Genomic DNA, 54,880 nt, shown 5'->3' on the forward strand with positions numbered 1-54,880 from the left:
CATGGCCATCTGCAGCGCGGGCCCGTGGGCCCCGTACCGTTCGAGATCGGCCGTCAGCGCGGGCTGCACCACGAAGTGGAGGTGGCCCGGGACGGCGTCCGCGTGTGACCAGAGACAGACGTAGACCTGCTCGGGCCGAGTGACCGCGGTGACGAGGGCGGCGGTGCGGCGCAGCAGCGGGCCGAGTTCCGCGGACTCGTCGGGCGTCAGGTCGGCCACGTGCAGGACGTGGCGGAGCGGCTTGACGATCAGCGTGCCGAGTCCCAGCGGACCGATGCAGTGCTCGACGGTCCACAGGGAGGTGCGCAGGATGGTTCCGCCCGGGAGGAAGTCGCTCCCCGCGGTGAGGCGGCAGGCCTTGCAGCCCTCGCAGCCCTCGTCCGTGTCCGGGGCGCCGGGGGCCTGCGGCTTCAACGGGGTGCGGCGGTCAGGGCCGCGCGCAGGTGGCCGTCGGTTTCTGTCAGTAGGCGGGCGGCGGTGGGCCCGTCCACGTCGCCGAGGATCGTGAGGATCGCGTTCTTCACCTCGCCGTCCGTCGCGGCCAGCGCCGCCTCGATCTCCTCGTCGGAGGCACCGGTGGCGAGCGAGACGATACGGCGCGAGCGGGCCCGCAGCTTCTCGTTCGAGGCGCGTACGTCGACCATCAGGTTCCCGTACGTCTTGCCCAGGCGGATCATCGTGATCGTCGAGAGCATGTTGAGGACGAGCTTCTGCGCCGTGCCCGCCTTGAGGCGGGTGGAACCCGTGAGCAGCTCGGGGCCCACCACGACCTCGATGCCGTGCTCCGCCGCGGCCGCCAGCGCGCTGTCCGCGTTGCAGGACAGGCCGACGGTGAGGGCGCCGAGCGCGCGGGCGTGCTCGACCGCCCCGATCGCGTACGGCGTGCGGCCCGAGGCGGAGACGCCGACGACCACGTCGTCCGCCGTGAGGCCCAGCGCGGACAGGTCCTCGACGGCCAGTTCCGCGGAGTCCTCCGCCCCCTCGGCCGAGACCGTCATCGCGGCCGGGCCACCCGCGATCAGTCCGACGACCTCGGTCGGGTCCGTGTTGAACGTCGGCGGGCACTCCGAGGCGTCCAGCACACCGAGCCGCCCGGCGGTTCCCGCGCCGGCGTAGACGAGCCGCCCGCCCCGCCCCATCCGCTCCGCGATGGCGTCGATCGCCGCCGCGATGACCGGCAGCTGAGCGGCGACGGCGGTCGGCACGGTGGCGTCCTCGCCGTTCATGATCTTCGCGATGTCGACCGTGGACAGCCGGTCGATGTCGGAGTGCTCGGGACGGAACGCCTCGGTGGTCAGACCCTCCAACTCGGCCCGCACATCACGGTAATCGGAGGACGAGGAGGATGAGGAGGAGTGTGAGGGGGCGTCGGTGGCATCGGCGCTGGAGGTCATGTACGACGGCTCTTTCTTGTACGGGGCGAACGTTGCCTGTCGCGGCACTAGCGGGGCGTGCTTCGGTGGCGGTGGGCCAACGCCTCGTACGAAGCCGACAGCGCGGGCGCCGCCGTCTCGTACGTTCGTTGTGCGACGCCTATGAACAGGCAGTCCACCACCAGAAGTTGACTCGTCCGGGACGACATCGCCGCCGGCCGCAACTCGCTCTCCCGAGCCGTGGACGTCGTGAGGATGTGATCCGCGTACTGCGTGACGGGCCCGTTCGGCCGCCCCGTGATCGCGATCGTCGTGGCCCCGCGCTCGAACGCGACCCGCAACGGTTCGATGACGTCCCCGGTCGACCCGGAGTGCGTGATCGCGATCGCCACGTCCTTGGCCCGCAGCTGCACGGCGTTCGTCACGGCGAGGTGGGGATCGTTGTGGGCCTGGGCTATCAGCCCGATGCGCAGCAACTTCTGCGTGAGGTCCTGGGCGACGAGCCCGGACGCCCCGACGCCGTACACGTCGATACGGCGGGCCGCCGCGAGCGCCCCCACCGCTGCTCCGAGCTGCACCGTGTCCAGCGCGGCCGCGGTGTCTGCGAGCGTCTGCTGTTCGTCGTACGCGAGCTTGGCGACCACGTCCGCGAGCGGGTCGTCGACCGCTATGTCGGCCGTCACGGCGGGTGCCCGGCCCGACTGCTGCTGGGCGGCGAGGCCGGCGAGGGCGAGGCGCAGGTCGCGGTAGCCGGGGTAGCCGAGGAGACGGGCCGTACGGACCACTGTCGCTTCGCTGGTGCCGGTCAGTTCCGCGAGACCGGTGACCGTGAGGGCCGCACAGCCGGCCGGGTCGTTGGCCACGGCCTCGGCGACCCGCTGCATGGAGCGGGTCATCGACGGGGCGAGGGTGCGGACCTTCGCGGCGAGGGCCGCGGGGGCCGGCGGGGTTTCGCCCGCGAAAATTTCCTTCACTACGTGGGTCACGTATTGAAAGATATTTTCAGGCCGGGGGAGGGTCAAGGGCAGAGGGAGAGGGAGAGGGAGAAGGAGGAAGGACAGTGGCGAGACAGGGGCTGGTCGCGCCCGCGCGGCGGAGCCGCACAATGGATGTATGGAACCTTCGGCCTCTCCCCCTCCCGTCAGCCCCTTGGAGCAGGCGCTGCATGCCGCCCGTGCGTTGGTGCTCGCCGATCTCGTCGCGGGCGAGGTGGCTCAGGCCGACGTCGTGTCGATGGTCGAGGAGTCGGTCGTACAGCGGCGGTGGTGGGTGGAGCAGTGGCCCGAGGGCGTCGAGTACGTGTCCGGGCTGATCGCCCAGGACGTACAGGACGCGCTGTTGGAGAAGTACGGGCGCTGGCCGCTGTGTCCCGTCTGCGGCGCCGGTGATCCCCATGCCCTGGAGGTGGAACCGGAGCTGGGACCTGACCCGCACTGGGTCTGCCACAAGGCCGGGGTCTCGGTCTCCCCGGTGGGCGCGCTCGGACCGGCCATGGGCGGCCCCGGCGACTCGGAGGGCTCCGGAGGCTCGGAGGGTTTCGGAGGCTCGGAGGGTTTCGGCGGCTACGGCGGGGAGGGTTCCTCGTGACCGTCTTCATCGACCCGCCCGACTGGCCGGGGCACGGCCGCATGTGGTCCCACCTCGTCAGCGACGCCTCGTTCGAGGAGTTGCACACGTTCGCACGCGGGTTGGGCGTGCCCGTCCGTGCCTTCGAGCGGGACCACTACGACATTCCCTCCCACCGGTACGAGGACGCCGTGCGGGCCGGCGCGGTGCAGGTGCGCAGCCGCGAGGTCGTACGCATCCTGCACGCGGCCGGGCTGCGCAGGCCCAAGGGACGACCGGACTCAGCGGCGTAGCTCAGCCGCGTAGCTCGTACGCGTACTGCTCCCCGTCGTCGCCCACCGTGCCCACCCGGGTGAAGCCCACGCGTGAGATCACGCCCTGGGAAGGGGCGTTGGTGCGGTCCACCGTCGCGAACAGGTAGGTGAGGTCCTCGCGGGCCAGGGCCCAGGCGGACAGGGCGCGCAGGGCCTCGGTGGCGTAGCCGTTGCCGCGGGCCGACTCCGCCAGGTCGTAGCCGACCTCGGCGCGGCCCTGCTCGTCCGGAGCGCCGTGGAAGCCCATGCCACCGACCGCGCGCCCGTCCTCGCGTCGGACGAGGAGGAACATCCCCCACTCGGGGCGGTGCACCCCGGCCTCGTACGCCTTGACCACCATTCCCGCCGCGTCCCGGGTGCCCTGGAAGGGGCCGCCCTCGATCCACTCGAAGCCCCCGGTGCCACCCGCGCACAGGTCGGCGGCGGCCGCGGGGGTGACGCCCTGGAGGGTGAGGCGGTCGGCCGGGATGACGAGGTTGTTGCTCCAGCGCCAGGTGGTGAGGGGCGCGCGGCCGGGCAGTTCGCCGCGGCCCGTGGCCCACAGGAGGGTCCGCCAGTGGTCGGGTCCCGGCTCCGGCCGGACGTGCGGGAAGATCCGGGTCAGGATGTCGGCGCAGAGCGCGGCCGGTGGCTCGTACGGGATACCGAGACCCTCGGCCACGTCGTGCGCGTGCACGAGGATCTCCGTGACCCCCATGGCGGCGAAGCCCTCACGATCCGCGCTGCGGAAGGGGTACGGGTGGAAGGCCCGTACCTCCCGCGGGGTGGTGCGCACGGCGGCCGCGAACAGGGCGCCGGTCGCCTCGACGACCTGCAGGACGTCCTCGGCGCCCTCGCACTCGTCGAAGGTGATCTTGAAGGGTACGTAGCGGTCGGCGGGGCGGCCCGCCAACTGGCCCGCGTACGAGATGAGGTCCGACGCGAGGTGTTCCGCCGTCCTGCGGCAACTCCATTCGAGACGTCCCGCCTTGACGCTCCAGTCCCGGCCGGTCCCGCCCCGCAGGGCCGTCACCGCACCCGAGACCGCCTCTTCCACCTGGTCCCCACCCATGGCTCGCATGCCGGTGAGGATAGATGGTCAGTTCGCGGCGCCGTTCATTTTTTTCCGTCGGCCGCCACGGCCGCGCACGGAGGCGCGCTCACGGCTCCGGTGACCACCCGCGACGACGTCCCGCGCTGGTGCAGCCGCAGCGAGACCGTGGTCAGCACACCCGCCGCGACGGTCAGGGCCGCTCCGGCCCAGGCCGGGGAGGCGTAGCCGAACCCCGCGTCGATGGTGGCGCCGCCGATCCAGGGGCCGCCGGTGTTCCCGAGGTTGAAGGCCGCCGTGGTGGTGGCACCGGCCAGGGTGGGGGCCTCGGCCGCGACGTTGAACATCCGGGCGTTCAGGGCCGGGGCCGTGTAGAAGGCGGAGACACCGAGGAGGAAGGCGAGGGCGGCGGCCGCGACCGCGTACTGTCCGAGCAGCGCGAGCGCCACGAGCAGTACCGTCGAGGCCGCGATGCCGGACAGCAGCACCCCGAAGAGGTGCGCGTCCGCGATCCGGCCGCCGATCGCGGTCCCGATGAGCGCGCCGACCCCGAACAGCGCGAGCACGGCCGGCACCCATCCTTCGTCGAGCCCGGCCACGTCCGTGAGCAGCGGGGCGAGATAGCTGAACGCGCAGAAGACGCCGCCCGCGGCGAACGCGATCAGTGAGATGGAGAGCCAGACCTGGCGGTCGCGGTAGATCCGCAGCTCGTTCCTGAGCCGGGGCTTCTCGTCGGGGAGCGGGATACGGGGGATGAGGGTGGCCACCCCGACGAGCGCGACCGCGCTGGCCCCGCCGACCGCCCAGAACGCCGACCGCCAGCCGAGGCTGTCGCCGAGGAAGGCGCCCGCCGGAACTCCGAGGACGTTCGCGATCGACAGACCGCCGATCATCACGGCGAGCGCCCGGGCGCGGGCGTTCACCGGGACCATCGCGACGGCCACGGCCGCGCCGACCGCCCAGAACCCGGCGCAGGCCAGTGCGCTCACGACACGGGACGCGAAGAGCACGGCGTAGTTCGGGGCGAGGGCGCCCGCGATCTGGCCGAGGCCGAAGACCGCGATGAGCGCGATGAGGGTCGTACGGCGAGGCAGCCGGAGCGTCGCCACGGCCAGCAGGGGCGCTCCGACGACCATGCCGACGGCGAAGGCCGATATCAGCAGGCCCGCTCGCGGAATGGACACGTGCATGTCGTCCGCGACCGCCGGCAGCAGCCCGGAGAGCATGAACTCGCTGGTGCCCAGTGCGAAGACGGAGAGCCCGAGAATGTAGACGGCCAGGGGCATCCGAGTACGAGAGTGGGGATCGGTGCTGGTGCTTGTGCTGACGCTGGTGCTTTTGCGCGTGGGGACGGGCATATCAGGTGCCAACCTCGACGGGGGCCATGCCATTCCATCGGGTGGGATCGGGTGGGGTTCAGCCCGTCAGCAGAGTCAGTTCACTCGTCAGGTTGCGGCGGGCCGGGCCCTCCCATTCCCTTGTCCCGTACGGGGTGTGGAAGAGGCGGGGCAGGTCCAGGAGCTGCCGGAGGATTGCCGCGCGGCCCTCGCTGAAGGCGTCCGGGGGCACGAAGGCGTACTCCTCACGGACCGCCTGCGCGTAGGCGGCGTAGGAGTCGGCGGGCGAGGCGAGGATCGCCAGGTCGGCGTCGCACAGGACCTGGCCGTTCGGGTCGTCGTCGGCCGGGGCGTGCGTGACCGTCAGGCGGACGAGGCGGGCGACCTCGGTCGTGGCGTCGGCGGAGAGGCCGGCCTCGGGGAGCGCGCGCTCGGCGAGACGGGCCGAGCGTTCCTCGTTCTCGGAGCGGTCGGGCTGGTAGACCGCGTCGTGGAACCACGCGGCCAGCCGGACCAGATCCGGGTCGTCCGCGGCCTTCTCCAGCACGTCGACGTGGTCCAGCACCGCCGTGAGGTGGTCGAGGGTGTGGTAGCGACGCTGGGGCTCCGACCAGCGGGCGAGGAGGTTGTCGGCGTAGAGGGAGGGGTCGGGGTAGGGGTAGGGGTAGGGGTCCTGCGTGTCCGTCCCACGGCTCCGGTGGAGTGCGTGGGACCAGCGGGTGCGCAGGGCGTCGAGGTCGGCCATGCGCTCCATTGTCCGCCTGACGCCTGACGCCTGACGCCTGACGCCTGACGCCTGACGCCTGACGCCTGACGCCTGACGCCTGACGCCTGACGGCGCGCGAGGGAGTTGTGCCACGTTGCCGGGCCGTTGATCTCCGGCAGGGTGCGCGTAGGCTGAGCATTGGACTAGACCTGTAGTTCAGGCCTGCAGCCCAGGCCTATAGCCAGATTTGTAGCCGCCCATCTGTCCGCCCGAGGGAAGAGGTCCTATGAGCAAGCGTGCAGTCCTGGAGGTGATCGCCCTCGACGTCGAGGACGCGGTCGCCGCCGAGGCCGGAGGCGCGGACCGGCTGGAACTGGTCACCGACATGGCCGCCGACGGGCTCACCCCGCCGGTCGGGGCCTTCGCCGGGATCCGGGCCGCCGTCGGCATCTCGCTGCGCGTGATGCTGCGCCTGGCCGACGACTTCGCGGCCGGGGACGTACAAGCGCTCGTACGGACGGCGCGGGAGCTGAGGGCGGCCGGGGCGGACGAATTCGTGCTCGGGTTCCTGGACGCGACCGGGGAGCCGGACCTGCCCGCGCTGGAGTCGGTGCTCGCCGAACTGGACGGCTGCCGTTGGACGTTCCACCGGGCGATCGACCGCGCCGCCGACCGTGACGCCCTGCGCAAGCGGCTCTCCGACCTGCCCGGCCTGGACACGTATCTCACTGCGGGGTCGGCGGCCGGCGTGGACGAGGGCCTGCCGACACTGCTCGCGGAGGCGGCCCGGCGCGGCGAGCCCGGCTACGAGCCGCGACTCCTCGTCGGTGGGGGCCTGCGCCTCGACCACGTACCGCGGTTGCGGGCGGCGGGCGTCGACGCCTTCCACATCGGCGGCGCGGCGCGGCCGGGCGGCTGGGAGACCCCGGTCTCGGCGGCGGCGGTACGGGAGTGGCGCTCGGCGCTGGACGCCGCCTGAGCCCCGGCCCCGTCTTCAGGGGCGCGGGGAACTGCGCGACCAGCCCCCACCGGCCCGCAGGCGGTGAAGGCGGTGCAGGCGATGTCGGCTACCCCGGCGGCTGTTCGGTCAGCTGGGCCGGCAGGCCCGTCGCGTGGGTCACGAGCAGACCCGAGACCGCTCGGGTCAGGGTGACGTACAGGCGGCGCAGACCCGTCCGCTCGTCCGGTTCGGCGTCGACCACGGCCCGGGGTTCGTCCAGGACCACGTAGTCGTACTCCAATCCCTTGGCGAGAGACGCCGGTACCAGGGTGAGGCGGGCGGCGAGGGTCGTCTCCTCGCCGGGGGCGAGGTGGGGGATGCCCGCCTTCGCCAGGGCCTCGGACAGCAGCGGTACGCGCACGTCGGCCGCGATCAGGCCGACCGAACCCTCATGGCCCAGCAACTCCTCGCAGGCCGCGACCACTTCGGCGGCGCCGGCATCCGTGGTGATCTCGCGGACCTCGAAGAAGCCCGGGTTCTCCCGGACCGACGCCACCGGCGCCAGGCCCGGCGCGATGTGGGGGAGCAGCCGGGAGGCGTACGCGATCACGTCCGTCGGGACACGGAAACCGGCCGTCAGCTCCTCGACGACCGCGTCCCGCTTGCCGAGATGGGCCAGCGCCTCGTCCCAACCCGGCGTCGCCCAGGGCGTCGTGCCCTGCGCCAGATCACCGAGCACGGTCGCCGAACCGGTCGTGCAGCGCCGCCCCACCGCCCGGTACTGCATGGGCGACAGGTCCTGCGCCTCGTCGAGCACCACATGCCCGAGAGAGTGCGTGCGCTGTACGAGATCGGTGGCCTCGTCGATCAACACGGCGTCCGCGGCGGCCCACCGGGCCGACTTCGCCGACCGTACGGGCTTCGCCCACCGGATCGTCTCCTGCTCGTCCTCCGTGAGGATGCCCTCCGCGTGCAGGGCCAGGAACTCCGCGTCGGAGAGCAGGCGGAAGACCAGCTTCGCCGGGTCCACCGGCGGCCAGATCGCCTTCACCGCCGCCTTCACCGCGGGGTTGCGGGCCACGGCGTCCTGCACACGGTCGTCCGGCGCCTCGCCCGACCGTTCCATCTGCACCAGCACGGCGTGCGCGATGCGCTGCGGCAGGGCCTCGCGGGCGGCGCCGTACCGGATGTCCCGGTCCAGCAACTCCTGGACGATGTCCGTCAGTTCGTACTCCGGTACGCGCCAGCGCCGCGAGCCGCGGACCACCACGACTTGCTCGGTGGGCATGGTCACCTGGGCGCGGACGGCCCTGCGCAGGACCTCGGCCATCCGCGCGTCGCCCTTCACGACGGCGGTCGCCGCCTCGTCCACGCCCCGCACCTCGACATGCGCGACCAGGTCGTCGACCGTGGCCTGCTTGACCTCCAACTCGCCCAGCGCGGGCAGCACCTGCTCGATGTAGTGGAGGAAGGACGCGTTCGGCCCGATGACCAGGGTGCCGGTCCGGGCGAGCCGGTCGCGGTGGGCGTAGAGGAGGTACGCGACCCGGTGCAGGCCGACGGCCGTCTTCCCGGTCCCCGGACCACCCTGCACGCAGACCGTGCCGCCGAGACCGGACCGTACGATCTCGTCCTGCTCCGGCTGGATCGTCGCCACGATGTCGCGCATCGGGCCCACGCGCGGGCGCTCGATCTCCCGCTGGAGCAGCTTGCTGGTGGCGGCGACCTCCGATGAATCAGTGGGGTCGGAGAGGTGCTCGTCCTCGTAGGCGGTGAGGTCGCCGCCCGTGTATCCGAAGCGGCGGCGCAGCGCGATGTCCAACGGGGCCTTCTTGGAGGCCCGGTAGAAGGGCTGGGACACCGGGGCGCGCCAGTCGATCACCATCGGGTCGCCGCCCGCGTCGTGCACGTGCCGGCGGCCGATGTAGAAGCGTTCCCCCTGCGCGCCCTCCGCCTGCTCGGCGCCCGGGGCGTGCAGGTAGTCGAGGCGGCCGAAGAACAGCGGAGTGTGGGACAGGTCGGCCAGAGCCTTGATGCGCTCGTCGATCTGGCGGGTCAGGACCTCCGCGTTGACCCAGTTCGCGGTGACGTCCCGGATGTCGAGGGACTGGACGTCCTCGCGCATCGAACGCAGCGCGGCACGGGAGCCCGCGAGGTGGGCACGCTCGCGGGAGAGAGGATCATCGGGCGGGGTGGACACGGGCGTTGCCTCCGGAGCCTGCGAGAGCGGCGGGACCTGGTGGGCCCTGCCGAGTGGCGGTGAGCCGGCCGGTTTCCGTCCGGGCGGCGGCGCTCCACGACGGGAGGCGGGCAAGAGCGGAGATCTTAGGCGAGCCGGCGCGGCCGGTGCCAACCGTTTTTCGTCCCCTGGGGTCCCCGGTCCCCTAAGGGATGGCGTCCCCCCCCCGTGGGGAGAGGTCGGTCCGGAGTCGTACGAGGGGATGACGGAGGTTCGCTCCGCAGGGCGATGAAAGCGGAGCGCCTGGATTCCACCATGGATACATGAGCACTGCGACGTTCACCCAGGCCCCCGTCCGCCCCCGGCCGCCGTCCGGCGCGGCTGCCCTGCAGGGCAGCCGCAACCAGAGCCGCAACCAGAGCCGCAGCCAGAGCCATAACCACAGCCATCGCTTCGGCGACACCCTGCGCGCCGTCAAGGTCTTCGCCGGCGCCGCCCTCGGAGTGGTCCTCCTCGGCGAGTACGGCGAGGAAGCGGGCGTACGCCGCCGGTAGGACCGATCAGTTGTTGTCCGCGAGGAGTTCGTCCGCGTCCACGATCCGGTACGCGTAACCCTGTTCGGCCAGGAAACGCTGGCGGTGGGCCGCGAAATCCTGGTCGATGGTGTCGCGGGCCACGACCGAGTAGAAGTGGGCCTGGTGGCCGTCCGCCTTCGGGCGCAACACGCGGCCGAGGCGCTGAGCCTCCTCCTGGCGGGACCCGAAGGTGCCCGACACCTGGATGGCGACCGTCGCCTCCGGCAGGTCGATGGAGAAGTTGGCGACCTTCGAGACGACCAGGACGCTGATCTCACCCTGCCGGAACGCCTCGAAGAGCTTCTCGCGCTGCGCGTTCGACGTCTCCCCCTTGATGACCGGCGCGTCCAGATGCTCGCCCAGTTCGTCGAGCTGATCGATGTACTGGCCGATGACGAGCGTCTGCATCCCCGCGAACCGGCGGACCAGCGCCTCCGTGACCTTGCGCTTCGTCGCCGTCGTCGCGCAGAAGCGATACTTCTCCTCCGCCTCGGCGGTCGCGTACGCGAGCCGCTCGGAGTCCGTGAGGTTCACCCGGACCTCGACGCAGTCGGCCGGCGCGATGTACCCCTGTGCCTCGATCTCCTTCCAGGGCGCGTCGAAACGCTTCGGCCCGATGAGGGAGAACACGTCCGACTCGCGGCCGTCCTCGCGCACCAGTGTGGCCGTCAGACCGAGCCGGCGGCGCGCCTGGAGGTCGGCGGTGAACTTGAAGACCGGGGCGGGGAGCAGATGCACCTCGTCGTAGATGATCAGCCCCCAGTCGCGTGAGTCGAACAGCTCCAGGTGCTGGTAGACGCCCTTCCGCTTGGTCGTCAGCACCTGGTACGTCGCGATGGTGACCGGCCTGATCTCCTTGCGCGTACCGCTGTACTCGCCGATCTCCTCCTCGGTCAGGCTCGTGCGCTTGACCAGCTCGTGCTTCCACTGCCGGGCCGAGACGGTGTTCGTGACGAGGATGAGGGTGGTGGCCTTCGCCTCGGCCATGGCACCGGCCCCGACGAGTGTCTTCCCGGCGCCGCAGGGGAGTACGACCACTCCGGATCCGCCGTGCCAGAAGTTCTCCACCGCCTGCTTCTGGTACGGCCGCAGGGACCAGCCGTCCTCAGCGAGGGCGATGGAGTGCGCCTCGCCGTCCACGTACCCGGCGAGGTCCTCGGCCGGCCAGCCCAGCTTCAGCAGCGTCTGCTTGATCTGCCCCCGCTCGGAGGGGTGCACGGCCACCGTGTCGGGGTCGAGGCGGTCTCCCACGAGCGGGGTGATCCGCTTCGAGCGCAGGATCTCCTCAAGCACGGGCCGGTCGGTGGTGGTGAGGACGAGCCCGTGGGCCGGGTGCTTGCTCAGCGTGAGCCGGCCGTAGCGGCCCATCGTCTCCGCGATGTCGACCAGCAGTGCGTGCGGCACCGGATAGCGGCTGTACTGCACGAGCGCGTCCACGACCTGCTCGGCGTCGTGCCCGGCCGCGCGCGCGTTCCACAGGCCGAGCGGGGTCACCCGGTACGTGTGGATGTGCTCGGGCGCGCGCTCCAGCTCGGCGAAGGGGGCGATGACCCGGCGGCACTCGCCCGACAGCTCGTGGTCGACCTCCAGGAGGAGGGTCTTGTCGGACTGGACGATGAGTGGACCATTCACGCGTGCGTCCCCTTCTGCACGGCCGTGCGACGTGCACGGCCAAACGTCCAGTGTGCCTGATCGTCGGCGTATGCCATCCCGAACGGTCGGCACCCTCCGTCCTGTCCTACTGGATGTCTATTCATTCCAATGAGTGGTGTGAATTCAGATTTACGGCCGTGGCCCCGAAGAATGGCGACCCCGCAGGTCACTGCCCCAGGTCGCCGCCCAGGGAGAGCCCACTGTTGTCCGGTCACAGTCATGCCCCGCCGCCGTCGCCCGCTCCGCCGTCCGCCTCATCGCCGGCCACGACGCTCGGATACGCGCTCTTCGCCACCCGCTGGCTCCAGGCCCCGCTGTACTTCGGTCTGGTGGCCGCCCAGGGCGTGTACGTCTACAAGTTCTTCTACGAGCTGTGGAATTTAATCCTCCGGTGCGTGACCGGGCAGGCGAACGAGACGTACGTGATGCTCGCGGTACTCAAACTGGTGGACGTCGTCATGATCGCCAACCTGCTGATCATGGTGATCGTCGGCGGGTACGAGACGTTCGTCTCGCGCATCGGCCTCCAGGGCCACCGTGACCAGCCCGAATGGCTCTCGCACGTCAACTCCAACGTACTGAAGGTGAAGCTCGCCACCGCCATCGTGGGCATCTCGTCCGTCCACCTGCTGCAGATGTTCGTGGACGTGCACCACACCTCGCACCACTCGCTGCTGTGGGGGACGGTCATCCACATGGCGTTCATCGCCTCGGCGGCGATCCTGGCGTACATGTCGGGGCCCATGGCGGACCGGTCGGACCGTTCACACCGGGGGCATGCGCAGGGGCCAGTTGCTCCGGTTGCCTCCTCGGCCCCCGTCCCGCCTGCCTCTCTCGTCTCCTCTGTGTCCCCCGTGTCGTCGGTCCCGGCCGAGTTCTTGCTTACGGCCCCGGCCCCGGTCTCGGCCCCGGTCCCGGTCCCGGTTCAGGCGGCCTCCTCGCCGTACGACTCATACGCCTCGTGCGACTCGTACGAGGCGGGGGCCGAGGCCAGGATCCGCGATGCCTGCTTTCCCGATCGGAAGCTGCTGGAGGAGTTCGACGAGGAGCATCCCCGGGTCTTCGACCGGGAGGCCGTGGCCCGGCTCGGCAAGCTGGACTTCGTCGCGGCCCGGCGCAACGTGGTGTTCGTCGGTCGGCCAGGCACCGGCAAGACCCATCTCGCCGTCGGCCTCGGCGTGCGGGCCTGCCAGACGGGGCACCAGGTGCTGTTCGCGACCGCGGCGCAGTGGGCCGCGCGGCTGGCCGGGGCGCGGACGGACGGCCGGCTCACCGATGAACTGGCGGCCCTCGACGCCCACGCGCTGCTGATCGTCGACGAGGTCGGCTACACCCCGTTCGACACGGACACGGCACACCTCTTCTTCCAGTTGGTCGCGCACCGCTACGAGCGGGCCTCCCTGATCGTGACCAGCGACCGCCCGCCCGGCCGCTGGGACGAGATCTTCGGCGGCGCCGCCCCCGCGATGGTCGACCGGCTGGCGCACCACGCGGAGATCGTCCGCCTCGAAGGGGACAGCTACCGGATGCGCCGGGCTACTTCAGCGTGGGCAGAGTGAGGTTGTTGACCAGCGGTCCCTCGACGGTGACCCCCTCGGTCACGAGCGGTTCGACGGCGGCCACCGGCAGGGGCAGCGGCAGGGCGGGCCGGGCGGCGGCCTGCGGGGCGAGTACGCCGAGGAGCGCGGCCGAGGCGAAGAGGGCGACCGTGACGACGGATCGCAGGGGCTGGACGGAACGCATGGGGACTTCGGAGCCTCTCGGGAGATGCTGAGCCGGGGCAAGCCGGGGCAAGCCGGGGCAGGCCGGGGCGGGGGGCTGGAGGGGACGGGCCGGCCCCGGAGTGCTGCCGGGGTCGGCCCGCAGGACGTGCGGGGGCGACTCAGAGCGTCAGGCCCCCGCCGAGATCGATACCGATCGCCACGGCCTGGGAGGCGAGTGCGCCGAGCAATGCGGCGGTACCGATCAGGACGGTGGCGACACGACGGGCGGTGCGCATGGGATTCCCTCTCCGTTGCATGGGCGCTCCGTTGCATGGACGGAACGGTGCGTGACCAAACTGTTGCGTTGCGTGAGCACAACGCCCAGTGACTGCCCCGCAGTTCGCGCCGCGATGCGGGAGGCCCCGCGCCGTCCCTCATGGGTGGGAAGCTTCCGGCGTGGCGTGCATGAACCGCCGCCTACACCCGAACGAGTGGGCGGAGCCCCGTCGGTGAGCGGGTGAGCGGGCTCAGGCCTGCTCGTCCGCCAGTTCCGCCACGCCCGTCACCCGGTGCAGGGGATACGTCCTGACCTCGTCCGCGGTGTGGTCGTACGCCGTGACGAAACCGCCCTCCACCCGGACGGGAGCGATGACGCGCTGGCTGGCGGAGCCCTCGGCGTTGACGTAACCGATCCACAGGGTGCCGCCGGTGAGGACGGCGGCCTGCATGGTGGCGAGGGTCTCGGCGGAGCTGGTGCGCGGGAGGGTGCCGTTCTGTTCGGGTGCGGTGGTGGTGGAGGAGGTCGCGGACGGCTTGCGCGGTGTCGTGGAAGCCAGGTCGCCCGCGCGGATGGCCCGGATCGCGGCGCTCAGCAGGGTGGTGTCGGGGGACGGTGGGCCGTCGGGTACCGGCTCGGGCGCTGTGCGCGGGGGTGTGCGGTGGGCGTGCGCACGGGTGATCAGCACGTCACCCTCGGCGGACTCGGCGGCCGGTGCGAAGCCCATCGCGCGCAGGCCTTCGAGGAGCGTGGCCGGGTCGGACTGGGCGGCCAGGACCGTGGGCGCGAGGCGGCGCAGCCGGAGCCCCTGCGATCGCTTGTCGGCGATGATCTCGTTCAGGAGTGCGTCGTCGTCGCAGCGGACATACGCCGACGCCGCGCCGATCCGCAGATGGCCGTGTCTGCGCGCCACGTCGTCGATCAGGTAGGAGAGCGGCTGCGGAACCGGCGTACGGGAGTGGGCGGTGAGGAACGCCTGCAGGTCGGAGGCCGAGCGGCCCGCGTCCAGGGCCCGGCGGACCGAGCCCGGCGTGAAGCGGTACACCGTGGCCCCGCCCTTCGACTCCACGTCGGCGAGGACGTTCAGGACCTCCGCCAGGGGGCGTTCCAGCGGGCCCGGGGCCACTGCCGTCAGGTCCGCCTGGAGGAGGACGTGGTCGAGGGCCTCCGGGAGCAGCGGCGTCAGCAGCCGGCCGGCCCGGGCGGCTGCGGAGGCCAGCTCGGCGGGGGAGCGGGATGCGGGCGGGGCCAGGGGCGCCGGTAGGTGGTGGTGCCTGTGATGGACAGGGAGTTTGTCGCCGGGACCGGTGGCCGGCTCCGGGGCGGGTGCACCCGGTGCGGCCCCCAGGAGTGCCCGCCCGTGGGCGGACAGCGCGCCCCTGCCGGTGATCCCCAGCGACTCGGCCTCGGTCAGGGTCCACCCGGTGAGGCGGGCCCGCAGGTCGTCCGAGGAGGCGGCGCCGCGCAGGGCACGTTCCCAGTGGAGGCGGGTGACCAGGGAGTCGGGGGAGGCGGAGCCGCCCTCGGGCAGCGCGGCGAGGAGCGAGAGGACCCGGTGACGGACCTCGGGGGCTGCCGAGCGGTCCAGGCCGGGGCCGAGGGCCGACAGGGTGCGCTCCTTGGTGTCGCGGCCGCCGATCACGCCCGCCGTGCGGGTGGCCGACAGCCACGCCGTGGCCAGCCGGGTCCAGCGCTCGGCCGCCGGCAGGTCCAGCCACTCGTCGTAGGCGGGCGTCGCCGCGTACCGCTCTTCGGCCGCGCCGTCCGAGGCCAGCAGGCCCGCCGCGTAGGCGAGTTCCACCCAGAAGGCGGCGACCGGTTCCGGCAGGTCCAGGGCCACGGCCGTCCGCTTCAGGTCCCGTACGCTCAGGCCGCCCGCGCGCAGCACGGACGGGCCGCCCTCGTCCCAGTCCTTCAGCAGCTCCTCGACGGTGGCGAGCGCGGTGTACGCCTGACCGGCCGCCGTGGAGTCCACAACCTGTGGACGGTGTACGGCAGTGGGCTCGACCGGCGGAGGAAGTGGTTCCGTCTTCTGGTGTGCCCGCCCCGCGCGCAGATGAAGGGCGACCTCGCGGGGGAGTACGACCGTGCCGGGCGCCGTCGGCAGCAGCAGCCCGCGGTCCAGGAGCCAGCGCAGGCGGGCCGCCGGATCCGCGGTCACCTGCCCGTACGGCGGCCCCCAGACCAGCCGCGACAGGACCTCAAGGGACTCCGGCGGGGCCTGGTCGAGCAGCGCGGACATCCGGGCGCGGTCGGTGAAAAGACCCGTGAGCGACTCCACCGCGGACACCGCGTCGTGTGTCGTGGCCAGCCCGGCCGCCGCCAGGAGTTCCTGGATCCGGCCCGGCGACATGCCCGCCGTGGCCTCCGCGACGGTCGGGCCAAGACCCGTCGGGGAAGGGTGCTGCGGCGAGGGCGCGAGCAGTTCGCGGGCCGTGCGGACCAGCCGGAGCCGGGTGTCCGAGCCCCACACCAGCGCCTGTTCGCGCAGTGCGGCCACGGCGCGGGGCAGCATCTCGGTGACCACCGGGTCGCACGCGTCACCCGCCAGCAGCTCCAGGAGCGTGCCGTACGGCGCCAGGTCCGGGGCCACGGCCAGCGCCTCCGCCGTCTGGAGGGCGAACCGGTCGAGGCGCTCCAGGGCGCGGATCACGGAGGCGCGGGTGCCGGCCCGGGTGGCCAGCTGCGAGAGGTCGGTCGGTACGGGAGTGATGAGGTCGGGCCGGGCCCGCAGCAACGCGGACAGGGAGGAGTCGTCGCGGGCCCGCAGGTCCTCCGCGAGTGAACGAGGGTGTGCCCCGGCGGTGGCGGGCCCCTCGGCGGAAACCCCGCCGGACGCCCTTCCGGACGCCCCGCCGGGCTCCTCTGATGACTGCTCCTGGACGCTCATCCGATCCACGGTAGCGGGTGGGCCGCCGCAGTCGTTCCCCTTGAGGCGCGCCGCCGCCGTGCCGGGGCTCGTCACCGGCGGCGGGCGCGGTACCGTCGGTCGCGCGGGGAATTTCGACGCGGGAGCCCCGGAGGGGACTTCGTGGGGATCGAGAGCGACCAGCTCGTATTCGATTATCTGAGCCGGGTGGGCGACCTGGCCCAGCAGAGACAGCTGCCGTCCGGGACGCGTATGCGGCTCGTGTCGGAAGCGCGGGCCGAGATCGACCGGCGCCGGGCCAAGGCGACCCTCGACAGCCCGGCCGCGGTCCGCCGCATCCTCGACCGTATCGGTACTCCCGAGTCACTGGTCGAGTCCGCAGGCGGTACCGGTGGCGGTATCGGTGGCGGTATCGGCGGCGGCGAGGAGCCGTCACCGAAGCGGGCCGCCTTCCCCGCCCAGCGCGCCCAGGAACCCGAGGGCCGGCCCAAGCGCCTGCGCCGCGTGGTCCCCAGGTCGCGCCCCGAGAAGCCGGACGTCGCCGAGACCGCCCACGCCGTGCCTTCCCCGCCGCACCTCGCGAGTACGGAGGAGCTCGGCTCCGGGGTGCAGCCCGACTGGTGGCGGGTGGAGAGCGGACCGTTCGGGGCGACGGACAGCGTGCCGGGGTTCGTCGGGGGTGTGGAGATCCCGGAACTGTTCAAGCCACCGCCGCCCGACGACGAGTTCGACAGTCCTGGCAGAACAGATGAAGCGAACAAGTCGGGCAAACTAGACAAGTTGGAGAAGCTTGACGAGCGCGGGCCCGAGTCGAAGTCCGCGGCGGCCGTCGTCGAACCGGCGGCCCCCGTGGAGGCGGTCGAACCGGACGGGTCGACCGGGCGGAGACGCCGTCGCTTCGTCCCCCGCCTGCGCCCCCTCGGCGGCGGCTGGTCCAACCCACTGCTGTTGCTCGCCGCCGCCCTTCTGGTCGCCGGCGCGGTCATGGGCAACCTCGTCATGCTGGGCCTCGGCTGGCTCATCGCCTACCTCTCGCGCCGCCTGAGTCCGACCGAGTCGAAATGGGCCGTCCTCGGCGTGCCCGGACTGGTCGTTGCGGCGGGCGTCATGTGGCTCTGGGGCCGTACGGAGGGGCGCTGGGGTACGCCCATCGCGAAGGGGCAGATGGGCGACGAGGTCGCCGAGACCTGGCCGTTCGTCCTGCGCAGCGCGGCGGTTGCTTCCGCGCTGTTCCTGGTGTGGAGGTCACAGCGACGGAGGTAGGTGCCCTCCTGGGCGGGGGTGGCGGCCGGGTGCGGCCGGGTGCGTCCGGGCGCGGCGTGCGTGGTCCCGTACGTGGTCTTGTACGTGGTGCCGGCTGGGCACAATGGTTCATATGACCTCTCGTGTGCTGACCGTCGGCTTCGACCTCGACATGACCCTGATCGACTCCCGGCCCGGGATCCGTGCCTGTTACCAGGCGCTCTCCGAGCGGACGGGGGTCTTCGTCGATGCCGATCTGGCCGTCACGCGGCTCGGGCCACCGCTCGCGGAGGAGTTGATCAACTGGTTCCCGGCCGAGGAGGTCGAGGCCACGGCGGACGTGTACCGGGAGATGTACCCCACCCATGCCATCGCACCGACGCCCGCGATGGCCGGCGCCCGCGAGGCGATAGCCGCGGTGCGGGCGGCCGGGGGCCGGGCCATCGTCGTCACCGCCAAGTACGAGCCCAACGCCAAGTTGCATCTCAGCCATCTCGGCATCGACGCAGACGCCGTCATCGGCGACCTGTGGGCCGAGCGCAAGGCACAGGCCCTGCGCGAGTACGACGCGGACGTCTACGTCGGCGACCACACCGGCGACGTACGCGGCGCGCGTACGGCGGAGGCGCTGTCCGTCGCCGTGGCCACCGGCCCGTGTGACGCGGACGAACTGCGCGCGGCGGGCGCCGACGTGGTCCTCAAGGACCTGCTGGAGTTCCCGGACTGGCTGGCGGGCCACCGGACGGCGTGACTCTGGGCTGCCGCTGCGGGCATGGGCATGGGAACTAACCGCCGCGCGCCTGCCGGCGCCCACTGGCGATCGACTGGAACACCCCCGCCCCCGCGATGAGGAATCCGACGCCCATCAGCATGCTCAGACCGAACATGTACGGAGGAAAGGGCGTCGTGTCGAGAAGCAGCGGGGCCACAGTGACCAGCGTGGCCACTGCTCCGACGATGAACACGATGGCACCGGCACGGATCAGTCCGTCTCCGGCCTCGGCGGAATTCGGTTGGTTTTTCTCACGCACCCGACCAGGGTAGTTCCCTGCGCCCGCCACTTTGAGCCGCTGCCGGCACAGGTAGCGGCTCAGTCTCGTTTTAAGGCGTGTTGGGTTGGAGAGACCCCCGGTAGTGTGGTTCGTCGCGGCAGTTCAACCGGGGTCCAGGAACGTCCGGGACCGATAGAGGGAGCGTGTGCTTTGCCGACTGGCAAGGTCAAGTGGTTCAACAGTGAGAAGGGCTTCGGCTTTCTCTCTCGCGACGACGGCGGCGACGTCTTCGTTCATTCCTCGGTCCTGCCCGCCGGAGTCGATGTTCTGAAGCCGGGTCAGCGTGTGGAGTTCGGCGTGGTCGCCGGGCAACGCGGTGACCAGGCACTCTCGGTGACGCTATTGGATCCCACGCCCTCCGTCGCGGCCGCCCAGCGCCGTAAGCCGGACGAACTCGCGTCCATCGTCCAGGACTTGACGACCCTTCTCGAAAACATCACGCCGATGCTTGAGAGGGGCCGCTATCCCGACAAGGCCTCCGGAAAGAAGATCGGTGGCCTCCTCCGCGCGGTGGCCGACCAACTGGACGTCTAGGACCGGTTAGGGCCTGCTAGGACCTGTTAGGACCTGTCCGGTCGATCACCCCGGACGTCCCTCGGCGACTGTTCCCGGTATCACCGCGCGAACTTCTCGATGGCCGCCGGGGTGACGGGCGTGAAGAAGTTGACGAGGTTGCCGTCGGGGTCGCGGAACAGCAGCGACCGGTTGCCCCAGGGCATCGTGGTGGGCTCGGTGACGAAGTCGGTGACGAAACCGGCCAGATCCTGGTGAACGCGGTCCACGTCGTCGACGCGGAACTCGGTGATCACGCTGCGGTTGTCCGCCGGGTGGGCGGAGCCCGGGGCGAACAGCGGAACGGTGCGGGTGCCGGCGATGGCGAGGGTCGCGCCGGCGGTCCTGAGTTCGGCGAAGTCCTCAGTGGCCCACGCTGCCTGCACGCCGGTGGCTCGCTCGTAGAACTCGACGAGGCGTGCGACGTCGCCGGTGATGATGCGGATCGAGACGAAATCCATGGTGCTCTCCTTGGCTGGTGGGGTCGCCGGCTGCAGTCGTTGTCGTTGGCTGATGCAGCCGTTGTCGTTGCCTCACGCAGGCTAGGACAAATAGTGGACAGAATCGGCCCTGTATTCGCCTTAGGCTGGACACATGTCCCGACCCACCGTCCGCGTGCTGACCCTCCTGGAGCTGCTGCAGTCGGGCGGCACGCGGACGGTGGCCGAACTCGCCGACCGGCTCGGCGTCGACGCGCGCACCGTGCGGCGTTATGTGGACCAGCTGCTCGATCTCGACGTACCCGTGGAGTCGGTGCGCGGCCGTTACGGTGGGTACCGGCTCGCCTCCGGGTACCGTCTGCCGCCCCTCATGCTCAGCGACGACGAGGCGCTGGCCGTGCTGCTCGGCCTGGTCGCCGGCCGCCGGGCAGGGCTGACGACAGCGGGTCTCACCGCGAGCGAGACGGCGTCGGCCAAGATCCGGCGGGTCCTGCCCAGGCATCTCGCTCACCGGCTCGACACACTCCTGGAATCTCTCGCCTTCACAGATCGGCCCACGGATCAGCCCGGTGAGTTCGCCGCCCCGGACGCCGGGGTCCTGCTCACCATCGCCGATGCGGTACGTCACCGCCGGCCGGTCTCGATCAGGTACACCGCCCGGGACGGCCGACGTAGCGAGCGCACGCTGCACGCGTACGGGATCGTCGCCCACGCGGGCCGGTGGTACGTCACGGGCGTGGACCCCGAGATCGGCGAGGACCGCACCTTCCGGCTCGATCGCATCGCGGACGCGAGGGCCCTGACCGGCTCGTTCGAGGCGCCCGTGGGCCCTGATCCGGCAGAGCGCGTGGTGACGGGGTTCGCCACGGCCGAGTACCGGCATGAGGTGACCCTGCGGATCCACGGGACCGTCGAGCAGATCCGCGCCCGCCTTCCCGCCACTGTCGCGAGCCTGGAGGAGGGCGTGCCCACGGTGGAGGAGGACGCGCCCACGGCGGACGAGGACCGCGGGACCGAGCGCTGGCTGCGCGTCGAACTACGGGCGGAGCGGCTCGACTGGTTGCCGCCGGTACTCGCCTCGCTCGGCCGGCCGTTCGTCATCGAGCGCCCCGACGAACTGCGCGATCTCGTCATCGCGTTCGCCGAACGCCTCACGTCCTACGCCCGCCAAGCCTGACAGCGAGCAACCAGCGCGAGCGACCAGCGCGAGCAACCCCTGCTCAGGGGAATGACAGCGCCCCCGGCGCGAGGGCCGGCACGAGCCCCTCGGCGGCGGCACGCGTGAGGAGGCCGCGGATCGCCGCGTAGCCGTCCTCGCCCAGGTCGGCCGTGAACTCGTTGACGTACAGGCCGATGTGCTGGTCCGCGACCGAGGCGTCCATCTCCTGCGCGTGTTCCAGCACGTAGGGGCGGGACGCCTCGGGATCGTCCCAGGCGGCCCGCACGGAAGCGCGGGCGGACTCGGCGAGCAGCCGCAGCGTGGCCTCGCCCAGCGAGCGCTTGGCGATGATCGCGCCCAGCGGGATCGGGAGGCCCGTCGTCCGCTCCCAGTGTTCGCCCATGTCCGCGAGCTTGTGCAGCCCGTAGTTCTGGTACGTGAAACGGGCTTCGTGGATGACCAGTCCGGCGTCCACCTTGCCGTCCCGTACGGCGGGCATGATCTCGTGGAACGGCATGACCACGATCTCGCCGACCCCGCCGGGAACGGTGTCCGCGGCCCAGAGACGGAACAGCAGGTACGCGGTCGACCTCTCGCTCGGCACGGCGACCGTGCGGCCGGTCAGGTCCACGCCCGGCTCCCGGGTGAGGACCAGCGGCCCGCAGCCCCGCCCGAGCGCGCCGCCGCAGGGCAGCAGGGCCCATTCGTCCAGGACGTACGGCAGGACGGCGTACGACACCTTCAGGACGTCGAACTCGCCGCGTTCCGCCATGCCGTTGGTGATGTCGATGTCCGCGAAGGTCACGTCCAGCGCGGGCGCTCCCGGGACGCGGCCGTGGGCCCAGGCGTCGAAGACGAAGGTGTCGTTCGGGCAGGGCGAGTACGCGGTCTTCAGCGGCTCGGTCTTCGGGGGCTCGGTCTTCAGGGGTTCAGTGTGTGCGGTCATGTGGGTTCCAACTCTCCAGTACGGGCGCGAGCTTCCCGAACGCCCCGGTGAGCGCTGTGAGGGCGTCGCCGATCCGCCAGGCGGCGCGGTCCCGGGGGCCTACGGGGTTGGACACGGCACGGATCTCCAGGACGGGTACGCCGTGAGCGGCGGCCGCCTCCGCGACCCCGAACCCCTCCATGGCCTCGGCGAGTGCCCGCGGGTGGCGTCGGCGCAACTCCGCGGCACGCGCCGCGCTTCCGGTCACGGTGCTCACGGTCAGGACGGTCCCGAGGCGCGCACCGGTGACGGCCGCGACCTCTCGTACGAGTGATTCCGGCGGCCGGTGAGTGACGGCTCCGAACCCCAGTCCGGTGACCGGAGTGAATCCGCCGGGAGTCTCGGCGCCGAGGTCCGCGACGGTGATCTCGTCGGCCAGGACGAGCGATCCGACGGGCGCGTCGGGCTGGAACCCGCCGCCGATGCCGGCGGAGACGACCACGTCGTACGGCTCACCGGCCAGCACGGCCGCGGTGAGCGCGGTGGCGGTCGACGCGGCGGCGGCCGCGGGACCCACGCCACCGGCAAGCAGATCGACCACGAGCCGACCGCGGACGGGATCACCGGGATCACCGGGATCACCGGGATCACGGACAGGATCGCGGACGTCATCAGATACGGCGGAGCGGTCCGCCCGGGGCGCCAACCTGCTCAGGGCCGCTCCCGGAATCGCGTGCTCGCGCGCCGTGGTCGTGAACGCCGCGGCCACCGAGTCCCGTTCGACGGTGACCGCGGTGGTTACGAGGACACGCATGAGCGGCGCATCAGGCGGGTCAGGCGGGTCGGGCGAACCAGGCCGGTCGGGCGGATCGGGCGGATCACGCGGCTCAGGCGTCCGCGTTCTCGAGCTTGAAGTTCCAGACACCCTTGAACTGCGTACCGGCCTTGTTCTGCTGGACGACGCTGATGTAGATCGTCTTCGGGGCGGGCTGGCCCTCCTGCGCGGCGAAGAGGTCGACGCCCTCGAAGGCGTAGTACGTCTTCTTGAACGGGGCGGTGACCTGCTGCCCGTTGAGCCACAGGGACCAGCCCTCGTCGGCGACCTCCGGGTCGACACCGACCCGCAGGGTCTCGCCCTGCGAGACGCTGATCGTGTCGGAGGACTTCTTGAGGGCGCACTTGGTCGCTTCCTCCTTGCCGATGTCCTTGCCGTCCTCATAGCACTCGGCCTCGACGCTGGTCGAGTCCTTGCCGAACGTGACGGTGGCCATCGGCGTCGGCTTGTCACAGGCGGACAGGACGAGAAGTCCGGCGGAAACGGCGCCGGCGGCGGCGACGGCGCGGCGACGGCGCGCAAGGGGACGCTGGAAGCTCATGGACGAAGGCTATCGGGCGGGTCGGGCGGCCTGGCCATGTGGGTGCGCTACGCGGCGTGCCGCGGGCCCGGATCAGCCGGATCAGGCGGATCGATCCGGTGGATCGATCAGGCGGCTCAGACCAGGCGCGGGTGCTGCCGTCCGCCGCGCCGGGCCGCGCTCAGCAACCCGCGGACCGTGGTGAGCCAGCCGGCGGCGATGATGCCGGAGGCCACCGCCATACCGAGCGTGCCGTTGAGGGGCAGCGCGATGCCGATCGCCCCGCCGACCACCCAGGCCATCTGCAGCAGGGTTTCCGAGCGCGCGAACGCCGACGTCCGCACCAGTTCCGGCACGTCCCGCTGGATCAGCGCGTCCAGGGACAGCTTGGACAGCGCCTGGGCGAACCCGGCGAACGAGGCGAGCACCGCCACCAGGATCACTCCGAAGAACACCGCGGCCGTGATCGCCACTCCCAGCACCACCGCCACGACCGTGACGATGATCAGCTCCGGCGCCCGGGATCTCAGCGCCGCTCCGACCGCCGTGCCCAGCGCGTTGCCCGCGCCCGCCGAGACGCCCACGATCGTCAGCGAGACCGCCGCGCTCGCGCCCGCCAGGGGGTGCTCGCGCAGCAAGAAGGCGAGGAAGAAGATCAGGAACCCGGAGAGGCCGCGCAGCGCGGCGTTGGCGGCGAGCGCGTGCGTGACCCCCCTGCCGACCGTACGCAGGCCCGGCCGCTTGGGCTGTTTGAGGTGCGGCCCGTGCAGGTGTTGCTCGTCCGCCGCGAGCAGGGCCTTGTCCTCGCCCTTCGCGGAGTCGACCTTGTGCGGCAGCGAGAACGACAGGAACGTACCCGCCACGAAGATCAGGAAGGCGCCGTAGAGCGGGTAGCGGGGGCCGAGAGCCTGGAGCCCCGCTCCGATCGGGGCCGCCACGCCCGTCGCCAGCAGGCCGCCGAGGGTGACCCGCGAGTTCGCCTTCACCAGGGAGAACGCGGGTGGCAGCAGCCGGGGCACCACGGCGCTTCTGACCACGCCGTACGCCTTCGACGCCACCAGGACGCCGAGGGCCGCCGGGTACAGCTCGATGCTGCCGGTGACGACCGCTCCCGACAGCAGCAGGGCCATGAACGCTCGCGCCATGAACGCGCTCGCCATCGCGGCGCGCCGGCCGTGCGGGAGGCGGTCCAGGAGGGGGCCGACGATCGGGGCGAGGAGCGTGAACGGCGCCATGGTGATCGCCAGGTAGAGCGCCACCCGGCCGCGGGCCTCGTCCGTCGGGACCGAGAAGAACACCGTGGAGGCGAGCGCCACCGTGATCAGCATGTCGCCGGCGCCGTTCACGCCGTGCAGTTCGATCAGTTTGCCGAGGCCCGACTCGCCCGCGCCGTGCGCGTGTGTCGCTTTTCTGATGCCTCTGGCGGTGCCGCTGAACGGCAGGTGCAGGGCATGCCCGAGGGAACGGACGGCCCCGCGCACCGGGCCCGTTCCGTTTTTGCGTCCTGCCCCGGCCTCACCGATTTTGGTGGTGTCCTGGGGCGACCTAGCGGCTACCACTCCGCAATAGTGCCCCGGAAATAGTGGATGTAGTGCGGTTACCGCTCGTATAGCGGCTGAGTGGGCATCGTGAATCCGGTGCTGGGCATACCCGAAAGGGACCCGGGGCACCCGGTCGACACCCCGTCCGGGGAAACGCCGCGAAGCGGTGAAGGCAACGCCGGTGTAGGCCCAGCGCCGAGGAGACGGTAGCGTGCGTAACGCGCCCGCGGCAGTTGTTCTCGGCCGCGCGCCTCTCGGTCATCCCGCAGAATGGATGACGTAGGTGCGCCCGAGTGCGATCGGGCACGGACGTCGACGCGGCCCTCCGGTCCGCTCCGTCCGCACCCCCGTCGAGGGATGGCGCACTCGTGAGACGGCGTAGGAGAGAAGCGATACCTGTGAGCGCGACAACGCGAAGCCGGACCCCGGACCGTCTGTGTGCCGAGGCCGTGGACCTCGCCCGGGCAGCCGCCGAGGAGGCCGCCGCTCCCGGCGTTGTCGGGGAGCACGCGGGGATGGTCAGCGAAGGGGACCGCGTCGTCACGCACTTCTTCGAGTGCAAAGAAATGGGCTACCGCGGCTGGCGCTGGGCCGTGACCGTGACCCGGGCCTCCCGGGCGAAGGCCGTAACCCTGAACGAGACGGTGCTGCTGCCCGGCTCCGACGCCCTCCTGGCACCCGATTGGATGCCGTGGAGCGAGCGGCTCCGGCCTGGTGACATGGGCCCCGGGGACCTGCTGCCCACGGACGCGGAGGATCTGCGTCTGGAGCCCGGGTACTCCGGCGAGGACGAGCCCGCGCCGAACGCGCCGGTCTCCGAGGAGATGGCCGAGCTGGCCGCGGCGGAGGACGCCGAGATCACGGCCGCCCCGCCGGCCGCCCTGCCGCTCGTGCCCTCCCGCGGATCGATCGCCTCCGTCGCCGAGGAACTCGGCATGCGGCGGGCCCGGGTCCTTTCCCGCTACGGGCTGCATGTCGCGGCCGACCGGTGGGAGGAGTCGTACGGGGCGAAGACGGCGATGGCGCAGGCGGCGCCCGCCACCTGTGTCAGCTGTGGCTTCCTGAACCCCGTCGGCGGGTCGCTCGGACAGGCGTTCGGTCTGTGTGCGAATGAGTTCTCGCCCGCGGACGGGCGTGTGGTCTCGCTTTCGTACGGGTGCGGCGGTCACTCGGAGGCGGCGGTCATGCCTGCGCCGCCTCGGCCCGCGCCGCCCGTGATCGACGAGACGCGGGTGGATCCGTTCCCGCTCCGCCCGTCGCCGGACTCCGGTTCTGTGTCGCTGGGACCGGACGAGTCCTCGGCGGAATTCGGCCACAGCTAGGCCGCCGCCGGCTGCGCTCGATGGGCTGACCTCGGCTGCCGGGTGCGGGCTGCCTACGGCTGGTCGCGCAGTTCCTCGCGCCCCTGGGTAGGCCGGGGGCGCGCCCCCGGCCTACCCAGGGGCCTGGTGGGAACGGCGCGGTTTGTTAGGGGCGCGGGGTACGGCGCAATCTTTTGGGGGCGCGGGGAACTGCGCGACCGGCCCCCACCGGCCCGCACCCGGCACTCGCGGGGCGCCCCGGACCCTGGCCCCCCGCCAGGGGACACGCGCGGTACCTTCTTGCGGCGGGCGGGCTGTTGCTTGTGGCCGTTCAAGGTGAGAGGGAGAGTGAACCGTGAGCAACTTCGTGCGGCCGGCTGCCGAGGGCACTGATCCGTTCGGGACGGCGCGGCTTCGACGCGGGGTGCTGGACGCCTGGGCGACGAGCCCGGCGCGGTTCCGTGAGGACGCCAACTCCGAAGAGGACCTCGTACTCGGCGGGTACCGGGACCGACTGGTCGTCGAACTCGCGCAGAACGCCTCCGACGCCGCGTCCCGCGCGGGCGTCCCGGGACGGCTGCGGCTCACGCTCCGCGACGGCGTCCTCGTCGCCGCCAACACCGGCGCCCCGCTGGACGCGACCGGTGTCGAATCCCTCTCCACCCTGCGCGCCTCCGCCAAGCGGGACGGCCACGACGGCGCGGTCGGCCGCTTCGGCGTCGGCTTCGCGGCCGTCCTCGCAGTGACAGACGAACCTGCCCTGCTCGGACGGCACGGCGGCGTCCGCTGGTCCCTCGCCGAGGCCCGTGACCTCGCTGTCGGCACCGCCCGCCACAGCCCCGGACTCGGGGACGAACTGCGCCGCCGCGACGGTCATGTGCCGCTGCTCCGGTTGCCGTTCGCGGCCGAGGGCACCGCGCCGGATTCGTACGACAGCGTCGTGATCCTGCCGCTGCGGGACCCGGCCGCCGAGGCTCTCGCGGAGCGGCTGCTGGACGCGGTCGACGACGCCCTGCTGCTCGCCCTGCCCGGACTGGACGAAGTCGTCGTCGAGATCGGGGACGGGGACAGGGACGGCGGCGTACGGACCATCCGGCGCCGCGGCGACGACAAGAGCAGCGACGGCAAGAGCGGTGACCACAAGAACGCTGACCACAAGGCCAGTGCCCACAAGGGTGGAGCCGAAGCGGGTGGTGACGCGGGTGGTGGCAACGCGAGCGGTGGCGACGCGGGTGACGTGGTCATCGAGGACTCCCGGGACGGCACGACCCGCTGGCGCACCGTCTCCGCACACGGGCCCCTGGAGCCCGCGCTGCTCGCCGACCGGCCCGTGGAGGAGCGCCTGCGCCCCCACTGGTCGGTCACCTGGGCCGTCCCGGTGGACGCCGACGGCACCCCCGGGCGCCCCCGCACCGGCCCCGTCGTGCACGCGCCCACCCCCAGCGACGAACCTCTCGGCGTGCCCGCGCTGCTCATCGCCTCGCTCCCCCTCGACACCACCCGCCGCCATGCCGCCCCCGGCCCGCTGACCGACTTCCTGCTGCAGCGCGCCGCGGACGCGTACGTCGAGCTGCTGGCCGCCTGGCGGCCCGTGACCTCCGGGATCATCGGCCTGGTGCCGGGCCCGCTCGGCAAGGCCGAGCTGGACGGGGCCCTGCGACAGGCGATCCTCGAACGGCTGCCGCGCACCGCGTTCCTGCCGCCCGCGGTCGAGCCGGACGGCGATGCCGACCTGCCCGAGGCCCTGCGCCCCCGCGACGCCGAAGTGGTGGAGGGCGCCGGCGCCGAGACCGTACGGGTGCTCGCGGAGGTGCTGCCCAGCCTGCTGCCCGCCGGACTCGAACGGCGCGCGGAGCTGCGCACCCTGGGGGTCGCGCGCGTGCCGCTGACCGAGGCGGTCGACCGGCTCGCGGGCCTGGAGAAGGCCCCCGAGTGGTGGCGACGCCTGTACGACAGCCTCGCCGGGGTCGACCCGGACCGGCTGTCCGGGCTGCCCGTGCCGCTGGCCGACGGACGTACGACGATCGGCCCCCGGCAGGTCCTGCTGCCCACCACCGACGGGACCGAAGCCGCTCCCGGTAGCGGCACCGGCACCGGCACCGGCACTGGCACCGAGGGCGGGACCGGGACAGGGGCCGCGCCTGACGCCCTCGCCCGGCTCGGCCTCAAGGTCGCCCATCCGGACGCCGTCCATCCGCTCCTGGAGAAGCTGGGCGCACTGCCCGCCACCGCGCGGGCCGTCCTGACCACCCCGCAGGTCCGCGCGGCCGTCGCCGGCTCCCTCGACGACGACCGCGGCGGCTGGGACGACGACGCCACCCCGGACGCCGAGGAACTGGCCGACACCGTCCTCGCACTCGTCCGTGACGCACGCCTCGAACCCGGCGACGAACCCTGGCTCGGCGCCCTCGCGCTCCCCGACGACGAGGGTGAACTCGTCCCGGCCGGCGAACTCGTCCTGCCCGGCAGCCCCTTCGCCCAGGTGATGCGGGAGGACGAACTCGCCTCCGTCGACGCCGAGCTGGCCGAACGCTGGGGCGAGCAGCCGCTCGCCGCCTGTGGCGTACTGGCGAACTTCGCCCTCGTACGCGCCACGGACATCGTTCTCGACCCCGACGAACTGGAGCCGAGGGACGGCGACTTCGCCGAACCCGACGACGCCGGGCTGCTCGACGCCGTGGACGTGTGGTGCGAGGACTCCCTGGACGGGCTGCCGGAATCACCGGTGCCGCCCGTCGCCACGGAGATCGTCGCCGTACGCGACCTCGACCTCGTCGACGACGACCGCTGGCCCGAGGCCCTGGCCCTGCTCTCCCGCCCGCCGCTGCGGGACGCCCTCACCCAGCCGGTGCGCGTCCTGCTGCCGGACGGAACGCACGAGATCATCCGGTCCTACACCGCCTGGTGGCTGCGCGGGCACCCGGTTCTCGACGGCCGCCGCCCGGCCGGCCTGCGCGCCGAGGGCGGCGACCCGCTCCTGCACGGCCTGTACGACCCCGCCGACGCCGCGGGCTTCGACGACGAGCAGGTACTGCGGGCCCTCGGCGTCCGCACGTCCGTCGCGGCCCTGCTCGCCGAACCCGGCGGCGGCGCCGAGCTCCTCGACCGGCTCGCCGACCCCGACCGCGAGGTCTCGGCCACCCAGCTGCACGCCCTCTACGGCGCGTTGGCCGACCTCGACCCCGACCAGGTGACCCTGCCGGACGAACTGCGGGCCGTCGTGGACGGAGAGGTGAGGGTCGTGTACGCGGCCGACGCCATGGTCGTCGACTCGCCCGACCTGCTGCCCTTCACCGCCGGGACGCCCCTGCTCCCGGTACGGCCGTCGCGGGCCGCAGACCTCGCCGAGCTGTTCCAGGTCCGGCGGCTGAGCGAGTCCGTCACCGGGGACGTGACGAGCGAGGGCGCCGAACGCGACGTACCGGAGTCCGTACGCATCCTGCTGGGCCCGTCGACCCCCTCGACCTACCTCGAACACGAGGAACTCGTCGTCGACGGCACCGAACTCGACTGGCGCCGCACCCGCGACGGTGTCCTGCACGCCGCCACGCTTGAGGGCGTCGCCGCGGGCCTCGCCTGGGCGGCCGGACAGTGGCCCCGCCGCTTCGAGGTCGCCGCCCTGCTGGAGGACCCGTCCAGGACGGAGGAGCTGGCACGGGACCGCTGGTTCGACTGAGCCGCGCCCGCCGGGGCGCGGCCGCACGCCGGGCGCCCCGGCGGGTCGTGCAAGTGATCTGCGCCACACGGTCACAAAAACTTCACTCGTCGTACAACCATTGGCCCGCGCGGCGTATCTGATCATGCGAGTCAACAGGCTCCAAGATCGCTCGGGCCCACGTGAAGACGACCGTCGGGCCCCTTTCTCCATCAGGGGAAATACATGCGTATACGTGCCACCGTGGCTGCCGTCACCGGCGCCCTGGCCCTTTCCGCCTTCGTCGTTCCGGCCGCACAGGCCGACGACCCCTCGTACCGCGAGACCGCCGCCGCCGCCTTCGAGGCCGCCCACAGCGGCGCGGCCAAGGCCCAGCGCGGCGCGGCCGTCGAGGGTGACCTGGACGCCTCCTTCTCCAACTTCAAGATCGCCTCGGTGCACAAGGTCGGCACCACCAACCAGGTCTCCACCAAGGTGACCTACAAGATGACCCACGGCGCCGACGTGGACCTCAGCTCCCCGGACCTCGCCACCGGCCCGTACATCTACAAGGGCTCGTTCGCCACCCCGGACAACCTCATCTTGGGCTTCGAGGCGGCGACCTGCACCGAAGCCTCGGCGACCGTCGCCAACTGCACCGGCTACGTCGACATCCTCCCGACCGAGGAACTGTCCAACAGCGACGCCGGAACCTGGAAGGGCGGCGCGCTGCTGCTCGACTACGTCACCGGCTCCTACGCCGACCAGGGCGACCTCGCCACCACCAAGGTCCTGCGCAACTCCCGGCTCACCGTCAACGCCTCCCCCGAGCCCGTGAAGAAGGGCAAGACCATCACGGTCACCGGGGCCCTGACCCGCGCCAACTGGGAATCGCACAAGTACGCCGGCTACACCGCGCAGTCGGTGAAGCTGCAGTTCAAGAAGAAGGGCACGTCCACCTACACGGACGTCAAGACCGTGAAGTCGGGCACCGGCAGCTCCGCGGGCAAGCTGAAGACCACCGTCACGGCCTCCGTTGACGGCACCTTCCGCTACGCCTTCGCGGGCACCTCGACCACGCCGGCCGTCAACTCCGCGGGCGACGCCATCGACGTGCAGTAAACGCTCCGAACGCTCTGCCGGAACCGGCCCTTCGCCCTACCGGGCGAGGGGCCGGTTCTGTGCCCGGGTGCGCGGGGAACCGCGCGAACGGGTGATGACCCTCCCCTACACGGGAAACCTCCGGTACACGGGAAACCTCCGGTTACACGGGGAACCTCCGGTCGACCCACCTCCACACGAGCTCCAGGACGACCGCCCCCGCCACCGCGATCCCGACGGCGGTCCACGGCATGGTCGTCCCCACCAGCTTCAGCGCGAAGAACTCCTGGAGCCACGGCACCACGAGCACGATCAGGAACCCGAGCCCCATCGCGGCCACCAGTGCCACCCGCCACCAGGTGTACGGCCGAGCGATGATCGCCAGCACCCACATGGACACCAGGAACAGCGTCAGCGTCGCCGCACTGGTCTCCGCGTCCAGGGCTCCCTCACCGGTGTAGTGGTGGCGGGCGGTCAGGTACGTGGTGAAGGTGGCCACGGCCGCGACGGCCCCGCCCGGAATCGAGTACCGCATCACCCGCCGGACGAAGTGCGGCCTCGCCCGCTCCTTGTTGGGCGCGAGCGCCAGGAAAAACGCCGGCACACCGATCGTCAGCGTCGACAGCAGTGTCAGGTGCCGCGGCAGGAACGGGTACTCCACCTGCCAGCACACCACCAGCACCGCGAGCAGCACCGAGTACACCGTCTTCACCAGGAACAGGGTCGCGACGCGGGTGATGTTCCCGATGACCCGGCGCCCCTCCGCGACCACCGAAGGCAGCGTCGCGAAGCTGTTGTTGAGCAGCACGATCTGGGCGACCGCCTTGGTGGCTTCCGACCCCGAACCCATCGCCACACCGATGTCGGCGTCCTTCAGGGCGAGCACGTCGTTCACCCCGTCGCCGGTCATCGCCACCGTGTGGCCGTTCGACTGGAGCGCTCCCACCATGTCGCGCTTCTGCTGCGGGGTGACCCGCCCGAACACCGAGCCTTCGTCCAGCGCCCTGGCCAGCTCCTCCCGCTCGGCGGGGAGCCGGCGCGCGTCGACCGTGGCGGAGGCACCGGGCAGGCCGAGCTTGGCGGCGACCGCGCCGACCGAGACGGCGTTGTCACCGGAGATCACCTTGGCGCGTACGTCCTGTTCGCCGAAGTACCGCAGGGTGTCCGCCGCGTCGGGCCGCAGCCGCTGCTCCAGGACCACGAGCGCGGTCGGCACTGCGCCCTCCCGCACCCGCGGGTCGTCGAGGTCCGTGACGGCCCGGGCGAGCAGCAGGACCCGCAGTCCCTGCTCGTTGAGCTGGTCCGTCTCCGCGAGCGCGGGGGCCCCGTCGGGCAGCAGCACGTCCGGAGCGCCCAACAGCCACGTACTCGACCCGCCGTCGCCGTCGCCCTCCCCGCGGCTCTCGCCGAAGGACGCCCCGCTGTACTTGCGCGCGGAGGAGAAAGGCAGCGAGCCCTCGCGGCGCCACTCCCCGCTGTCCGGGTAGGCGTCGATGATCGCCTGCAGCGAGGCGTTCGGCCGGGGATCCGACGCGCCGAGAGCGCCCAGCACCTTCCGCACGTACGACTCGTCGCTGTTGCTGTCGTCGCCGTCGCTCCCCAGGAGCCGCAGCTCGGTGACGTCCATGCCGCCCTCGGTGAGCGTGCCCGTCTTGTCGAGGCAGACCGTGTCGACGCGGGCGAGGCCCTCGATGGCCGGAAGTTCCTGGACGAGACACTGTTTCCGGCCAAGCCTGATCACGCCTATCGCGAAGGCGACGGAGGTGAGCAGGACCAGTCCCTCCGGGACCATCGGCACGATGCCGCCGACGGCACGCGCGATGGAGTCCTTGAAGTCGTTGTCCTTGCTGACGAGTTGGGTGATGGCCAAACCCACGGCGGCCGGGACCAGCATCCACGTCACGTACTTGAGGATCGTGGAGATACCGGTCCGCAGCTCGGAGTGGACGAGTGTGAAACGGCTCGCCTCCTCGGCCAGTTGCGCCGCGTACGCCTCGCGTCCCACCTTCGTCGCGGTGAACGCACCACCGCCCGCCACCACGAAGCTGCCCGACATGACCTGATCGCCGGGCTGCTTGACGACCGCGTCCGCCTCGCCGGTGAGCAGCGACTCGTCGATCTCCAGACCGTCGGCCTCGGCGCAGTCGCCGTCCACGGCGATCTTGTCGCCGGGCCCGATCTCGATCAGGTCCCCGAGCACGATCTCGGAGGTGCCGATCTGGGCGGCGACCCCGTCCCTGCGAACGGTCGGCCGTGACTCGCCGATCACCGCGAGCGAGTCCAGGGTCTTCTTCGCGCGCAGCTCCTGGATGATGCCGATGCCGGTGTTCGCGAGGATCACATAGCCGAACAGGCTGTCCTGGAACGGCGCGACGAACATCATGATCAGCCAGAGCACGCCGATGATCGCGTTGAACCGGGTGAACACGTTCGCCCGGACGATGTCGCCCGTGGAACGGCTGCTGCGCACGGGTACGTCGTTGACCTCGCCGCGCGCCACCCGTTCGGCGACCTCGCCCGCGGTGAGGCCCTTCGCCCGTACCGCACTCGCGGGCAGCGGGACGGGATGCACAGGATCGAGTTCGGCGCCCGCGTCGATGTGCGTCATGCATCCGACGGTACGGGGGGATATACGGCTTCACCCGCCGAGTGCGGCAAAGATCCGACCTGGGGAGGAGGTGGGGTGGTGCCATGGTTGTATGCGGCGGTCGGCTGAGGGCGGGGTGTGCCTGCGGGTCGGCGGGGAACTGCGCGAGCAACCCCCGCGGCCCCGCACCCGGCACCCGACCGTGCCCTCGCCGGCCCCTACTGGGCGGCCTCCTGCGCCGCCGCGTCCCGCTTGATCGCCGCGTCCCGGCCGCGGACGTACCAGATGCCGATCAGGCCGAGGCCCGCGCCGGCCAGGCAGGTCCACAGCCACCACAGGTGCCCGTGGTCGTCGAGCCAGCCGTAGAACGGCAGCTGCGCGAGGAAGAGGACGAACCAGAGGATCGCGCCGCCCGTGACGGTGGCGACCACGGGGCCCTCCAGCGGTTCCGGTGCCTCGTGTGTCGGTGTCCACTTCGCCATGAGGACAGCTTACGAGGAGGACGGCGCAGGGGGCCGCCGGGCCTGACCTGATCCCGCGCACCCCGCGCCCACCGGCGGTCTCCGTGCGGAGATGGCGCTGCCGCCGTTATATGTTCATACTGAACCGGCCTGAGTCTGGCCACTTCTGCTCGTACGAAACTCCAAAAAGGTCTTCGCATGCCCACCTCGGCCCCCGCCAAGGCTCCAGCGCCCAAGGAGCCGGACCCCAGGTCCGCCCACGGCGCTCTCGACCGCTACTTCAAGATCTCCGAGCGCGGCAGCACCCTGCCCCGCGAGGTCCGCGGCGGCTTCGCCACCTTCTTCGCGATGGCCTACATCATCGTGCTGAACCCGATCATCCTGGGCAGCGCGAAGGACATGTACGGGCATCAGCTCGACAACGGCCAGCTGGTCACCGCGACCGCGCTGACCGCCGCCTTCACCACGCTCCTGATGGGCGTCATCGGCAACGTACCGATCGCACTCGCGGCCGGTCTCGGCGTGAACACGGTCGTCGCGCTCCAGCTGGCCCCCCGGATGTCGTGGCCGGACGCGATGGGCATGGTCGTACTGGCCGGACTCGTGGTCATGCTGCTGGTCGCCACGGGACTGCGCGAGCGCGTCATGAACGCCGTGCCGCTCGGTCTGCGCAAGGGCATCGCGATCGGCATCGGCCTGTTCATCATGCTGATCGGCCTGGTCGACTCGGGCTTCGTGTCGCGTATCCCGGACGTCGCCCAGACGACCGTGCCGCTGCAGCTCGGCGGGACCGGTCACCTCAACGGCTGGCCCGTCCTGGTCTTCGTCCTCGGCACGCTCCTCACGCTGGCGCTGATCGTGCGCAAGGTGCCGGGCGCGATCCTCATCTCGATCGTCGCGATGACGGTCGTCGCCGTGGTGATCAACGCGGTCGCCACGGTGCCCTCCTGGGGTCTGACCACCCCGAAGTGGCCCGGCAACCCGGTCGCGAGTCCCGACTTCGGGCTCGTCGGCGAGGTCAGTCTCTTCGGCGGCTTCGGCAAGGTCGGCGTACTGACCGGCGTGCTGTTCGTCTTCACGGTCCTGCTGTCGTGCTTCTTCGACGCGATGGGCACGATCATGGGCATCGGCGACGAGGCGAAGCTGACCGACAAGGACGGCAACATGCCGGGCATCAGCAAGGTGCTCTTCGTCGACGGCATCGCGGTCGCCGCGGGCGGCGCGACCTCCTCGTCCGCGACCACCTGCTTCGTGGAGTCGACGGCGGGCGTCGGCGAGGGCGCGCGGACGGGCTTCGCGAACGTGGTCACCGGCGCGCTCTTCGCCTGCGCTCTCTTCCTGACCCCGATCGCCACGATGGTCCCGTCCCAGGCCGCCACTCCGGCACTGCTCGCGGTCGGCTTCCTGATCCTGTCCGGCTCGATCGGTCAGATCGACTGGGCCGACCACACCATCGCGATCCCCGCGTTCGTGACGATGCTGATGATGCCGTTCACGTACTCGATCACGAACGGCATCGGCATGGGCTTCATCACGTTCGTCGTGCTGCGGCTGGCTGCCGGGCGCGGACGAGACGTGCCAGCCGCGATGTACGTGGTGTCGGCGGTCTTCGCCTTCTACTACCTGATGCCGGCACTGGGTCTGGTCTGACCGGACCGGACCTAGCCTGGCCTCCTGGCCTGGCGACCCGGGGGCTCACTGAACCCCGTAGAACTTTTCCGTCTCCTCGACTGCGGTCTGGAACCGCTCGTCGAAATCATCGCGAATGAGCGTCTGGACGACATAGTCCTGGACGCTCATTCCTCTTTTCGCCGCATGGTGCCGGAGCCGGTCGAGCAGCTCCCCGTTTATCCGCAGGCTGAGCACACTGGTCCCCATGGGTACGAGGGTCGCGGTCAGGGAGTGTTGTGTGTCACTTTCTGCGTCTGTCTCACTCGTACGGGTGACGCGGAGGTTTGAGTGGTCGGGGTCACGGACACTCGCGCGGTGTTGGTGTGGTCTTTAGTTAGGGTAATGAGTTACTCTAAATACATGCCTGACCTGACCCATGGCGACGATGTTGCCGCCGTGAACTCCCTGCGCTCCGCCGTGATGCGTCTGTCGCGCCGACTCAAGCACCAGCGGGTCGACGAGTCACTGAGCCCGACCGAGATGTCGGTCCTGGGCACCCTCGCCCGCTGCGGCTCGGCCACGCCGGGCGAACTCGCCCGCAAGGAGCACGTGCAGCCGCCGTCGATGACCCGCATTGTGGCGCTGCTGGAGGCCAAGGGTCTGGTCCGCCTCGAACCACACCCCGACGACCGCCGCCAGAAGGTGGTCACGCAGACCGAGCGGGCCGAGGCCATGCTGCTGGAGAGCCGCCGCAAGCGGAACGTGTGGCTGGCCTCGCTCGTCGACGGCCTCGACGAGGACGAGTGGGCGAAGCTCCGAGCAGCCGCCCCCGTCCTGGAGAAACTCGCGCATCTGTAGGCCACCTGCGCCCGCGCTCCCGTAAGCCAGCCGCAGTACAGGCACTACACGCCGCAGTACAGACCCCACAAGCCACAGCACAGGCACCACAAGCACCGAACACTCGCACCAGAACCAGAACCAGAACCAGTACCAGCACCAGTCGCACGACTCGCACCACGCAAGGAGGCGAACGCCTTTGAGTACGGGACCCGGAGCAGACTCCGCCCCCGCACCTGCCGCCCACAACTCCCTGTCCGCACCCAAGACCCGTTCCTCGATGTTCAGCTCGCTGAAGATCAGGAACTACCGTCTGTTCTTCACCGGCCAGGTCGTCTCCAACACCGGCACCTGGATGCAGCGAATAGCCCAGGACTGGCTGGTGCTGAGCCTCACCGGCTCCTCCGCCGCCGTCGGTTTCACCACGGCCCTGCAGTTCCTGCCGATGCTGCTCTTCGGCCTCTACGGCGGAGTCCTCGTCGACCGCCTGCCGAAGCGCCCCACGCTGCTGGCCACCCAGAGCGCGATGGGCCTCACCGGTATCGCACTCGCCTTTCTGACCCTCAGCGGACACGTCCAGGTCTGGCACGTCTACGTCGCGGCCTTCGCCGTCGGCCTCGCCACGGTGATCGACAACCCGGCACGGCAGTCGTTCGTCGCCGAGATGGTCGGCCCCGACCAGTTGCAGAACGCGGTCAGCCTCAACTCCGCGAACTTCCAGTCGGCCCGGCTGATAGGACCGGCCGTCGCGGGCCTCCTCATCACCGGCGTGGGCACGGGCTGGGCGTTCCTGCTCAACGGCCTGTCGTTCGTCGCGCCCATCGCGGGCCTGCTCATGATGCGCTCCAGCGAGATCAACCACGTCGAGCGCGCCCCGCGCGGCAAGGGACAGCTCCGCGAGGGCCTTCGCTATGTCGCCGGCCGCCCCGAACTGATCTGGCCGATCGTCCTCGTCGGCTTCATCGGCACCTTCGGCTTCAACTTCCCCGTCTGGCTCTCGGCCTACGCGGACGACGTCTTCCACGGCGGCGCGGGCGCGTACAGCCTCTTCAACACGCTGATGGCCGTGGGCTCGGTCGCGGGCGCGCTGCTCGCCGCCCGGCGCGGCACGGCCCGGCTGCGCGTGCTGATCGCCGCCGCCCTCGCCTTCGGAATCCTGGAGATCGTGGCCGCGCTGGTCCCGTCCTACTGGCTCTTCGCCCTGCTCATGGTCCCCATCGGGATGGCCGGCCTGACCGTCAACGTCACGGCCAACACCGCGGTCCAGATGGGCACCGACCCGGCCATGCGTGGCCGTGTCATGGCGCTGTTCATGATGGTCTTCATGGGCGGTACGCCGCTGGGGGCGCCCGTCGTCGGCTGGATCACGGACGCGTACGGTCCCCGCGTCGGCTTCGCGGCCGGCGGAGTCGTCTCGGCCCTGGCGGCGGCCACCGTCGGCCTGGCCCTGGCCCGCGTCGGAGGCCTGCGCCTGTCGTTCGGCTGGAACCACGGTCACCCGAAGGTCAGCTTCGTACCACGAGAGAGGGAGCTGGCGACGGCGGCGTAGACCAGGGCCCCGGCTCAGCCGCGGGGGAACTCGTCGGTCTTGAGGACGAGGTCGACGGGCGTCCCGCTCAGGTCGACCTCGTCGCCGAAGCCGAAGCTGATCTCGCCCTGGTACTCGCTGCCCTTCGGCTGCGTGTACAGGTGCCAGCGGCCGATGTACGGGTCCACGATCAGGTACACCGGCACCTCGGCGGCGGCGTACGCGGCCTTCTTCGGCTCGTAGTCGTTCCGGGCGGTGTCCTTGGAGATGACCTCGGCCACGAACTCGACGTCCTGATACCGCAGGCGGCCCTTGTCGTCCGGCTCGAAGCCCTCCGCGAGGGCCGCCACGTCAGCCGCGAACCCGTTGAGATGCCCGGGGAAGTCGATGCGGACGTCGGACATCAGACGCTGCCTCGGATACCGGGCACGCAACTGGTCGAGGATGTTGAAGATGATCTGCCAGTGTGTGCGGCGCTGCGGCGACATGAAGATGTTCCCCCCGACGATCTCAGCCTTGAATCCCTCGGGGATGGGCATCTTCTCCAGCCACTCGAACATCGTGTCGAGCGTGGGTTCGCCGCTGCTCTCGGCCATCTCGATCCTGTCTTCAAGGACGGTCATCGTGGCGCTCCTCCCCGACTGGGACACGTCTGAGCCCAGCCGCGCAGTACAACGATACGCACGGTCACCAGGACACGTTCGGGGTCGGAGGTGTACCGCGGGGAGACTGACGACATGAGACTCTTCGCCGCCGTGCTGCCGCCACCGGACGTGACCGCCGAGCTGCGAACGCTGCCCGGATCCGGAGCCGGGCAGCGTTGGACGGCCCCGGCCGGCTGGCACATCACGCTCGCGTTCTACGGGGAGGTCGACGAGAAGCTCGTACCGGATCTGTCGGCCCGGCTGGAGCGCTCGGCGCGGCGTACGGCTCCCTTCTCCCTGTCCCTACGCGGTGGGGGCCGGTTCGGGGGACGGGCCCTGTGGGTGGGCGCCGCCGGTGACGTACGGACACTGCGGCTGCTCGCCGAGCGGGCGGAGGCGGCGGGGCGCAAGGCGGGCGTGACGCGGGAGGAAAACCACGGGTACCGGCCGCACCTCACGCTGGCCCGCAGCCGTGGGCCGACGGACTTCGCCCCGTACGTGTCCGCGCTGGACGGGTTCGAAGGGCGGGCCTGGACGGTCGGTGAGCTGTGCCTGATGCGGAGCCGACTGCCCGTCTCGGGTGTGCCGGGGGAGCAGCCGCAGTACGAGGTACTGGCGCGGTGGGCCCTCGGCGGGTCGCCCTCCCGAGGCGCGGCTCGTGTGTGATCGGTGCTGGCCATGACCTCGGGCCCACCTGCGTAAGAGGGGAAACAGCCCCCTAGCCGGAAATGCCTGAGCGAGGGCGGTTACGCTCGGTGCGTGGACCCGAAGACGCGGAACAGGATCATGGCCGGTGTGCTTGTGCTGATGTTCGTCGTGGTGGCGTTGGCGGCGGCGGTCGGTATGTAACCGACCGCCGCCGCCAACGCCGTGCCCGCGCCCCTTACAGAGCCGTGCCCGCACCCCTTACGGGGTCCTACCAGTTACGGGCCCTACCAGGCGAAGGCCTCCGGGGACGGGCCTGGGCCCGGGAAGATCTCGTCCAGGCCGGTCAGGATCTCCTCGCTCAGCTCCAGCTCGACGGCACGCAGCGCGGACGCCAGTTGTTCGGCGGTGCGCGGGCCGACGATCGGGCCCGTGACGCCCGGCCGGGTCAGCAGCCAGGCCAGGGCGGCTTCGCCGGGCTCGATGCCGTGCTTGCCGAGCAGGTCCTCGTACGACTGGATCTGGGCGCGGATGCCGGTGTCGGCGAGGGCCTCGGCGGCCCGGCCGCTCGCCCGGCGCCCGCCCAGGACCTCCTTCTTGATGACGCCGCCCAGTAGCCCGCCGTGCAGAGGCGACCACGGGATGACGCCGAGTCCGTACTCCTGCGCGGCCGGGACGACCTCCATCTCGGCGCGGCGCTCGGCGAGGTTGTAGAGGCACTGCTCGCTGACGAGGCCGATGGTGCCGCTTCGGCGCGCGGCGATCTCGTTGGCCTGGGCGATCTTGTAGCCGGGGAAGTTCGAGGACCCGACGTAAAGAATCTTGCCCTGCTGCACGAGCACGTCGATCGCCTGCCAGATCTCCTCGAAGGGAGTGCTGCGGTCGACGTGGTGGAACTGGTAGACGTCGATGTAGTCGGTCTGGAGCCGCTTGAGGGAGGCGTCCACGGCCCGCCGGATGTTCAGGGCCGACAGCTTGTCGTGGTTGGGCCAGGCGGCGCCCTCGGCGCCCATGTTCCCGTACACCTTGGTGGCGAGCACGACCTTGTCGCGCCGCTCACCGCCCTTGGCGAACCAGGTCCCGACGATCTCCTCGGTACGGCCCTTGTTCTCGCCCCAGCCGTACACGTTGGCGGTGTCGAAATAGTTGATGCCCGCGTCCAGCGCCGCGTCCATGATCGCGTGGCTGTCGGCCTCGTCCGTCTGCGGGCCGAAGTTCATGGTCCCGAGAACGAGTCGGCTGACCTTGAGTCCTGTGCGTCCCAGCTGCGTGTACTTCATGGCTCATAGCCAACGTGCTGGAGTGCGCTCTAGGCAACACCTCGCTCTGGGGTGAGCGCACATGACCACCCCCACAGCCCCCTCAGCGGCTGAGCCACTCCGGCGCGACCGCCGATTCGTGCTGCTGTTCTCGGCTGGTTCGGAAAATTTCGCGCTCGTCACTCATGTACCGGTCCAGCGCGCGCCGCCCTGCTGGCTGGGCGGGTGGTCCACGGGGCCCGTGAGATCAGGCAGCCCGCCTTCGGCCAGCCAGCCGAGAAAGGAGGCACTCTTGCGGCACTTGATCGCGTCCTCGAGAAGCGCGGCGTTCACCGCAGCGACCGTGGAGCTCTCCGCCTCCGTCGCGGCAATCAGGTCGTCGGGCGGAGCGAAGGTCCGGGCAACCTGATCGTCGTGCGCCATCGCGGCACCCACCGCGGCCACGATGTACGTACTGACGTCGACCCCCGCCGCTTCCGCGTAGGAGCGGATGCGTTCCTTGGTCTCCGGGTCGGTGGCAAAGGTGATCATGCTGCGTCTCGCCGCCATACGGTCAACGTACAACGCCGTCGTACGCACTGGCATGCGGAAGGAAGGCTGACCACGTGGTCGCGGTGATCTTAAGGGTGGGGGCGGCGGGGGTCTTGGAGTCGCGGATGTGGACGGTGGAGGGGGCGGTTGCTATTTCGAGGCATTCGCCGCCCTGGCCGCTGCTGTAGCTGCTCTTGAACCACTTCAAGTCCGTGCTCATAGTTGGCCCGCCACTTCGTCGATCAGCTTCGCCGACTCCTCGGGGTTGAGAGCCTGCGCCCGCAGAATGCCATATCGCGCGAACGTGTTTCCCAGGTCAGGGTGTTCGCTGATGAAGTAGCCGTTGCTCGGCCCCTCGACGTAAGTGACCTGACGGTGTTCATGCGTCTCCAGCAGGATCATCGGGCCGTCCAGTCCTGCGTGGATCTGGCGGTTGGTCGGCATTACCTGGATCTCGATGTTGCGCCGCCTCCCCGCATCGAGGATCTGGCGCAGCTGTTCCTTGAGAGCCTGTTCGCCTCCCAGGGGCCGCCTCAGGACGTGCTCCTCCAATACGAAGCCGACCACTGGCGCGGGCTTGCGGTGGAGGACCCGCTGTCGGTCGAGCCGGGCCGCGAGCCGGCCCTCGATCTCATCGTCCTCAAGGGGCGGGCAGTGGACGTCGAAGGTCGCCCGCCCGTACGCCTCGGTTTGGAGCAGGCCGGGGATCAGGTGATTCGCGTACATGTAGATGGCGGTCGCCCTCGCCTCCAATTCGGCGTAGTCCTCGAACCATGAGGGGAAACGGCTGGTCCTCAGCGTCCTGCCCGCCGCGAGAAGTGCACCTTGTGCACCCAACGCCTCGTCCGCGATCTCGACGAGCTTGCCCTTCGGCGGACGCTCGCCGCGCTCCACCATGGCGATCTGCGACTTGGAGTATCCGGCGCACCCGCCCAACCCCTCCTGCGTCATCCCGGCCCGTTCGCGGAAGAACCGCAGCAACGAGCCGAACATCTCAAGGTTGCTCGAACTCTGTTCACCGGCGTGCACAGCGACCTCCCCAAGTGCACAGAGGTGCACGGACCTTGCGTAACCCTGGTCACAGTATGTGAGCAGCCGTAAGCATTTGCGTCATGAACTCGGAAACCGCACCGGTCAGGGTGCACTCCTGGATCCCGGCCTCCGGTCACGGCCTCCGGCACGCCGGCATCCACTTCGACGCCGTACGCATCGCGGACGTACTCGCAGAGCAAGTGGCGTACGAGCTGATGCAGTTCACGGATTTCCAGGCGGGGCCGGTCATCCGTGAAGCGACGGGATGCCGGTACATGTACTTCCTGTTGCCCCCGCAAAGCGCCACGGGCTTCCACTGGCCCGCCGGGGTGCGGGCGCTGGGCCGGGACTCGCGAGGATGGGCGTACGTGGGGGTGCCCGCGTTGGGTGGGCTGACCTGGCCGTTGGAGTGGCGGTCGGAGCCGACGCTCGAAGTGCCGTTCGTGGAGGCGGGGTTGCTGCATGAAGTGGTGAGTCGCCTGATCGGTGCTGTACGGTGACCGCGACATCACACTCCGTACACATCCGTGTACGGAGCGGTCCCCGGAGGTGCTACGAACACCCGCCGAGGACCTTCACCACCAGTGGAAGAACAGGGTCCACCAGGGATGCTTCGGCATGCTATCGCGCCCGTTCGGCGCTATACGAAGGCCTCGCACGACGTCGTACGGCATTCGCGGCTCAACAGTGACGCGAAGGTCCTGCTCCTGTATGTACAGGGACTGCCGGAGGCCGCCGTCCCCAAGCCGCTCAGTGAACACGCGGTCAGGCTGGGCATGAAGCCCAGGGCGTACCAGAAGGCCAAGCAACTCCTCGACGCCTGCGGTTACTTGCACGAGTGGCGTGAGCAGGGGGCTCGGGGCCACTGGGTCACGGAACAACTCCTGGCCAATGTCACTCTCACGCGTGAAGAGGCGTCCCGGGTCCGCGCGAGGGAGGGGGCGGCGGATGTGGCCGTACCTCCGGGTGAGCGTTTGCCGACGGTCGGTGGGCCGGGGGATCGGTCGGTCGGTGACTTTCCAAAGACAGAAGACTTGGGGGAGAAGAACCTTCCCCACCCCCCACCCGAAGACCTGCCCACCGGCTTCGAGGGCCCAGGGGTCTCCGGCGGCCCTGACGAGGTCGCCGCCACCGAGTCCGGTGAGCCGGGGCCGGGGCCGGAGCCCGGGCCGGGGTCGGGGTCGGGGCCCGAGCCGGAGACCGATCCCGAGCCCGTAGCCGAGTCCGAACGCGTCATGGCAGAGGGCGTGTTGCTGTCGCTGCGTCACGCGAACCGGGACCTGCTGCTGGGTGTGCGCGAGGCCCGGCTGCTGGCCGACGCGGCAGCGGAGTGGCTGCGGAGAGGGGTTTCGGCGCCCGACCTCCGTCGCGCCCTGTCGGCCGGCCTGCCGCCGGACGGCGTCCGCTCGGCGGTCGGGTTCCTGCGCCACCGCTTGGTCGAGAAGCTCCCGGCGGTGAGGGCTCAGGCCGGTCCTCCGCCACCGCCCGAGTCGGCGGCGACCCCGCCCCGGCGGAGCCTGGTGACCTGCCTGGGGCCGGGGACCGAGCACGTCTTCCGCCCCCGTACCGACGAAACTCACTGCCTCCGCTGCCGTACGGCCGCCGCGTTCGAGGCGACGTTGCAGCCGCTCTCCGAACAGTGGAGGACGCGCGTACCGGAGTGTGCCGTCGGTGGCTAGCGCGTCGTACGCTGCTGCCGCAGCCCGGAAGGCGGCTTCGGAGAGGAGCAGGGACATGGCGGCATGGAGCGAGATCCTTCAGGACGCGCGCGAGGCCGTGGGCTTCACGGGACATGTGGTTCCGCGCAACCTTGAAGGGATCCGCGCTGCCGTCCGCCCCGACCGGCTGCCGGACCTCGATGCCGAACTGGCAACCCTTTCCGAAGGGTCCGCCTTCGAGGCGTTTCTCGACCACTGGTGGACGCAGGCGCTCGTCGACGCCGCCACAGACGTCGACGCCCAGGACCTGGCGATCGATTTCGCCGACCTCGCGACCGCGCTGCGAGCGAAGTCGACCGGCGGCGGCTCATTTACGCAGGCCGAAGTCGAGGACATGCTGAAGGGCAAGGCCTCGTGAGGCTCACGATCATCTGGGTACCGGCCGCGGCGAACGGCGCTACCGGCAGAGCCGTCTTGGGCTGCTGCTGTCGGTCTACCAGATGCGCTACTACTCGCTGCAGGTCGCCTATCTGGTCGCCCAGATCATCGCCATGATCACCATCTGGCAGTTCTTCGCGGAACCCGCGGTGACACCCGAGCCCCCGGAGGGCAAGTGAGCGAGGCCGGGTCGCGGCGTCAGTCCCGGGGGAAGTCGTCCGTCTTCAGGGTGAGGCCGACGAACTCGACGTCCTGGTGGAGCCAACGCCCGGCCGAGTCCTCTTCCGACCCCTCACGCAGTTTCGCCACATCGGGGCAGAAGCCGTTCTGGTGACCGGGGAAGTCGATCCGCACGTCGGACTGTGCCTCGACGTCCATGCCGAACCTGTCCTCCAACGCCCTGGTGATTCTCCGGATGATGTGCCAATGGACGCTTCGCTGCGGCGTCATGAAGACGTCGCCCCCGACGACCTCGACCTTGATTCCCTCGGGGACGGGTATCCGCTCAAGTCGCTCGAACCACTGGTCCAAGCTCTCGACGTTCTCGTCGACCATTTTGATCCTGTCTTCCAGGATGGTCATCGTGGCGCTCTCCACCCCGGCTGCCTCACGAACGAGTACAGCCGCGCCGTACAACGATAAGCACGGTGACCAGGAGACCGTCGGATTCGGTCAGGCCCTTTCGGCCACGTACTCCTCGCCCACGCCCCACCCCTGGTGCATCGCCTCCGCGAACGCCGCCGCCAGTTTGTGCTCGCCCGAGGCGTTGGGGTGGGTGCCGTCGTACGTGTCGTGGTGGATGTCGTACGCGTTGGAGCGGTCGGGGGAGTCGGGGGAATCGGGGGTCGAGGCCAGGAGCAGAGGGGACCCCGGCTCGTCCAGGTCCGCCACCGCCTTCGCGAGGAGTTCGTTGAAGAGGCCGACCTCGCGGGCGAAGGGTGCGTCGGTCTCGGCCCGGATGTTCGGGATCACCGGGAGGAGGACCATCGAGACGTGCGGGTTCGCCGAGCGGGCCCGCTCGATGAAGGCGCGGGCGTTCTCGGCGGTCTGGGGCGCGTTCGTGTAGAAGCCGAGGTCTATCAGGCCGAGGGAGACGAGGAGCACGTCGGCGCGGGACGCGCGGACCGCGTCGGCTATCAGTGGGCTCAGGTGCTGCCAGCCCTCGCCCCATCCGGCCAGGTGGGCGCGGGGGAAGGCGGGGTCCGGGTCGGCGTACTCGTACGAGTCGGCGGCGCCCGTGGCCTTGTCGTACAGCGCCTCCCGGGGGCCGACGAGCTGGAACGGGCCCCCGTACGTCGCGCGCAGATGCTGCCACATCCGGTAACGCCAAGTGTGTTCGCCGGCGCTTCCGATGGTCATGGAATCGCCGACGGGCATGAACCTGAGCATCCGCTCATGATGGACGATCACCGGCGGAGGCAGGGTGCAACGAGGTGTGAAGCCGGACACGCCCGCCGAACCGGCGGCGGGGGTGGCAGGCTTGGGGCATGCATCGCTCGTTTGTGCTCCTTGCCGGAGCCCTTCTCGCCGGGGTGCTCGTCGCGCCCGCCGCTGCCGCCGTCGCCGCCGATGGCGCCGGGGCGGACAGTTCGGACAGCTCAGAGAGTTCGGAGGGTTCGGGTGGTTCGGAGGGGTTTACGATCGAGGACCCCCGGATCACCGAGTCCAGCGGGCTGGCCGCCTCCCGCGCCCACCCCGGCATCTACTGGACCCACAACGACAGCGACGACGGCGCCTTCCTCTACGCCGTCGACAGCAAGAGCGGCAAGACCGTCGCCACCGTCACCATGGCGGGAGTCGGGCGGCCCCGGGACGTGGAAGCCATCTCCATCGGTCCGAACGGCCACCTCTATGTCGGCGACATCGGCGACAACCTCGGCGGCACGTGGGACCACGTGTGGATCTACGAACTGCCCGAGCCGAAGGAGCTCAAGGACCAGACCGTCCGGGCCACGCAGTACGACGTGAAGTACGCGGACGGGGCCCGCAACGCCGAAGCGCTGATGGTGCACCCGAAGACCGGCCGGGTCTACATCGTCTCGAAGGACGAGGAAGGCGGCGACCTGTACGAGGGGCCCGCCAAGCTGTCCGCCTCCGGCACCAACACCTTCAAGCGCGTCAGCGCCATCGACCTCTGGGTCACCGACGGCGCCTTCTCGCCCGACGGCAAGCAGCTCGCCGTACGGGGCTACTTCGGCGGCATCGCGTACGACTGGAACAACGGCAAGCCGAAGCGGCAGGGGCGGCTGAACGTGCCGCTCCAGGGGCAGGGCGAGTCGGTGACGTACACCCCCGACGGATCCACCCTGCTCTACGGGAGCGAGGGAGGCGGGAGTTCGGTGGAGCCGGGGAGCGTCCCGGGCAAGGACGGCGGAGATGGCAAGTCGTCCTCGGGCGGTTCGGGCGACGGCGACGACGGGTCGGGCGGCGACTTCAAGATGGGCGCGATCGCCCTGGCCGTCGCCCTCGCCGTCGTCTACGGCCTCAAGCGCCTGTTCCGGCGTCGCTAGCAACCGCCACCTGGCCGCATCAGGGTGTGACGTGGGGCACATCCTGTGGTTTTTCGGTTCGCCCTGTAAGAAGTGGGCCGCTGCGCGCATTCCTCGGTAAGAGAGCCGATACAAGGGACGGCGCATGACACATGCCCAACACTTTCGGGACGTCTACGAGGAGTGCTATCCGCGCGTCCTCGCCTACAGCACGAGTCTGGTGGGGCGGCAGCTAGGAGAGGACCTCACCAGCGAGACATTCACCGTGGCCTGGCGGCGGGTGCGGGACATTCCGCAACCCGCGCTGCCCTGGCTGCTGGGAGTGGCTCGCAACCTGATGCGCGAGCTGCGTCGCCGGGACAGCCGGCAGTACGCCCTCGCCGCCGCTGAGGCGCAGCGCATCAGCAGTGGTGCCCGGACCGACGTCGGCGACGTCGCGGCGGACGTGACCGACCGGGAAGCCGCGCTGCAGGCCCTGGCGGGCCTGTCCGACGCCGACCGGGAACTGCTGACGCTCATCGCCTGGCAGGGGCTGAGCACCAAACAGGCCGCACGCGTCCTGGGCTGCACCACCGCGACGCTGACGGTCCGGCTGCACCGGGCCCGCCGCCGTCTGGAGAAAGCCATGGAGCCGGCGTACCTGGCCAATGCGGCGCCCGTACCGGTGGCCGCACCGGTCTCCGTATCGGCACCGGCACCGGCACCCGTACCGCTGTCCAGGCAGAAGACGGACTCCGCAGCATTCGGACAGGCCCCGCCCCGCACTGATCGCAAAGGAGCACTCACGTGAAGAAGACCCAGGAACGGCCCGGGCGGCCTGATGTCATGAAGGTGCTCGCGGACGCCCGGCCCGACGAACTGGACCCGTCCAGGCTCGCGGGCTCCCCTCGGCAGCGCGAGGATCTGGCACGCATCCTGGCCGAAGCGACGAACCGTCGCGAGGCACGCTTCCGGGTGTCGGACCGAATCCGGGTGCCGGACCTGTTCCGGGGCGGGATCCGGCCGCTCGGGACCGTAGCGGCCCTCGCAGCCGTCGCGGCGTCCGCGGTGGTCGTGACCACGCTCGACCGGGATGGTTCGGGCGTACGCCAGGGCGCGTCCCCGCAGTCCTCCTCCGCTGGTGCGGGGCCGGGTTCGTCGGCGTCGGACGGCCAGGGTGACGTCCGCGTCGACGGTCGTCTCCAACTGCTCAGTGTGGCGAAGAAGGCCGAGACGTCGACCGGCGAGGGAACGTACTGGCAGACCACCACGCGCTCGGAGGACGTGAACGTCGTCAGCGCGGCGGGAGGCAAGGGACAGCCCGTCGCCGTGCGCAGCAAGTCGACCGACGAGTGGTCGGTGGGCGTGCGCCCGGGAGCCAAGAGCCTGATGGTCTCCGGTCTGGACGGTGTGACCGAGCCCCGCACCAAGGAGGACGAGGCACGCTGGCGGGCCGCCGGCTCACCCGACACGATGCAGGCCGAGGTCCAGGGCAACGAGGAAGGCGGCACGCTCGGGTACACGATGGGAACCCAGCAGCCGACGGTCATGCGGACGGACGACGACGACAAGATCTACGCTCTCGGCCCGCAGAACGTCACCTACCAGGATCTGCTTGAACTGCCCTCCGACAGCGGCGAGTTGCGTCGACAGCTGGAGAAGCAGTTCGCGAAGGACAGCGGTGCCGACACCAGTGCGGGCCGCACGGCCTATGTGCTGCGCCAGGCGGCCGACCTCATCACGATGCCGGTGAAGCCCGCCGTCCGGGCGGCCGCGTACCGGGTGATGGCGGAACTGCCCGGCGTCCGGGGGCTGGGGCGCGTCACCGATCCGCTGGGGCGCGAGGGCGTCGGTTTCACCTTCCCCGGCACGGCACGGACACCGCTGGGCGGCGTGGAGCAGCGGCTGGTCGTCGACGAGTCCACCGGCGAGATGCTCTGCGAGCAGCTCCTGCTGGTCGAACCGTCGACCAAGGCCCAGAAGGCAGGTCTCGACGCCGGCACGACGGTGAACTACACGGCGACGACCCGGATGAGCTGGGGCGAGAGCCAGATCACGGTGCCGAAGAACGCTCAGCGCTGAGCGCGGGTGAGTTGGCGAGACACCCTCCAGCACGAGCACAGGAGAAGAAGATGACAACGCCCGTAGGACGACCCGTACAACGCCCCGTACGACGGATGGCTCTACCTGCCACCCGCGTGGCCACCGCACTCGCGGCCTGCGCCATCGCGCTCACACCGTATGCCGCGCAGGCGCAGACGCAGGCACCTGGGCAGAAGCTGGCGCAGGCACCGGCACCGGGTGAACAGCGGGCCGCCCTCGCGAAGGCGCCGAAGGCGCCCTGGAAGCTCGAAGTACCGCTGTCCGGCGCGGAGTCGACCGACTTCTACGACGTCACCGCGACCGGCCGGTCCGACGCGTGGGCGGTCGGCGGGAAGACGGACGAGTCCTGGGCTGTGGCGCCGGTGGCCAAGCACTGGGACGGCAAACGGTGGAGCGATGTTCCGCCCGCGGGGACCGGCGGCAGACCCGCGCAGCTGGAGGCAGTGGCAGCCTCGGGCCCGGACGACGTCTGGGCGGCCGGCACGTACACCGACATCGAAATCGGCGCCGCCTCCTCGTCCGACGCCCGGACGCCGCAGGGCCGCAAGGCCGATCGACTGCCGGACACGCTTCTGAACCGGCTGCCGGACAACCTGGCGGACCGGCTCCGCGACGGCTCCGCGCTCCCCGAAGCCGCCGACCCGGTCGTGCTCCAGCACTGGAACGGCAGCCGCTGGAAGGCGGTGTCGCGTCCGGGGCCCGCGGCGGGGTCGATCCGTTTCGTCGTGGAAATGAAGTCGACGGGCGCGAACTCCGTGTGGCTGACCACCCTGGACTGGAACCCGACAGCGGACCCAGCCGACCCGGCCAAGGCGTACGCCGGGCAGCTGGAGCACTGGGACGGCCGCAAGTGGAGCCGTACGGCACTACCCCAGGCACCGGACGGCAGGCCGGTGGAGCCCTCAAGCGTCACCGGCACCAGCCCCGACGACGTATGGGTCAGCGCCCTGACCGAGGCGGACGGCGTCGCCACGCCCCTGCTCTACCACTTCGACGGCCGACGCTGGACGGTGACCACCGTCCCCGCCCCCTACGAGTACGGCCCCGGCTGGATGGCCAACCACGTCGTGTCGACCGGGCGCGGAACGGTTCATGTGTTCGGCAAGAGCAACGACCCAGGGGTGCCGAGCGGGCTGATCTCCACGCGCTGGGACGGCCGCAAGTGGCAGCAGCTACCCGACCCCGGGGTCGACGAGGTGAACGCCTCGGGTTCGGACGGCGCGGGGGGCGTGTGGGTCGCGGGCTGGCGGCCCCAGGGCGACAGCCACACGGTGTTCTCCCGTTGGGACGGCACCACTTGGACCACCGAGGAACTTCCCGCGGAGTTCACCTCGACGAGTGAGGGCAGCACGGCCTTCGACGTCGAAGGCGTTCCCGGCACCCGCGCCGTACTGGCCGCGGGCAACGCCGGGTGCGAGAGCCCGACGGGCGGGTGCGGCCTGCTGGCCTCGCGCGGACTCCGTCAGTAATGAGTCCTGGCGGCGAGTTCTGACGGACGATCCTGTCCTGACGGAAACGGACCGCCCGACGGCCTGACCGCCTGACCGCCTGTGGCCCGCACGCGAGTGCGGGCCACAGGCGAACGCGCGTTCGCCGGCCGGCACGTGAAGTGCGGTTCCGCTCACCTGTCGTCGCGGCTCGACTCCCGGCGGCGGCCGACGAATACGTCGAGACCGTCGAGGATCCGCTGAAGCCCGAATTCGAAGTGGTCGAAGTCGGAGCCGTCCCCGAATGTCGTACGGGTTATTGACGTGTCCACGCTTACTGACTTCCATGGGGGTGCGCGGTGTGGTGGGAGCGCTCCCACCCCTTCCGGGCCCGCGCCTCCCGAGAGGAAGCAGCGACATGTTCCGCAGCTTGCGAAGAGCGTTGGGTGCTGCCGCCGCGGCGCTCCTGTTACCGCTGGCCGGTGTCCAGACCGGCGCCCAGGCCGCGCACGCGGACACGGCAGCCGTCGCGGACACGGCAGCCGTCGCGAAGGCCGCCGCCGGAGCCGGTTACTGGCACACCAGCGGACGGCAGATCCTGGACGCAGCAGGACAGCCGGTACGGATCGCCGGCATCAACTGGTTCGGGTTCGAGACGTCCAACAACGCCGTCCACGGGCTCTGGGCACGCGACTACAAGAGCATGATCGACCAGATGAAGTCGCTCGGGTACAACACCATCCGGCTGCCCTACAGCGACGACATCCTCAAGAGCGGTGCCGTCGCCAACAGCATCGACTTCTCCGGCGGCAAGAACGCCGACCTCCAAGGACTCACACCCCTCCAGATCATGGACAGGATCGTGGCGTACGCGGGTCAGGACGGCCTCAAGGTCATCCTGGACCGGCACCGGCCGGACGCGGGTGGCCAGTCCGCGCTCTGGTACACGTCCGCGGTCCCCGAGACGACGTGGATCACCAACCTCAAGGCGCTGGCGACCCGTTACAAGGGCAACTCCACGATGATCGGCATCGACCTGCACAACGAGCCGCACGATCCGGCCTGCTGGGGCTGCGGCGACACGACGAGGGACTGGCGGCTTGCCGCCCAGCGCGCCGGGAACGCGGTCCTGGCCGCCAACTCCGAGCTGCTGGTCTTCGTGGAGGGCGTGCAGACGGTCGACGGAGTCTCGGGCTGGTGGGGCGGCAACCTGATGGGGGTCGCGCAGTACCCGGTACAGCTGACCGTGCCGAACCGGGTCGTCTACTCGGCCCACGACTACGCCACCAGCGTGGCCCAGCAGAGCTGGTTCAGCGATCCGACCTTCCCCGCCAACATGCCGGGCGTCTGGGACAAGTACTGGGGCTACATCTTCAAGCAGAACATCGCGCCGGTGTGGGTGGGAGAGTTCGGTACGACCCTCCAGTCGACCGTCGACCAGAAGTGGCTCGCGGCGCTGGTCAGCTACCTGCGCCCCACGAGCACGTACGGCGCCGACAGCGTCTCCTGGACCTTCTGGTCGTGGAACCCCAACTCCGGTGACACGGGCGGGATCCTGAAGGACGACTGGGCGACCGTGGACACGGTGAAGGACGGGTACCTCGCGAGCGTCAAGGCGCCGGGCTTCCCGTCGGAACCGGGCGGCAGCGACCCCGGCGATCCAGGTGACCCGGGAGGAGGCACGGCCGCCTGCACGGCCGCGTACACCGTCAGCAGCGACTGGGGCGGCGGCTTCAACGCCGAGGTGAAGGTGACCAACACCGGCACAACCGCGCTCACGTCCTGGAAGACGACCTGGACCTGGCCCGGCGCCCAGAAGGTCACCAGCATGTGGAACGCGTCGTACACACAGAGCGGGACGACCGTGACGGCCACCAACGCCGCCCACAACGGGAGTGTGCCGGTGGGCGGTTCGGCGACCTTCGGGTTCGGGGGTGCGCCGGGTGGTGGTGGGGTGCCGAGTGTGAGCTGTACGACGGGATGAGAGAAGGGCGCCTGTTCCATGAGCTCAGGTTCCATGTCGCTGCGGGACGGCGAGAGGGGAGGCGGAGCGGGTAGTCGTCCTACGGCCCCGAGTGCACCCCGGAGGGGTGGTCCCGGATCTCGGTGGCGTGACGTGCGGCCCGCGTGATGTCACCGCGTTGCTCACACGCGATGATCTGCCGCCAGTTCGCGCCGCAGACGTCGCAGTCGGGGGCCGGTGCGCAGTCCAGCAGCCACGCCTCGAAGTTGCCGGGCAACTGTGGCGAAGGCGTGCTCCGGTCTCGTCCTTCGCCAGCCGACGGATGGGCTGTGCCCTGCCTCATGTTGGCGCTCCTGAGCGGTGTCAGCCATGCCTCGGGAGGCTCCGCCGCCTCGCGCCCGGGTCCGCCGAGGCCTCGGCGTCTGAGCACAGTAGGTACAGGCGTACCGGATCGGCGTAGGCGTTCCGAGGTGACGGCGCCTGCGGGCACGGGCGCTGCCAGCAGGCTTCCCCGGTTGGAAACGGCGGGTAGCGGCCGGTTGCGCGGGAGCGTTTGGACCAGCGGCGCCAGCGGGCGTCGTGGGGGTTGAGGAGTCGCCACACGTAGGGGTCCGGTGCCCTCACCTCGCGCGCGAGGTCCCAGTCGTTCGCTTCGCGACGGTTGGGGCGCGGTCGGCCGAGCAGGCGGGCGACCGTGTCATGAACCAGCCGGAACATCGGCCGCCTCCAGCTTCTCCTTCTCCGCGAGTGTGAACCGGGCCCATACATACTTCGCGTACGACCCATGCCGATGCCCCCAGGAGTCGGCCAACGCCGCTACGAGCGCGAGGCCGCGCCCGCTCTCCTCGTCCGGGGCCGAGTCGTGGGGTCGGGGGAGTCTGTCCTTGTCCGGGTCGGAGACCTCCAGGACCAACTCCGGGCCGTCGAGCGTGAGGGTGATCTGGATGCGGGCGTAGGGCACCCGGCAGTGCGTCACGGCGTTGGTGACGAGTTCGTTCGCCAACAGGGTTACTGAGTCGGCGAGTTCGCCAGTGATACCCCAGTCTGCGAGTGTCTTGCAGACGCGCTGACGGGAGATGGGGACGTGGCTTCTGTGTTTGGGGATGCGGAAGGTCTCGGTTTCGGTTACGGGCATGGGGGTGCCGTACCTCCTGACGTGACGTCAAGGTGTGCGCTCTGGCGGCGCCTTCACGAAACTAGGGTTCAATTCGGGATCCGTGCAACTCCGATCCTCGTATACATGCAAACATCTCACTCGATCGGGTGATGTACTCATGGGTCTGCTGCCTGTGTGGCATCGTTTCGCGAAGCAGAGGGGAGACACACATGCCCGCAGGTGGGCGGCCGACCGTGCGCAGCAGGCGCTTGGGCACGGCACTTCGGCAGTATCGTCAGGCCGCCAAGCTGGACCAGCCGCAGGCCGCAGAGATCATCGCGTCAAGTCAGGCCAAGATCAGCCGCGTTGAGACCGGGCATTCGACACCGCGCGTCATTGAAGTGCGGCTTCTGCTGGACGCGTACGGCGTCACGGACCCAGAAGTGCGGGCCAAACTGGAGGAGCTGGCCAAGCACTCGAAGAACCGGGGCTGGTGGCTTGAGCATGCTGCGCACCTGGGCCCGGACTATGTCGATCACATCGCGTTGGAGGACGACGCGACCTACATCCGTGAGTGGCAACCGGTCATGATTCCGGGGCTGCTGCAAACTCCGGCCTATGCGGAAGCGGTTATCGCCGACGGTCCTCACTACATCGACCCGGAACGGGTCGCCCAGTTGGTGAAGGTGCGTGTGGGGCGGCAGACGAAGATCGATGAGGGTGGGGCGTCGTACACGGCCATCATCTGGGAAGCGGTTCTCACGCACCCGCTGGTGAACGTCGAGATTCACCGTGAGCAGTTGTCCGCTGTCCTTGAGGTCGGGAAGCGGAAGAATGTCACTGTGCAGGTGCTGCCGTTCAGCGCGGGTGTCCTGGCCGGTTACTCCTCCGCCTTCTACTCGTTCAGTTTCGACGAGGAACCGACGGTCGAAGCGGTCGCCATGGACAATCTGCGAGGTACATCGGTTCTTGAAGGAGCTGAGGACCTGGCCGCTTACGCCAATGCATACGACCTACTACGATCGTCAGCGTTGGCGCCGGACGCGAGCGCGAAGCTCATCCGGGGCATACTGCGGAGCTTGAAGGAAGACACATCGTGACCGAGGTCATAAGCCCCTTCTGGAAGTCCTCGTACTCGGGGCAGGAGAACGCCTGCGTCGAGGTCGCCGACACGGCTGGCGGCGGCCGAGCTGTCCGTGACAGCAAGCGGTCGGAATCGGGCGGTCCCCTGCTCACCGTCTCCCGCGAGGGCTGGCAGGCGTTCCTCCGGCAGCTCGGCTAGGCCACGCCACCGCACGGCCCTGCGGCTTGTATCCAGCGCGGATTCGAAGAGGAACACACCGTGCCCGTACCGCACGACATCCCTGCCGAGGCCGAACTGTGGGACGCCTACGCCGAGTCCGCCTTCAAGGACGACGCCGAGCCGGTGTTCTGCTGGACGCAGTACGCGGGGCACGGCCCCGGCTCCGAACTGCTCGGTGCCCCGCGCAGCGTGCTGGAGATCGGCTGCGGCACCGGCCGCGCCCTCGCTCACCTCGCCCAGCGCGGCATCACCTCGTACGGCATCGATCTCTCCCCGGTCATGGTGAAGAAGAGCACCGAGCGGTGGGCCGGTACCGGCGCTGTCTTCGCCTGCGGAGAGGTTCTGGAGTGGCTGGCCGCCTCCGGCGACACGTACGACGCCGTCTACTCGGTCTTCGGTGCCGCCTGGTTCGCCGACCCGGGCCAGCTCTTCCCGCTCGTGCGGGCGCGACTCAACCCGGGCGGC

At 70.6% G+C, this 54,880-nt stretch carries 57 protein-coding genes (2 of these 57 running past the window's edge); 28 read left to right on the forward strand and 29 right to left on the reverse strand.

What is annotated here, in order from left to right:
* The 3 genes in view from AB0D14_RS20600 to AB0D14_RS20610 are tightly spaced (at most 47 nt apart) and all read right to left on the reverse strand, a layout consistent with a single transcriptional unit that may run on beyond the window.
* Positions 1-414 carry the 5' portion of a hypothetical protein gene (locus AB0D14_RS20600; RefSeq protein ID WP_362780984.1) on the reverse strand. Its footprint begins 117 nt before the window's first position, so 414 of the gene's 531 nt are visible here — the first part of the coding sequence; the start codon lies at positions 412-414; its stop codon lies off the left edge, out of view.
* Positions 411-1,394 carry an N-acetylmuramic acid 6-phosphate etherase gene (gene murQ / locus AB0D14_RS20605; protein ID WP_362780987.1) on the reverse strand — a complete coding sequence of 328 codons (984 nt, stop codon included), beginning with the start codon at positions 1,392-1,394 and terminating at the stop codon, positions 411-413. The genes AB0D14_RS20600 and murQ overlap by 4 nt, the downstream gene beginning before the upstream one ends.
* Before the next feature lie 47 nt (positions 1,395-1,441).
* Positions 1,442-2,359 (reverse strand): MurR/RpiR family transcriptional regulator, encoded by a 918-nt coding sequence (locus tag AB0D14_RS20610; RefSeq protein WP_362780989.1) that lies wholly within the window; start codon positions 2,357-2,359, stop codon positions 1,442-1,444.
* Between the two features lie 127 nt (positions 2,360-2,486).
* Between AB0D14_RS20610 and AB0D14_RS20615 the strand changes: the two genes are divergently transcribed.
* Both AB0D14_RS20615 and AB0D14_RS20620 read left to right on the forward strand, forming a co-directional pair.
* Positions 2,487-2,960, forward strand: a complete 474-nt coding sequence (locus tag AB0D14_RS20615; RefSeq protein WP_362780991.1) for a hypothetical protein — start codon at positions 2,487-2,489, stop codon at positions 2,958-2,960.
* Positions 2,957-3,232, forward strand: a complete 276-nt coding sequence (locus tag AB0D14_RS20620) for a DUF4031 domain-containing protein (RefSeq protein WP_362780993.1) — start codon at positions 2,957-2,959, stop codon at positions 3,230-3,232. Before AB0D14_RS20615 ends, AB0D14_RS20620 begins: the two co-directional genes overlap by 4 nt.
* A 1-nt stretch (position 3,233) precedes the next feature.
* Here the strand turns inward: AB0D14_RS20620 and AB0D14_RS20625 are convergent, their stop codons facing one another.
* From AB0D14_RS20625 to AB0D14_RS20635, 3 genes are all read right to left on the reverse strand, one after another.
* On the reverse strand, positions 3,234-4,313 hold the full coding sequence (locus AB0D14_RS20625) for a GNAT family N-acetyltransferase (protein WP_362780995.1): 1,080 nt from the start codon (positions 4,311-4,313) through the stop codon (positions 3,234-3,236).
* Positions 4,314-4,348: 35 nt separating this feature from the next.
* Positions 4,349-5,569 (reverse strand): Cmx/CmrA family chloramphenicol efflux MFS transporter, encoded by a 1,221-nt coding sequence (locus tag AB0D14_RS20630; protein WP_362780998.1) that lies wholly within the window; start codon positions 5,567-5,569, stop codon positions 4,349-4,351.
* A gap of 130 nt (positions 5,570-5,699) precedes the next feature.
* The gene (locus AB0D14_RS20635; protein ID WP_362781000.1) at positions 5,700-6,365 is read right to left on the reverse strand and encodes a hypothetical protein; all 666 of its coding nucleotides are present in this window, start codon (positions 6,363-6,365) and stop codon (positions 5,700-5,702) included.
* Positions 6,366-6,612: 247 nt separating this feature from the next.
* On the opposite strand from AB0D14_RS20635, the gene AB0D14_RS20640 reads away from it, so the two are divergent.
* Complete coding sequence (locus AB0D14_RS20640; protein ID WP_362781002.1) at positions 6,613-7,305, forward strand: copper homeostasis protein CutC; 693 nt, start codon at positions 6,613-6,615, stop codon at positions 7,303-7,305.
* Positions 7,306-7,393: 88 nt separating this feature from the next.
* On the opposite strand, the gene AB0D14_RS20645 is transcribed toward AB0D14_RS20640, so the two are convergent.
* Entirely contained in the window at positions 7,394-9,466 is a 2,073-nt protein-coding gene (locus tag AB0D14_RS20645) for a UvrD-helicase domain-containing protein (protein WP_362781004.1), read from the reverse strand.
* Positions 9,467-9,768: 302 nt separating this feature from the next.
* Here AB0D14_RS20645 and AB0D14_RS20650 point away from each other — a divergent pair, with 302 nt between their 5' ends.
* A complete protein-coding gene (locus AB0D14_RS20650) occupies positions 9,769-9,999 on the forward strand; it encodes a hypothetical protein (protein ID WP_362781007.1) in 231 nt (76 codons plus the stop codon).
* A 6-nt stretch (positions 10,000-10,005) separates the two neighbouring features.
* On the opposite strand, the gene AB0D14_RS20655 is transcribed toward AB0D14_RS20650, so the two are convergent.
* Entirely contained in the window at positions 10,006-11,652 is a 1,647-nt protein-coding gene (locus AB0D14_RS20655) for a DNA repair helicase XPB (RefSeq protein WP_362781010.1), read from the reverse strand.
* 224 nt (positions 11,653-11,876) lie between these two features.
* On the opposite strand from AB0D14_RS20655, the gene istB reads away from it, so the two are divergent.
* Positions 11,877-13,232, forward strand: coding sequence for an IS21-like element helper ATPase IstB (istB, locus tag AB0D14_RS20660; RefSeq protein ID WP_362781013.1), 1,356 nt, complete (start codon positions 11,877-11,879; stop codon positions 13,230-13,232).
* Here the strand turns inward: istB and AB0D14_RS20665 are convergent.
* Together AB0D14_RS20665 and AB0D14_RS20670 are read right to left on the reverse strand one after the other, a co-directional pair.
* Entirely contained in the window at positions 13,210-13,416 is a 207-nt protein-coding gene (locus AB0D14_RS20665; protein ID WP_362781015.1) for a hypothetical protein, read from the reverse strand. The genes istB and AB0D14_RS20665 overlap by 23 nt on opposite strands.
* Positions 13,417-13,903: 487 nt before the next feature.
* Positions 13,904-16,543 (reverse strand): helicase-associated domain-containing protein, encoded by a 2,640-nt coding sequence (locus tag AB0D14_RS20670; protein WP_362781017.1) that lies wholly within the window; start codon positions 16,541-16,543, stop codon positions 13,904-13,906.
* 141 nt (positions 16,544-16,684) lie between these two features.
* Here AB0D14_RS20670 and AB0D14_RS20675 point away from each other — a divergent pair, with 141 nt between their 5' ends.
* Positions 16,685-17,785: a hypothetical protein gene (locus AB0D14_RS20675; protein ID WP_362781019.1), complete on the forward strand. Its 1,101-nt coding sequence runs from the start codon at positions 16,685-16,687 to the stop codon at positions 17,783-17,785.
* 103 nt (positions 17,786-17,888) lie between these two features.
* Positions 17,889-18,515 carry a haloacid dehalogenase-like hydrolase gene (locus tag AB0D14_RS20680; protein ID WP_362781022.1) on the forward strand — a complete coding sequence of 209 codons (627 nt, stop codon included), beginning with the start codon at positions 17,889-17,891 and terminating at the stop codon, positions 18,513-18,515.
* A gap of 34 nt (positions 18,516-18,549) precedes the next feature.
* Here the strand turns inward: AB0D14_RS20680 and AB0D14_RS20685 are convergent, their stop codons facing one another.
* Positions 18,550-18,795, reverse strand: a complete 246-nt coding sequence (locus AB0D14_RS20685) for a hypothetical protein (RefSeq protein WP_362781024.1) — start codon at positions 18,793-18,795, stop codon at positions 18,550-18,552.
* 171 nt (positions 18,796-18,966) lie between these two features.
* On the opposite strand from AB0D14_RS20685, the gene AB0D14_RS20690 reads away from it, so the two are divergent.
* Positions 18,967-19,350, forward strand: coding sequence for a cold-shock protein (locus AB0D14_RS20690; protein ID WP_362781026.1), 384 nt, complete (start codon positions 18,967-18,969; stop codon positions 19,348-19,350).
* A gap of 80 nt (positions 19,351-19,430) precedes the next feature.
* On the opposite strand, the gene AB0D14_RS20695 is transcribed toward AB0D14_RS20690, so the two are convergent.
* Positions 19,431-19,829 (reverse strand): VOC family protein, encoded by a 399-nt coding sequence (locus tag AB0D14_RS20695; protein WP_362781028.1) that lies wholly within the window; start codon positions 19,827-19,829, stop codon positions 19,431-19,433.
* A 133-nt stretch (positions 19,830-19,962) separates the two neighbouring features.
* Here AB0D14_RS20695 and AB0D14_RS20700 point away from each other — a divergent pair, with 133 nt between their 5' ends.
* Positions 19,963-20,985 (forward strand): YafY family protein, encoded by a 1,023-nt coding sequence (locus tag AB0D14_RS20700; protein ID WP_362781031.1) that lies wholly within the window; start codon positions 19,963-19,965, stop codon positions 20,983-20,985.
* A 43-nt stretch (positions 20,986-21,028) separates the two neighbouring features.
* On the opposite strand, the gene AB0D14_RS20705 is transcribed toward AB0D14_RS20700, so the two are convergent.
* The 4 genes from AB0D14_RS20705 to AB0D14_RS20720 all read right to left on the reverse strand — a co-directional run bounded on the left by AB0D14_RS20705 (position 21,029) and on the right by AB0D14_RS20720 (position 24,806).
* Positions 21,029-21,913 carry a 1,4-dihydroxy-6-naphthoate synthase gene (locus tag AB0D14_RS20705; RefSeq protein ID WP_362781034.1) on the reverse strand — a complete coding sequence of 295 codons (885 nt, stop codon included), beginning with the start codon at positions 21,911-21,913 and terminating at the stop codon, positions 21,029-21,031.
* A complete protein-coding gene (locus AB0D14_RS20710) occupies positions 21,897-22,706 on the reverse strand; it encodes a futalosine hydrolase (protein ID WP_362781036.1) in 810 nt (269 codons plus the stop codon). The genes AB0D14_RS20705 and AB0D14_RS20710 overlap by 17 nt, the downstream gene beginning before the upstream one ends.
* A 73-nt stretch (positions 22,707-22,779) precedes the next feature.
* Positions 22,780-23,268 (reverse strand): hypothetical protein, encoded by a 489-nt coding sequence (locus AB0D14_RS20715; protein WP_362781038.1) that lies wholly within the window; start codon positions 23,266-23,268, stop codon positions 22,780-22,782.
* Positions 23,269-23,384: 116 nt separating this feature from the next.
* Entirely contained in the window at positions 23,385-24,806 is a 1,422-nt protein-coding gene (locus AB0D14_RS20720) for an MFS transporter (protein WP_362781040.1), read from the reverse strand.
* Positions 24,807-25,186: 380 nt separating this feature from the next.
* On the opposite strand from AB0D14_RS20720, the gene AB0D14_RS20725 reads away from it, so the two are divergent.
* From AB0D14_RS20725 to AB0D14_RS20735, 3 genes are all read left to right on the forward strand, one after another.
* Positions 25,187-26,110 (forward strand): DUF3027 domain-containing protein, encoded by a 924-nt coding sequence (locus AB0D14_RS20725; protein ID WP_362781043.1) that lies wholly within the window; start codon positions 25,187-25,189, stop codon positions 26,108-26,110.
* A gap of 334 nt (positions 26,111-26,444) precedes the next feature.
* Complete coding sequence (locus AB0D14_RS20730; protein WP_362781045.1) at positions 26,445-29,765, forward strand: molecular chaperone Hsp90; 3,321 nt, start codon at positions 26,445-26,447, stop codon at positions 29,763-29,765.
* A 204-nt stretch (positions 29,766-29,969) separates the two neighbouring features.
* Positions 29,970-30,845, forward strand: a complete 876-nt coding sequence (locus AB0D14_RS20735; RefSeq protein ID WP_362781048.1) for a hypothetical protein — start codon at positions 29,970-29,972, stop codon at positions 30,843-30,845.
* Between the two features lie 142 nt (positions 30,846-30,987).
* On the opposite strand, the gene AB0D14_RS20740 is transcribed toward AB0D14_RS20735, so the two are convergent.
* Positions 30,988-33,432 (reverse strand): HAD-IC family P-type ATPase, encoded by a 2,445-nt coding sequence (locus AB0D14_RS20740; RefSeq protein WP_362781050.1) that lies wholly within the window; start codon positions 33,430-33,432, stop codon positions 30,988-30,990.
* A 197-nt stretch (positions 33,433-33,629) separates the two neighbouring features.
* Positions 33,630-33,893 carry a DUF2530 domain-containing protein gene (locus tag AB0D14_RS20745; RefSeq protein ID WP_362781052.1) on the reverse strand — a complete coding sequence of 88 codons (264 nt, stop codon included), beginning with the start codon at positions 33,891-33,893 and terminating at the stop codon, positions 33,630-33,632.
* Between the two features lie 177 nt (positions 33,894-34,070).
* Between AB0D14_RS20745 and AB0D14_RS20750 the strand changes: the two genes are divergently transcribed.
* On the forward strand, positions 34,071-35,522 hold the full coding sequence (locus AB0D14_RS20750; RefSeq protein ID WP_362781054.1) for an NCS2 family permease: 1,452 nt from the start codon (positions 34,071-34,073) through the stop codon (positions 35,520-35,522).
* A 45-nt stretch (positions 35,523-35,567) separates the two neighbouring features.
* Here the strand turns inward: AB0D14_RS20750 and AB0D14_RS20755 are convergent, their stop codons facing one another.
* The gene (locus AB0D14_RS20755) at positions 35,568-35,750 is read right to left on the reverse strand and encodes a ribbon-helix-helix protein, CopG family (protein WP_362781056.1); all 183 of its coding nucleotides are present in this window, start codon (positions 35,748-35,750) and stop codon (positions 35,568-35,570) included.
* A 153-nt stretch (positions 35,751-35,903) separates the two neighbouring features.
* On the opposite strand from AB0D14_RS20755, the gene AB0D14_RS20760 reads away from it, so the two are divergent.
* Complete coding sequence (locus AB0D14_RS20760; protein ID WP_362781059.1) at positions 35,904-36,341, forward strand: MarR family transcriptional regulator; 438 nt, start codon at positions 35,904-35,906, stop codon at positions 36,339-36,341.
* Positions 36,342-36,600: 259 nt separating this feature from the next.
* On the forward strand, positions 36,601-37,869 hold the full coding sequence (locus tag AB0D14_RS20765) for an MFS transporter (RefSeq protein WP_362781144.1): 1,269 nt from the start codon (positions 36,601-36,603) through the stop codon (positions 37,867-37,869).
* A gap of 14 nt (positions 37,870-37,883) precedes the next feature.
* On the opposite strand, the gene AB0D14_RS20770 is transcribed toward AB0D14_RS20765, so the two are convergent.
* Positions 37,884-38,471 carry a Uma2 family endonuclease gene (locus tag AB0D14_RS20770; protein WP_362781061.1) on the reverse strand — a complete coding sequence of 196 codons (588 nt, stop codon included), beginning with the start codon at positions 38,469-38,471 and terminating at the stop codon, positions 37,884-37,886.
* Positions 38,472-38,585: 114 nt separating this feature from the next.
* Between AB0D14_RS20770 and thpR the strand changes: the two genes are divergently transcribed.
* Positions 38,586-39,158, forward strand: a complete 573-nt coding sequence (gene thpR / locus AB0D14_RS20775; protein ID WP_362781063.1) for an RNA 2',3'-cyclic phosphodiesterase — start codon at positions 38,586-38,588, stop codon at positions 39,156-39,158.
* 266 nt (positions 39,159-39,424) lie between these two features.
* Here the strand turns inward: thpR and AB0D14_RS20780 are convergent, their stop codons facing one another.
* From AB0D14_RS20780 to AB0D14_RS20795, 4 genes are all read right to left on the reverse strand, one after another.
* Positions 39,425-40,417: an aldo/keto reductase gene (locus tag AB0D14_RS20780; RefSeq protein ID WP_362781065.1), complete on the reverse strand. Its 993-nt coding sequence runs from the start codon at positions 40,415-40,417 to the stop codon at positions 39,425-39,427.
* 162 nt (positions 40,418-40,579) lie between these two features.
* Positions 40,580-40,945, reverse strand: a complete 366-nt coding sequence (locus AB0D14_RS20785; RefSeq protein ID WP_362781067.1) for a hypothetical protein — start codon at positions 40,943-40,945, stop codon at positions 40,580-40,582.
* Between the two features lie 4 nt (positions 40,946-40,949).
* Entirely contained in the window at positions 40,950-41,147 is a 198-nt protein-coding gene (locus AB0D14_RS20790; protein ID WP_362781069.1) for a DUF397 domain-containing protein, read from the reverse strand.
* Entirely contained in the window at positions 41,144-41,956 is an 813-nt protein-coding gene (locus tag AB0D14_RS20795; RefSeq protein ID WP_362781070.1) for a helix-turn-helix transcriptional regulator, read from the reverse strand. The genes AB0D14_RS20790 and AB0D14_RS20795 overlap by 4 nt, the downstream gene beginning before the upstream one ends.
* 83 nt (positions 41,957-42,039) lie before the next feature.
* Here AB0D14_RS20795 and AB0D14_RS20800 point away from each other — a divergent pair, with 83 nt between their 5' ends.
* From AB0D14_RS20800 to AB0D14_RS20815, 4 genes are all read left to right on the forward strand, one after another.
* Positions 42,040-42,459: a hypothetical protein gene (locus tag AB0D14_RS20800; protein ID WP_362781073.1), complete on the forward strand. Its 420-nt coding sequence runs from the start codon at positions 42,040-42,042 to the stop codon at positions 42,457-42,459.
* Positions 42,460-42,567: 108 nt separating this feature from the next.
* Positions 42,568-43,638 carry a hypothetical protein gene (locus AB0D14_RS20805; protein ID WP_362781075.1) on the forward strand — a complete coding sequence of 357 codons (1,071 nt, stop codon included), beginning with the start codon at positions 42,568-42,570 and terminating at the stop codon, positions 43,636-43,638.
* Between the two features lie 55 nt (positions 43,639-43,693).
* The gene (locus AB0D14_RS20810) at positions 43,694-44,035 is read left to right on the forward strand and encodes a hypothetical protein (RefSeq protein ID WP_362781077.1); all 342 of its coding nucleotides are present in this window, start codon (positions 43,694-43,696) and stop codon (positions 44,033-44,035) included.
* 13 nt (positions 44,036-44,048) lie between these two features.
* A complete protein-coding gene (locus AB0D14_RS20815) occupies positions 44,049-44,234 on the forward strand; it encodes a DUF6185 family protein (RefSeq protein WP_362781146.1) in 186 nt (61 codons plus the stop codon).
* Between the two features lie 19 nt (positions 44,235-44,253).
* Here AB0D14_RS20815 and AB0D14_RS20820 read toward each other — a convergent pair whose 3' ends face one another.
* Positions 44,254-44,637: a Uma2 family endonuclease gene (locus AB0D14_RS20820; RefSeq protein ID WP_362781079.1), complete on the reverse strand. Its 384-nt coding sequence runs from the start codon at positions 44,635-44,637 to the stop codon at positions 44,254-44,256.
* 90 nt (positions 44,638-44,727) lie between these two features.
* Positions 44,728-45,444, reverse strand: coding sequence for an SGNH/GDSL hydrolase family protein (locus AB0D14_RS20825; protein ID WP_362781081.1), 717 nt, complete (start codon positions 45,442-45,444; stop codon positions 44,728-44,730).
* Between the two features lie 98 nt (positions 45,445-45,542).
* On the opposite strand from AB0D14_RS20825, the gene AB0D14_RS20830 reads away from it, so the two are divergent.
* The 4 genes from AB0D14_RS20830 (at position 45,543) to AB0D14_RS20845 (ending at position 50,095) form a co-directional block, all read left to right on the forward strand.
* Positions 45,543-46,565 carry a WD40 repeat domain-containing protein gene (locus AB0D14_RS20830; RefSeq protein WP_362781084.1) on the forward strand — a complete coding sequence of 341 codons (1,023 nt, stop codon included), beginning with the start codon at positions 45,543-45,545 and terminating at the stop codon, positions 46,563-46,565.
* A gap of 124 nt (positions 46,566-46,689) precedes the next feature.
* Entirely contained in the window at positions 46,690-47,334 is a 645-nt protein-coding gene (locus AB0D14_RS20835) for a sigma-70 family RNA polymerase sigma factor (RefSeq protein ID WP_362781085.1), read from the forward strand.
* Complete coding sequence (locus tag AB0D14_RS20840) at positions 47,331-48,605, forward strand: CU044_5270 family protein (protein ID WP_362781088.1); 1,275 nt, start codon at positions 47,331-47,333, stop codon at positions 48,603-48,605. The genes AB0D14_RS20835 and AB0D14_RS20840 overlap by 4 nt, the downstream gene beginning before the upstream one ends.
* A 50-nt stretch (positions 48,606-48,655) precedes the next feature.
* Positions 48,656-50,095 (forward strand): hypothetical protein, encoded by a 1,440-nt coding sequence (locus AB0D14_RS20845; protein ID WP_362781091.1) that lies wholly within the window; start codon positions 48,656-48,658, stop codon positions 50,093-50,095.
* A 152-nt stretch (positions 50,096-50,247) separates the two neighbouring features.
* Here AB0D14_RS20845 and AB0D14_RS20850 read toward each other — a convergent pair whose 3' ends face one another.
* Positions 50,248-50,385, reverse strand: coding sequence for a hypothetical protein (locus tag AB0D14_RS20850; RefSeq protein ID WP_362781150.1), 138 nt, complete (start codon positions 50,383-50,385; stop codon positions 50,248-50,250).
* Positions 50,386-50,471: 86 nt separating this feature from the next.
* Here AB0D14_RS20850 and AB0D14_RS20855 point away from each other — a divergent pair, with 86 nt between their 5' ends.
* Positions 50,472-52,037 (forward strand): cellulase family glycosylhydrolase, encoded by a 1,566-nt coding sequence (locus tag AB0D14_RS20855; protein WP_362781093.1) that lies wholly within the window; start codon positions 50,472-50,474, stop codon positions 52,035-52,037.
* A gap of 79 nt (positions 52,038-52,116) precedes the next feature.
* On the opposite strand, the gene AB0D14_RS20860 is transcribed toward AB0D14_RS20855, so the two are convergent.
* Entirely contained in the window at positions 52,117-52,359 is a 243-nt protein-coding gene (locus AB0D14_RS20860) for a hypothetical protein (protein ID WP_362781096.1), read from the reverse strand.
* A gap of 354 nt (positions 52,360-52,713) precedes the next feature.
* On the reverse strand, positions 52,714-53,151 hold the full coding sequence (locus AB0D14_RS20865; RefSeq protein WP_362781097.1) for an ATP-binding protein: 438 nt from the start codon (positions 53,149-53,151) through the stop codon (positions 52,714-52,716).
* Positions 53,152-53,342: 191 nt separating this feature from the next.
* Here AB0D14_RS20865 and AB0D14_RS20870 point away from each other — a divergent pair, with 191 nt between their 5' ends.
* The 3 genes in view from AB0D14_RS20870 to AB0D14_RS20880 are tightly spaced (at most 60 nt apart) and all read left to right on the forward strand, a layout consistent with a single transcriptional unit that may run on beyond the window.
* Entirely contained in the window at positions 53,343-54,212 is an 870-nt protein-coding gene (locus tag AB0D14_RS20870; RefSeq protein ID WP_362781100.1) for a helix-turn-helix transcriptional regulator, read from the forward strand.
* Positions 54,209-54,394, forward strand: coding sequence for a DUF397 domain-containing protein (locus AB0D14_RS20875; protein ID WP_362781101.1), 186 nt, complete (start codon positions 54,209-54,211; stop codon positions 54,392-54,394). Before AB0D14_RS20870 ends, AB0D14_RS20875 begins: the two co-directional genes overlap by 4 nt.
* Before the next feature lie 60 nt (positions 54,395-54,454).
* Positions 54,455-54,880 carry the 5' portion of a class I SAM-dependent methyltransferase gene (locus AB0D14_RS20880; protein ID WP_362781103.1) on the forward strand. 243 nt of this gene lie beyond the right edge of the window, so the window shows 426 of its 669 coding nt (coding positions 1-426); its start codon is at positions 54,455-54,457; its stop codon lies off the right edge, out of view.

This window comes from Streptomyces sp. NPDC048484, assembly GCF_040651415.1.
In the GTDB taxonomy this organism is placed as follows: domain Bacteria; phylum Actinomycetota; class Actinomycetes; order Streptomycetales; family Streptomycetaceae; genus Streptomyces.

What these genes read in the sequence shown, in the direction of transcription:
- murQ (WP_362780987.1), bottom strand. Translation starts at nt 1,394, where the DNA reads ATGACCTCCAGCGCCGATGCCACCGACGCCCCCTCACACTCCTCCTCA.
- AB0D14_RS20615 (WP_362780991.1), top strand. Translation starts at nt 2,487, where the DNA reads ATGGAACCTTCGGCCTCTCCCCCTCCCGTCAGCCCCTTGGAGCAGGCG.
- AB0D14_RS20625 (WP_362780995.1), bottom strand. Translation starts at nt 4,313, where the DNA reads ATGCGAGCCATGGGTGGGGACCAGGTGGAAGAGGCGGTCTCGGGTGCG.
- AB0D14_RS20630 (WP_362780998.1), bottom strand. Translation starts at nt 5,569, where the DNA reads ATGCCCCTGGCCGTCTACATTCTCGGGCTCTCCGTCTTCGCACTGGGC.
- AB0D14_RS20635 (WP_362781000.1), bottom strand. Translation starts at nt 6,365, where the DNA reads ATGGCCGACCTCGACGCCCTGCGCACCCGCTGGTCCCACGCACTCCAC.
- AB0D14_RS20640 (WP_362781002.1), top strand. Translation starts at nt 6,613, where the DNA reads ATGAGCAAGCGTGCAGTCCTGGAGGTGATCGCCCTCGACGTCGAGGAC.
- AB0D14_RS20650 (WP_362781007.1), top strand. Translation starts at nt 9,769, where the DNA reads ATGAGCACTGCGACGTTCACCCAGGCCCCCGTCCGCCCCCGGCCGCCG.
- AB0D14_RS20665 (WP_362781015.1), bottom strand. Translation starts at nt 13,416, where the DNA reads ATGCGTTCCGTCCAGCCCCTGCGATCCGTCGTCACGGTCGCCCTCTTC.
- AB0D14_RS20670 (WP_362781017.1), bottom strand. Translation starts at nt 16,543, where the DNA reads ATGAGCGTCCAGGAGCAGTCATCAGAGGAGCCCGGCGGGGCGTCCGGA.
- AB0D14_RS20680 (WP_362781022.1), top strand. Translation starts at nt 17,889, where the DNA reads ATGGTTCATATGACCTCTCGTGTGCTGACCGTCGGCTTCGACCTCGAC.
- AB0D14_RS20695 (WP_362781028.1), bottom strand. Translation starts at nt 19,829, where the DNA reads ATGGATTTCGTCTCGATCCGCATCATCACCGGCGACGTCGCACGCCTC.
- AB0D14_RS20700 (WP_362781031.1), top strand. Translation starts at nt 19,963, where the DNA reads ATGTCCCGACCCACCGTCCGCGTGCTGACCCTCCTGGAGCTGCTGCAG.
- AB0D14_RS20705 (WP_362781034.1), bottom strand. Translation starts at nt 21,913, where the DNA reads ATGACCGCACACACTGAACCCCTGAAGACCGAGCCCCCGAAGACCGAG.
- AB0D14_RS20710 (WP_362781036.1), bottom strand. Translation starts at nt 22,706, where the DNA reads ATGCGTGTCCTCGTAACCACCGCGGTCACCGTCGAACGGGACTCGGTG.
- AB0D14_RS20715 (WP_362781038.1), bottom strand. Translation starts at nt 23,268, where the DNA reads ATGAGCTTCCAGCGTCCCCTTGCGCGCCGTCGCCGCGCCGTCGCCGCC.
- AB0D14_RS20735 (WP_362781048.1), top strand. Translation starts at nt 29,970, where the DNA reads ATGCGTATACGTGCCACCGTGGCTGCCGTCACCGGCGCCCTGGCCCTT.
- AB0D14_RS20740 (WP_362781050.1), bottom strand. Translation starts at nt 33,432, where the DNA reads ATGACGCACATCGACGCGGGCGCCGAACTCGATCCTGTGCATCCCGTC.
- AB0D14_RS20745 (WP_362781052.1), bottom strand. Translation starts at nt 33,893, where the DNA reads ATGGCGAAGTGGACACCGACACACGAGGCACCGGAACCGCTGGAGGGC.
- AB0D14_RS20750 (WP_362781054.1), top strand. Translation starts at nt 34,071, where the DNA reads ATGCCCACCTCGGCCCCCGCCAAGGCTCCAGCGCCCAAGGAGCCGGAC.
- AB0D14_RS20755 (WP_362781056.1), bottom strand. Translation starts at nt 35,750, where the DNA reads ATGGGGACCAGTGTGCTCAGCCTGCGGATAAACGGGGAGCTGCTCGAC.
- AB0D14_RS20760 (WP_362781059.1), top strand. Translation starts at nt 35,904, where the DNA reads ATGCCTGACCTGACCCATGGCGACGATGTTGCCGCCGTGAACTCCCTG.
- AB0D14_RS20765 (WP_362781144.1), top strand. Translation starts at nt 36,601, where the DNA reads ATGTTCAGCTCGCTGAAGATCAGGAACTACCGTCTGTTCTTCACCGGC.
- AB0D14_RS20770 (WP_362781061.1), bottom strand. Translation starts at nt 38,471, where the DNA reads ATGACCGTCCTTGAAGACAGGATCGAGATGGCCGAGAGCAGCGGCGAA.
- thpR (WP_362781063.1), top strand. Translation starts at nt 38,586, where the DNA reads ATGAGACTCTTCGCCGCCGTGCTGCCGCCACCGGACGTGACCGCCGAG.
- AB0D14_RS20780 (WP_362781065.1), bottom strand. Translation starts at nt 40,417, where the DNA reads ATGAAGTACACGCAGCTGGGACGCACAGGACTCAAGGTCAGCCGACTC.
- AB0D14_RS20785 (WP_362781067.1), bottom strand. Translation starts at nt 40,945, where the DNA reads ATGGCGGCGAGACGCAGCATGATCACCTTTGCCACCGACCCGGAGACC.
- AB0D14_RS20790 (WP_362781069.1), bottom strand. Translation starts at nt 41,147, where the DNA reads ATGAGCACGGACTTGAAGTGGTTCAAGAGCAGCTACAGCAGCGGCCAG.
- AB0D14_RS20800 (WP_362781073.1), top strand. Translation starts at nt 42,040, where the DNA reads ATGAACTCGGAAACCGCACCGGTCAGGGTGCACTCCTGGATCCCGGCC.
- AB0D14_RS20805 (WP_362781075.1), top strand. Translation starts at nt 42,568, where the DNA reads ATGCTTCGGCATGCTATCGCGCCCGTTCGGCGCTATACGAAGGCCTCG.
- AB0D14_RS20810 (WP_362781077.1), top strand. Translation starts at nt 43,694, where the DNA reads ATGGCGGCATGGAGCGAGATCCTTCAGGACGCGCGCGAGGCCGTGGGC.
- AB0D14_RS20820 (WP_362781079.1), bottom strand. Translation starts at nt 44,637, where the DNA reads ATGACCATCCTGGAAGACAGGATCAAAATGGTCGACGAGAACGTCGAG.
- AB0D14_RS20825 (WP_362781081.1), bottom strand. Translation starts at nt 45,444, where the DNA reads ATGCTCAGGTTCATGCCCGTCGGCGATTCCATGACCATCGGAAGCGCC.
- AB0D14_RS20830 (WP_362781084.1), top strand. Translation starts at nt 45,543, where the DNA reads ATGCATCGCTCGTTTGTGCTCCTTGCCGGAGCCCTTCTCGCCGGGGTG.
- AB0D14_RS20835 (WP_362781085.1), top strand. Translation starts at nt 46,690, where the DNA reads ATGACACATGCCCAACACTTTCGGGACGTCTACGAGGAGTGCTATCCG.
- AB0D14_RS20845 (WP_362781091.1), top strand. Translation starts at nt 48,656, where the DNA reads ATGACAACGCCCGTAGGACGACCCGTACAACGCCCCGTACGACGGATG.
- AB0D14_RS20855 (WP_362781093.1), top strand. Translation starts at nt 50,472, where the DNA reads ATGTTCCGCAGCTTGCGAAGAGCGTTGGGTGCTGCCGCCGCGGCGCTC.
- AB0D14_RS20860 (WP_362781096.1), bottom strand. Translation starts at nt 52,359, where the DNA reads ATGAGGCAGGGCACAGCCCATCCGTCGGCTGGCGAAGGACGAGACCGG.
- AB0D14_RS20865 (WP_362781097.1), bottom strand. Translation starts at nt 53,151, where the DNA reads ATGCCCGTAACCGAAACCGAGACCTTCCGCATCCCCAAACACAGAAGC.
- AB0D14_RS20870 (WP_362781100.1), top strand. Translation starts at nt 53,343, where the DNA reads ATGCCCGCAGGTGGGCGGCCGACCGTGCGCAGCAGGCGCTTGGGCACG.